Annotated in this window: 40 protein-coding genes and 1 tRNA gene; 17 read left to right on the plus strand and 24 right to left on the minus strand. The window is 71.7% G+C overall.

Annotation, left to right across the window (positions count from 1 at the left end):
• A partial coding sequence (fxsT, locus tag ACZ7JA_RS21040) for an FxSxx-COOH system tetratricopeptide repeat protein (protein ID WP_470809690.1) occupies window positions 1-2,031 on the minus strand: 2,031 nt, incomplete at its 3' end.
• Between the two features lie 110 nt (window positions 2,032-2,141).
• Here fxsT and ACZ7JA_RS21045 point away from each other — a divergent pair.
• Window positions 2,142-2,675: a hypothetical protein gene (locus ACZ7JA_RS21045; protein ID WP_450745233.1), complete on the plus strand. Its 534-nt coding sequence runs from the start codon at window positions 2,142-2,144 to the stop codon at window positions 2,673-2,675.
• A gap of 531 nt (window positions 2,676-3,206) precedes the next feature.
• On the opposite strand, the gene ACZ7JA_RS21050 is transcribed toward ACZ7JA_RS21045, so the two are convergent.
• Both ACZ7JA_RS21050 and ACZ7JA_RS21055 read right to left on the minus strand, forming a co-directional pair.
• Entirely contained in the window at window positions 3,207-3,746 is a 540-nt protein-coding gene (locus tag ACZ7JA_RS21050; protein ID WP_470809693.1) for a hypothetical protein, read from the minus strand.
• A 344-nt stretch (window positions 3,747-4,090) separates the two neighbouring features.
• Window positions 4,091-4,408, minus strand: coding sequence for a hypothetical protein (locus ACZ7JA_RS21055; protein ID WP_470809695.1), 318 nt, complete (start codon window positions 4,406-4,408; stop codon window positions 4,091-4,093).
• Between the two features lie 509 nt (window positions 4,409-4,917).
• Between ACZ7JA_RS21055 and ACZ7JA_RS21060 the strand changes: the two genes are divergently transcribed.
• The 4 genes from ACZ7JA_RS21060 to ACZ7JA_RS21075 all read left to right on the plus strand — a co-directional run bounded on the left by ACZ7JA_RS21060 (window position 4,918) and on the right by ACZ7JA_RS21075 (window position 9,295).
• Entirely contained in the window at window positions 4,918-5,160 is a 243-nt protein-coding gene (locus tag ACZ7JA_RS21060; RefSeq protein ID WP_470809697.1) for a winged helix-turn-helix domain-containing protein, read from the plus strand.
• Between the two features lie 60 nt (window positions 5,161-5,220).
• A complete protein-coding gene (gene cpt / locus ACZ7JA_RS21065; RefSeq protein ID WP_351664869.1) occupies window positions 5,221-5,754 on the plus strand; it encodes a chloramphenicol phosphotransferase CPT in 534 nt (177 codons plus the stop codon).
• A 161-nt stretch (window positions 5,755-5,915) separates the two neighbouring features.
• Complete coding sequence (locus ACZ7JA_RS21070; RefSeq protein ID WP_351664871.1) at window positions 5,916-7,544, plus strand: penicillin-binding transpeptidase domain-containing protein; 1,629 nt, start codon at window positions 5,916-5,918, stop codon at window positions 7,542-7,544.
• A gap of 95 nt (window positions 7,545-7,639) precedes the next feature.
• Window positions 7,640-9,295 (plus strand): penicillin-binding transpeptidase domain-containing protein, encoded by a 1,656-nt coding sequence (locus ACZ7JA_RS21075; RefSeq protein WP_470809699.1) that lies wholly within the window; start codon window positions 7,640-7,642, stop codon window positions 9,293-9,295.
• A gap of 16 nt (window positions 9,296-9,311) precedes the next feature.
• Here ACZ7JA_RS21075 and ACZ7JA_RS21080 read toward each other — a convergent pair whose 3' ends face one another.
• Entirely contained in the window at window positions 9,312-9,650 is a 339-nt protein-coding gene (locus tag ACZ7JA_RS21080) for an SsgA family sporulation/cell division regulator (RefSeq protein WP_351664875.1), read from the minus strand.
• Between the two features lie 148 nt (window positions 9,651-9,798).
• Between ACZ7JA_RS21080 and ACZ7JA_RS21085 the strand changes: the two genes are divergently transcribed.
• From ACZ7JA_RS21085 to ACZ7JA_RS21100, 4 genes are all read left to right on the plus strand, one after another.
• Window positions 9,799-10,851 (plus strand): energy-coupling factor ABC transporter permease, encoded by a 1,053-nt coding sequence (locus ACZ7JA_RS21085; protein ID WP_389303450.1) that lies wholly within the window; start codon window positions 9,799-9,801, stop codon window positions 10,849-10,851.
• 1 nt (window position 10,852) lies between these two features.
• Window positions 10,853-11,614 carry a cobalt ECF transporter T component CbiQ gene (cbiQ, locus tag ACZ7JA_RS21090; RefSeq protein WP_351664879.1) on the plus strand — a complete coding sequence of 254 codons (762 nt, stop codon included), beginning with the start codon at window positions 10,853-10,855 and terminating at the stop codon, window positions 11,612-11,614.
• The gene (locus ACZ7JA_RS21095) at window positions 11,602-12,366 is read left to right on the plus strand and encodes an energy-coupling factor ABC transporter ATP-binding protein (protein ID WP_450745244.1); all 765 of its coding nucleotides are present in this window, start codon (window positions 11,602-11,604) and stop codon (window positions 12,364-12,366) included. The genes cbiQ and ACZ7JA_RS21095 overlap by 13 nt, the downstream gene beginning before the upstream one ends.
• 128 nt (window positions 12,367-12,494) lie before the next feature.
• Window positions 12,495-13,664 carry a serine hydrolase domain-containing protein gene (locus tag ACZ7JA_RS21100; RefSeq protein ID WP_470809703.1) on the plus strand — a complete coding sequence of 390 codons (1,170 nt, stop codon included), beginning with the start codon at window positions 12,495-12,497 and terminating at the stop codon, window positions 13,662-13,664.
• Window positions 13,665-13,677: 13 nt separating this feature from the next.
• Here the strand turns inward: ACZ7JA_RS21100 and ACZ7JA_RS21105 are convergent, their stop codons facing one another.
• The 7 genes from ACZ7JA_RS21105 to ACZ7JA_RS21135 form a co-directional block, all read right to left on the minus strand.
• Window positions 13,678-13,953 (minus strand): DUF1876 domain-containing protein, encoded by a 276-nt coding sequence (locus tag ACZ7JA_RS21105; RefSeq protein WP_351664886.1) that lies wholly within the window; start codon window positions 13,951-13,953, stop codon window positions 13,678-13,680.
• Between the two features lie 63 nt (window positions 13,954-14,016).
• The gene (locus tag ACZ7JA_RS21110) at window positions 14,017-14,442 is read right to left on the minus strand and encodes a PPOX class F420-dependent oxidoreductase (RefSeq protein WP_351664888.1); all 426 of its coding nucleotides are present in this window, start codon (window positions 14,440-14,442) and stop codon (window positions 14,017-14,019) included.
• Between the two features lie 46 nt (window positions 14,443-14,488).
• A complete protein-coding gene (locus ACZ7JA_RS21115) occupies window positions 14,489-15,379 on the minus strand; it encodes an NAD(P)-dependent oxidoreductase (protein WP_351664890.1) in 891 nt (296 codons plus the stop codon).
• A 100-nt stretch (window positions 15,380-15,479) separates the two neighbouring features.
• Window positions 15,480-16,325, minus strand: a complete 846-nt coding sequence (locus ACZ7JA_RS21120) for an EamA family transporter (protein WP_389449928.1) — start codon at window positions 16,323-16,325, stop codon at window positions 15,480-15,482.
• Window positions 16,322-16,834, minus strand: coding sequence for a YbaK/EbsC family protein (locus ACZ7JA_RS21125; RefSeq protein WP_470809706.1), 513 nt, complete (start codon window positions 16,832-16,834; stop codon window positions 16,322-16,324). The genes ACZ7JA_RS21120 and ACZ7JA_RS21125 overlap by 4 nt, the downstream gene beginning before the upstream one ends.
• Window positions 16,835-16,983: 149 nt before the next feature.
• Window positions 16,984-19,197 carry an MMPL family transporter gene (locus tag ACZ7JA_RS21130; RefSeq protein ID WP_470809708.1) on the minus strand — a complete coding sequence of 738 codons (2,214 nt, stop codon included), beginning with the start codon at window positions 19,195-19,197 and terminating at the stop codon, window positions 16,984-16,986.
• A 113-nt stretch (window positions 19,198-19,310) separates the two neighbouring features.
• Window positions 19,311-19,919: a TetR/AcrR family transcriptional regulator gene (locus tag ACZ7JA_RS21135; protein ID WP_389303434.1), complete on the minus strand. Its 609-nt coding sequence runs from the start codon at window positions 19,917-19,919 to the stop codon at window positions 19,311-19,313.
• 188 nt (window positions 19,920-20,107) lie between these two features.
• Between ACZ7JA_RS21135 and ACZ7JA_RS21140 the strand changes: the two genes are divergently transcribed.
• Complete coding sequence (locus ACZ7JA_RS21140; protein ID WP_470809710.1) at window positions 20,108-23,497, plus strand: S41 family peptidase; 3,390 nt, start codon at window positions 20,108-20,110, stop codon at window positions 23,495-23,497.
• 291 nt (window positions 23,498-23,788) lie between these two features.
• Here the strand turns inward: ACZ7JA_RS21140 and ACZ7JA_RS21145 are convergent, their stop codons facing one another.
• The 4 genes from ACZ7JA_RS21145 to ACZ7JA_RS21160 all read right to left on the minus strand — a co-directional run bounded on the left by ACZ7JA_RS21145 (window position 23,789) and on the right by ACZ7JA_RS21160 (window position 27,542).
• Window positions 23,789-24,091, minus strand: a complete 303-nt coding sequence (locus tag ACZ7JA_RS21145) for a hypothetical protein (RefSeq protein ID WP_351664902.1) — start codon at window positions 24,089-24,091, stop codon at window positions 23,789-23,791.
• A gap of 87 nt (window positions 24,092-24,178) precedes the next feature.
• Complete coding sequence (locus ACZ7JA_RS21150) at window positions 24,179-25,063, minus strand: SDR family oxidoreductase (protein ID WP_351664904.1); 885 nt, start codon at window positions 25,061-25,063, stop codon at window positions 24,179-24,181.
• Window positions 25,060-26,016, minus strand: coding sequence for an alpha/beta fold hydrolase (locus tag ACZ7JA_RS21155; protein ID WP_389449945.1), 957 nt, complete (start codon window positions 26,014-26,016; stop codon window positions 25,060-25,062). The genes ACZ7JA_RS21150 and ACZ7JA_RS21155 overlap by 4 nt, the downstream gene beginning before the upstream one ends.
• Window positions 26,013-27,542, minus strand: a complete 1,530-nt coding sequence (locus tag ACZ7JA_RS21160; RefSeq protein WP_351664908.1) for a flavin-containing monooxygenase — start codon at window positions 27,540-27,542, stop codon at window positions 26,013-26,015. Before ACZ7JA_RS21160 ends, ACZ7JA_RS21155 begins: the two co-directional genes overlap by 4 nt.
• 189 nt (window positions 27,543-27,731) lie before the next feature.
• Between ACZ7JA_RS21160 and ACZ7JA_RS21165 the strand changes: the two genes are divergently transcribed.
• Window positions 27,732-28,352 carry a MerR family transcriptional regulator gene (locus ACZ7JA_RS21165; RefSeq protein ID WP_351665055.1) on the plus strand — a complete coding sequence of 207 codons (621 nt, stop codon included), beginning with the start codon at window positions 27,732-27,734 and terminating at the stop codon, window positions 28,350-28,352.
• 27 nt (window positions 28,353-28,379) lie between these two features.
• Here the strand turns inward: ACZ7JA_RS21165 and ACZ7JA_RS21170 are convergent, their stop codons facing one another.
• A complete protein-coding gene (locus ACZ7JA_RS21170; protein WP_470809713.1) occupies window positions 28,380-29,183 on the minus strand; it encodes an exodeoxyribonuclease III in 804 nt (267 codons plus the stop codon).
• Between the two features lie 67 nt (window positions 29,184-29,250).
• Between ACZ7JA_RS21170 and ACZ7JA_RS21175 the strand changes: the two genes are divergently transcribed.
• Window positions 29,251-29,727 (plus strand): GNAT family N-acetyltransferase, encoded by a 477-nt coding sequence (locus ACZ7JA_RS21175; protein WP_389449951.1) that lies wholly within the window; start codon window positions 29,251-29,253, stop codon window positions 29,725-29,727.
• A gap of 49 nt (window positions 29,728-29,776) precedes the next feature.
• On the opposite strand, the gene ACZ7JA_RS21180 is transcribed toward ACZ7JA_RS21175, so the two are convergent.
• From ACZ7JA_RS21180 to galU, 7 genes are all read right to left on the minus strand, one after another.
• A tRNA-Ala gene (locus ACZ7JA_RS21180) sits at window positions 29,777-29,850 on the minus strand.
• Window positions 29,851-29,943: 93 nt separating this feature from the next.
• Window positions 29,944-31,200: a divisome protein SepX/GlpR gene (gene sepX / locus ACZ7JA_RS21185; protein ID WP_450751290.1), complete on the minus strand. Its 1,257-nt coding sequence runs from the start codon at window positions 31,198-31,200 to the stop codon at window positions 29,944-29,946.
• A 186-nt stretch (window positions 31,201-31,386) separates the two neighbouring features.
• Window positions 31,387-32,037, minus strand: coding sequence for a GNAT family N-acetyltransferase (locus tag ACZ7JA_RS21190; RefSeq protein WP_351665057.1), 651 nt, complete (start codon window positions 32,035-32,037; stop codon window positions 31,387-31,389).
• Complete coding sequence (locus tag ACZ7JA_RS21195; RefSeq protein WP_393436201.1) at window positions 32,034-32,549, minus strand: MogA/MoaB family molybdenum cofactor biosynthesis protein; 516 nt, start codon at window positions 32,547-32,549, stop codon at window positions 32,034-32,036. The genes ACZ7JA_RS21190 and ACZ7JA_RS21195 overlap by 4 nt, the downstream gene beginning before the upstream one ends.
• On the minus strand, window positions 32,546-33,058 hold the full coding sequence (moaC, locus tag ACZ7JA_RS21200; protein WP_470809716.1) for a cyclic pyranopterin monophosphate synthase MoaC: 513 nt from the start codon (window positions 33,056-33,058) through the stop codon (window positions 32,546-32,548). Before moaC ends, ACZ7JA_RS21195 begins: the two co-directional genes overlap by 4 nt.
• A 111-nt stretch (window positions 33,059-33,169) precedes the next feature.
• Entirely contained in the window at window positions 33,170-34,492 is a 1,323-nt protein-coding gene (glp, locus tag ACZ7JA_RS21205; protein ID WP_351664920.1) for a molybdotransferase-like divisome protein Glp, read from the minus strand.
• Window positions 34,489-35,400, minus strand: coding sequence for a UTP--glucose-1-phosphate uridylyltransferase GalU (gene galU / locus ACZ7JA_RS21210; protein ID WP_351664922.1), 912 nt, complete (start codon window positions 35,398-35,400; stop codon window positions 34,489-34,491). Before galU ends, glp begins: the two co-directional genes overlap by 4 nt.
• Window positions 35,401-35,461: 61 nt before the next feature.
• Between galU and ACZ7JA_RS21215 the strand changes: the two genes are divergently transcribed.
• Window positions 35,462-36,115: a 5-formyltetrahydrofolate cyclo-ligase gene (locus tag ACZ7JA_RS21215; RefSeq protein ID WP_470809719.1), complete on the plus strand. Its 654-nt coding sequence runs from the start codon at window positions 35,462-35,464 to the stop codon at window positions 36,113-36,115.
• 72 nt (window positions 36,116-36,187) lie between these two features.
• On the opposite strand, the gene ACZ7JA_RS21220 is transcribed toward ACZ7JA_RS21215, so the two are convergent.
• Complete coding sequence (locus tag ACZ7JA_RS21220; protein WP_389303412.1) at window positions 36,188-39,013, minus strand: penicillin acylase family protein; 2,826 nt, start codon at window positions 39,011-39,013, stop codon at window positions 36,188-36,190.
• Between the two features lie 202 nt (window positions 39,014-39,215).
• On the opposite strand from ACZ7JA_RS21220, the gene ACZ7JA_RS21225 reads away from it, so the two are divergent.
• The 4 genes from ACZ7JA_RS21225 (at window position 39,216) to ACZ7JA_RS21240 (ending at window position 43,622) form a co-directional block, all read left to right on the plus strand.
• Window positions 39,216-40,727, plus strand: a complete 1,512-nt coding sequence (locus ACZ7JA_RS21225; RefSeq protein WP_351665059.1) for a potassium/proton antiporter — start codon at window positions 39,216-39,218, stop codon at window positions 40,725-40,727.
• A gap of 280 nt (window positions 40,728-41,007) precedes the next feature.
• On the plus strand, window positions 41,008-42,306 hold the full coding sequence (locus ACZ7JA_RS21230) for an MFS transporter (RefSeq protein ID WP_389303409.1): 1,299 nt from the start codon (window positions 41,008-41,010) through the stop codon (window positions 42,304-42,306).
• 67 nt (window positions 42,307-42,373) lie between these two features.
• Complete coding sequence (locus ACZ7JA_RS21235; RefSeq protein WP_351664930.1) at window positions 42,374-42,688, plus strand: FmdB family zinc ribbon protein; 315 nt, start codon at window positions 42,374-42,376, stop codon at window positions 42,686-42,688.
• Between the two features lie 100 nt (window positions 42,689-42,788).
• Window positions 42,789-43,622, plus strand: a complete 834-nt coding sequence (locus tag ACZ7JA_RS21240) for an S-methyl-5'-thioadenosine phosphorylase (RefSeq protein WP_351664932.1) — start codon at window positions 42,789-42,791, stop codon at window positions 43,620-43,622.
• Window positions 43,623-43,862 lie beyond the last annotated feature (240 nt).

The following is a 43,862-nucleotide window of genomic DNA, read 5'->3' on the forward strand; positions in this document are numbered from 1 at the left end:
AGAAGTGAGGGTGTCCGGATGATCCTCGCCCAGAACACGACGACGACGCGTGAGAACGTCCTCCTGCATCCGGCGAGCCTCCGCATACTCCCCCAGGTGGCTCAGGGTGACGGCGAGGTCGTTCGCAGAGTGAAGGGTGTCGGGATGATCCGCGCCCAGGACGCGGCGACGGCGAGAGAAGGTGTCCTCGATGAAGGAATGAGCTTTGGTGAGGTCACCCAAGCTGACAGTCGCGTGCCCCACATACTGCGCGCAGGTGAGGGTGTCGGGGTGGTCTAGCCCCAATTCAGTACGCCATGACTGATGCAGCGCCGTGCTGAAGTCATGGGCAGCGCGCGGCAGACCGCTGCGGATTAGGAAGTGAGCAGCTTTTGTGAGTGTGGGGCGCAGTTCAGGACGAGCGGCGATGGCGGTGGTGACCTGAGGGGCGGTGAGGTGGGCGGTAAGGGAGGCCCACGCCTGCCAGTCGGCCGGAGATCGCGGGTCACCCGGGTTCACTGCTGCGAGGACAGCAGTGACATCGTTGTGAATGGCTGCAACGAGGTCAGGACTCGTCTGAGTGCGGACGATGGCCTGGGTGAGGCGATGGATCTGGAAGGTGTCGTAATCGGTGCGGGCCAGTCCGAACCGACCAAGGGGCTGGAGGGCCTTGCGGAGCCACATCGGGTCGTCTGGATCGCCGGGAATGCTGGCCAGGCAGGAGCGGGACGTCTCTAGCCAGGCGCTAGGAATGGGTTCAGGGCCGAGGAATGCGCCGAGACTGAGCAAGGCGGCCGCGGCGGGGTGACCGTCTTCTGCGAGACGGGCGACGGCGATGTTGACCGTCGCGGCCAACGACGCGGGATAGTCGCGCACGTCGCTCTCCTGCAGGAGGCGTGCGGTGTTGGTGCCCAGAAGTTGACGGTAGCGGTCCAGGGTCATGCCGCTGCGCAGGACTCCCGCAGCTTGGGCGAGCGCAAGGGGTAGGTCGCCGAGATCCTGCGCCAGGAGATCAGCGTGCTCGGTGGTCATTCCCGGGATACGACTCTTGAGGTAGGCCAGGGAGTCGGTGCGGGTGAACACGTCCAGGTCACTCTGGTGAGCGATCCCGAGCCAGTCGGGGTTGCGTGAGGTGATCAGAATGTGGCCTGGCCCCTCGGGGAGCCAGGGCTCGATCTGGTCGGGGTGTTCAGCGTTGTCGAGAATGAGAAGCCAGCGGTGCCGCGTCCGCAAGTGCTGGAGAAGAGCACGGGCGTTTGATTCGGAGCCGGCGTCGGATTTGGCAATGCCGAGGCGGTCGGCGAGTTCGGTGTAGCGGACGGGCAACTGGTCGGCCTGTTCGGCGTCGACCCACCACACGATGTCGTACTGGCTGGCGAAGCGGTGGGCGTACTCCAAGGCGATCTGAGTCTTCCCGATGCCACCCATGCCGTGGAGCGCCTGGACCACTGCTTGACGCCCGGTAAGCAGACTGGTACGTAGTTCACTCAATACAGCCTCACGGCCGGAGAAATCAGGGTTACGGCGGCGGACATTCCACGCCTCCGGCAGGCCGACGCTGCTGGGTAGGCGGGGACGCTCTGTATCAGGTTCCGCAGTCGCACTGGCGGATGCGGCACCGGGGAAGGCGACCGGATCGGTAGGGGCAACCGGTCCGTGGACGGCTTCGAGCAAGGCAGCAGTAGCAGCGGTCTCGTCCAGACCGTGAACGTCTGTGCGCAGTATCCCGGCCATGAGGGCGGGGATGTCGTCATCGGCCAGAAGCTCGATCGCCACAGGAACGAGACGCCCCCGCAGGGCCAGGGTGGCCGACCACTCTTCCCGGGTCCATCGTTTGGGGACGAAGTATTGCCTGGAAAACAGGGCCACCACCGCATCGGCCCTGTCGAGAGCAAGGTTCATCTTCTGGACGAAGTCGTCTCCGGTGCGCCAGTGCCACCGGTCCAGCTCAACCTGGTGCCCGGCCTGCTGGAGTTGCCAGCTGGCCCACTCGGCCCAGGCCCGGTCCGGGCCTGCATAGCTGACAAAAATTCGTTGCGTGATGTCGGTCACCGGCGACCCCCAAATCCCCTGACTCGTACGTGGAGCACAGGCCATGATCTCGCGTATACCGTGGGACAGGGCAGGGAACGCCGAGATCTGGTAGATGAAGGGGCAGGGAAATGACCCAGGCGCCGAAGAACGTGGAAGTCAGGCTGAAGCTGCCGATGCTTGAGATCGCCGGCAACTGGGAGCCGAACGACGCGGAGCGGCGCGCCGCCTGGGAGCTCTACGTAGAGCTGATCACCCGAGTGTCCGTGGTACCGCTACGGGAGAATGAGGGCCTGCTGCGGGAGGCCCTCACAAGCCTTTACTCCCTGTTCGCGACCACCCGGGAGATCCTGCGACGCCACGGCCCGCAGATCGCCGAACCGAAACGGAACGGTCAGTACAACTTCGGTTACCTGGCAGTGGCGATGCTCAATTACGGCGTCCGCCCGCTCTTGGCCACTTGGCACCCCGCCCTGGAGGACTGGGAGACCCGCCGCCCAGCGGACCGCTCTCCTCGCGACCATGAGCACGCCTGGCCCGAGTCGGCTCAGCTGCGAACCGCCTTGAACGACACCCGTCACATCCTTGCCTCATATGCCGACCTCCTCGCCACCGCCTGCGGCGTACCCAACCTCCTCGGCGCCTATCCAAGCCCTCGCTCTTGACGCACCACCAGGCGCGAGCCAAGCGCGCCTGCAAATCGCGGGTGAGCTGGGCACCCGTTGCCAGTAGCTGCCGACAGATTTACAGCGGGCCCAGTGGCGTTCCGTGTGCCACATCTCGTCGGGGGACACCTGGGGGGAAACGGCAGGTCGTGCCGAAACGGAACTCGGTGGTCGCTCTACGATCCGGCTGCGCCCGCCTCGGTGCGTCATCGTTCCCCGCCGTTGACCGGTAAATCGGATCTCCGCGGCCGTCCTCACACTGGAGCGGCAACGCTGAAAGACCTCCTGAGGGGTCGCGGCCGTCGATCGCGCCCCCTCAGCCGTTGGCGGTCGTCGCTGGCCGTCGTCGCACGGCCCAACTGGGAGATTTACGGACTTTTTGCACCTCACAGATCTACTTCTGGCCCCTGTACATGGGGACGGCGATCCCGATCGACGACTGGAGATCGCGGATGTGGCTGGACACGTGGGTGTAGACGGGCGTACGCACCAGGGCGGCCCGGCTTGTTGCCGGGCCGTCCTCATACGCCCCTACTTCACGTAGAAGCAGTCCCAGGCGTCGCCGATCTCTTCCCCGTAGACGTTGGAGACGCGGTCCAGGGCGTTCTCGCCGTACTGCCACTTGCAGACGTCCTCGACAGATATCCCTACGACGCCGGAATTCCCCGAGTGTGCACAGAACCATTTGTACGCAGGGTATTTGACGTCCTCTCGGTTGATGAGATCAAGACCCTTGGCCTTGCACCAACCCTCAAGGTCCGGGCTTCCCGCATACCCGGCGAACGTCGCACACTCCCACCCGGTATACGTTTCGCCCATGGTCGCCAGGCGGTCGATCTCACTGACACCGGGGTAGGTCAACTGACAGGCTTCGGATACGAGCTGGTGAATTTGCTCGGGTCGGTCGAACTCGTCAGCGCTCCCGTCATCGTTCACACAACGGATGGAATACGCGTCGCTGCCGGTCCCCACAAGAGTAGCGCCCCGGGCCTGCCCCCGGTTATTGCAGGCCTCATCGAACGCGGCCTTCGTCAGGGGACGGAGAGTGTTCGAGTCCGCCTGCTGCACCATGAGGCCGGACTCCGCTCGTGCTTGAGACTGATAAGGAGTCGCGTAGACCCACGCGCCAGTGAACGCGGAAGCCGTAACAAGCGACACAGTAAGTGCTGTAACGCGCTTCGGCATGGAGATCTCCCGCCAGGACGCGGCTGCGGATCGAGCAGCCGAGGCACTCCGACACGGATGGTTCGCACGCGTCGGCCGGCTCCCTTCGAAGGCCGCCCCGTGTTCGACGCTACGCTCCCTCGCTGCCTCTCGCAGCCGAACGCCGACGGCTGGGGGCGCATGACACACGCGCACACGTCGACGCCGTCCGGCCGCCGCCGGGCACCCGGCGGGACCGTCGGTGTGGCGCCTCACTGCAGGCTCTCATCGGTGTCGGCGTCGCCCGGCACGGGAAGGCGGCGGCCGCGGGACTCGGCTACGCGTAGTGCGTCGGCCAGGCATTCCGAGAGCCGGATCGCGGTGTAGCGGACCTCGACGTTCGGGGACAGCGGGTCACCGAGCAGTTTCCGGGCCGCGACCAGCACCTCCAGGCCATCGGCCAGCTGCAGATCCTCCGTCTCGTCGGCAAGCCGCGAGAGGTAACCGCCCTCGCCGGCGGTGGCGAGGAAACAGGGTTTGCCCTCCGGTGACGACCAGGGGAGCAGCCTGAGCTTGGTGCGGGGGTCCATCAGGCCGCCGTCCTCTCCGCGCCGATCACGTGCTGGTCGAGGTCGATACCGAAGTCGGCGGCGAGGACGAGGGTGCGGCGGCGATGCCTTTGACGTGCCCTTTCCTGCTCGTTGGCCGTGAGGTAGGGGCGGACGAGCCGGGATTCAGAGCCGTCCAGGGGGAGGTGAAGGCAGTACGGCGAGCGGTGGATGGGGAGGCGGAGGGAGTGGGTGGGGCGCCTGGGCAGGGGCCGAGGAGGGCGGGGGTCCCCGGCTCGGTGGGCCCCGGTGCCCGGGCCGAGGAGAAGGACCAGCCAATGGGCAAGGCGGCGGATAAGGTCGTGCATGTCGGCGCTCCTAGGAAGCGTTGGCCGCGCCCCGGGAGGTCTTGCCACCTCGCCGGGGTCTTGTCATGGATGACCATAGCGACAACTGCGTCCCCCTGCACCCCACTCCTTCCCGCCGCGTCCCAACGCGGCAGACTGCGTCCCGCCACTGCGAGGCGCGTCGCGATGCTTCACCGTTGACGCATGACTGAGCTGCCGCGCTACGAGTACGTCAAGCTTGCGGATGCCATCGCCGGCGAGATCGCCTCCGGCAAGCTGCCGCAGGGCGCAGCCCTGCCCAGGGAGCGCGCGATGACCGAGTTGTACGGCGTCAGCATCGGCACTGTGCGGCGGGCCATCGTCGAGCTGCGCAAGCGCGGCCTGGTCGCGACCCTGCCCGCAAAGGGGACGTACGTCATCGGGGCCCCTGAGCCGACCACCGACTGAGAGCGCCATCGCCCCCGATATTCCGTTTCGGGCCCGGCCCCATCCCCCTACCGTGACCCCGTGACGACTCAAGTGATCGTGCTCAACGGTGGGTCCAGTTCGGGGAAGTCCGGGATCGTGCGGTGTCTTCAGGCGGTGCTGCCGGGGGCGTGGCTGGCGTTCGGGACGGACACGTTCGTCGACGCGTTGCCGGGGTCCATGCGGGCCGGGGACGGGGGGATCGGGTTCGGGGCGGACGGCGAGGTGGTCGTCGGCGCGGAGTTCCGGGAGCTGGAGGCGGCCTGGATCGAGGGCGTCGCCGCGATGGTGCGGGCGGGGGCCCGGGTCGTCGTGGACGAGGTGTTCCTCGGCGGGGCGGAGTCGCAGGCGCGTTGGCGGAAGGCGCTGGACGGGCTCGGGGTGTTGTGGGTGGGGGTCCGGTGCGATGCCGGTGTGGCCGCGGGGCGCGAGGTCGCGCGGGGTGACCGGGTCGCCGGAATGGCCGCTTCGCAGGCGGAGCTTGTGCATAGGGGGGTGGTCTACGACCTCGAAGTGGACACCACTCACGCCGAGTCGATGGAGTGTGCACGCACTATTGCCGCACATGTCGGCTGATCGCCCGTACGGCGACGTCTCTGTTAGGACAACAATCGGCAACCGCGGCCACAACAGCCCGGCAACCGCTTACAGTTCCGCTGCGGCCTGCTTTTGAACGCGTTCAGGAAACTTCCGGGCGCGGCAGGTCCCAACGGGGTGACGGGGAGAGGGAGCGCCTGATGCGCAGCGGAGTGAAGGCCGGGGTCATAGGCGGGGTGTGCGCGGTGATGCTGGGGGGCGCCGGTTACGGCGCCTACAACATCCTGTCCGCGCTGAGCGGCGACGGGGGCACGGGGGCCGCCTCCGTCCGGACCGGGCCGCCCAGCCGGGACGAGGTGAAGGACACCACGGGGAGGTTCTTCGCCGCGTGGGAGAAGGGGGACGCCGCGACGGCCGCGTCGTACACCAACTTCCCGGAGAAAGCCCGGGACTTGCTGACGGCGTACCGGAACGACGCGCACCTCACCAAGGTGCGCGTCACGCCCGGCGCGGCCACCGGCGCGACCGTGCCGTTCACGGTCCGGACAACGGTGTCGTACCAGGGGAAGACCCGGCCGCTCGAGTACGAGAGCAGGCTCACCGTCGTGCGCGGCGAGACCTCGCACCGCGCGCTGGTCGACTGGCAGCCCTCCGTCGTGCACCCCCGGCTGCGCGCCGGCGACACCCTCGCGACCGGTGAGGCCGCGGCGCCCGAGATCGAGGCGGTGGACCGCGACGGGCAGGTGCTGACGCAGGAGAAGTACCCCTCGCTCGGCCCGGTCCTGGACGAGCTGCGCAAGAGGTACGGCGACACGACGGACGGCAAGCCCGGCGTGGAGCTGGTCATACGCCACCAGGGGGCCGGCGAGGAGAGCCCGGCCGACACCACCCTGCTCACCCTGGCCAAGGGCAGGCCCGGCAAACTGCGCACCACGCTCAGCGCGAGCGCGCAGACGGCGGCGGAGACGGCCGTGCGGAAGTACCCGGACGCGTCCGTCGTGGCCGTGAAGCCCAGCACCGGCGAGATCCTGGCCGTCGCCAACCACCGTGAGGACGGCTTCAACGCGGCCCTGCTCGGCACCCGCCCGCCCGGCTCCACCATGAAGATCATCAGCGCGGCGGCCCTCATCGACAGCGGTCTGACCAGCGCGAACGGCAAGGCTCCGTGCCCGCCGACCGCCGTCTGGCAGAGCCAGACGTTCCACAACCTCAAGAACATGCCGCCGAACGAGAACGCCACCCTCTCGGAGAGCTTCGCCCGCTCCTGCAACACGGCGTTCGTGAAGTTCGCCGACGATCTCGGGGTGGACGGCCTCACCAAGGAGGCGCAGGACCGGTTCGGCATCGGGCGGAACGACTGGAAGATCGGCGTGCCGTCCTTCGACGGCCGGGTGCCCGCCTCCGGCGGACCGGACACGGCGGCCGGTCTCATCGGCCAGGGCCAGGTGCAGATGAGCCCGCTGAACATGGCCTCCGTCACGGCGACCGCCATGACCGGCGCCTTCCGGCAGCCGGTGATCGTGCCGCTGGCCCTGGACCACCGGGAGCCGGCCCGCGCCCGCGGACTGTCGCAGAGCACCGTCCAGCAGCTGCGCGCGATGATGAACCGCACCGCGACCAGCGGCACCGCGGCCACCGTGATGTCGGGGCTCGGCGGGAGCATCGGCGCGAAGACGGGTTCGGCCGAGTCCGACGGGCAGGAGAAGTCGGACAGTTGGTTCGCCGGGTACCGCAACGACGTGGCCGCCGCCGCGATGGTCCAGGACGGCGGGCACGGCGTCGACGCGGCCGGGCCGATTGTCGCAGGCGTGCTACGGACCGCGGGCTGACGTCACCCGCGCGGCCGGGGACTTTAGGCTGGTCGGCGTCGTTGGGGTGTGCGGGGCGCGGGAACGCCGGTGAAGGCGCGGAGGAACTGAGGGCTGTGGGCAAGAGAAGGCGCGTCGCCGAGCGGCGGAGGAACAGACCGGTGATGCTCGGCGGGATGATCGCCGTGGTCGTCGGCGGTGCCGGGATCGGCGCCTACGCGCTGTACGGCGGCGGGGCGGCGGCCGACGACCGGCCGTCCCGCCCGGCCGTCAAGACCGGCCCGCTCAGCGCCGCCGAGGTGCGCACCGCCTCCACCCGCTTCCTCACCGCCTGGCAGCACGGCAGGGTGACCGAGGCCGCGGCAGCCACCGACGACCCGGCCGCCGCGGCGGAACTGCTCACCGGCGCCGCCGAGGACGCCCACCTGAAGGACGTCACGCTCACCCCCGGCAGGGCCGCCGGCGCCAGGGTGCCGTTCTCGGTCAAGGCGACGGTGTCGTACAAGAGCACCGGCAAGCCGCTCGGCTACGACAGCTCGCTGACGGTCGTGCGGCGCAAGAGCGACGGCGAACCGCTGGTCGACTGGCACTCCTCGGTCGTCCACCCGGATCTGAAGGACGGCGACCGGCTCGTCACGGGCGCGTCCGGCACCCCGCCGGTGACGGCGCTGGACCGCGACGGCGGGGAGCTGACGGCCGCGCGGTTCCCCTCGCTCGGCACCGTGCTGGACGGACTGCGCGAGAAGTACGGCAAGACCGCGGGCGGCAAGGCGGGCGTGGAGCTGCGCGTGGTGCGCGGCAAGGCGTCCAAGGCGGCCGAGCTGTCCGACAAGACGCTGCTGGAGCTGAGCAAGGGCACGCCGGGGACCGTGCACACGACGCTCAGTCCGGCCCTGCAGGCGACCGCCGAGCGGCAGGTCGGCAAGCAGGACCGGGCCTCGGTGGTGGTCGTGCGGCCCTCGACCGGGGAGATCCTCGCGGTCGCCAACAGCGGGCACGGCTTCAACACCGCCTTCCAGGGCTCGCTGGCGCCCGGCTCCACGATGAAGGTCATCACCTCGTCGCTGCTGATCGACAAGGGCCTGGCCTCGGTGGACGAGAAGCACCCGTGCCCGAAGACGTTCACCTACGGCGGCTGGAAGTTCCACAACGACGACGACTTCGAGATCAAGGGCGGCACGTTCAAGGCGAGCTTCGCCCGCTCCTGCAACACCGCCTTCATCAGCCAGGCGAAGAAGCTGGAGAACGACGACCTGACCAAGCAGGCCCAGCAGGTGTTCGGCCTGTCCATGAACAACTGGGCGATCGGCGTGCCGACCTTCGACGGCTCGGTGCCGGTGCAGTCGGCGGCGCAGATGGCGGCGTCGCTGATCGGCCAGGGCGGGGTGCGCATGAACCCGCTGAACATGGCCTCGGTCGCCGCGACCGTGCAGTCGGGCGGCTTCCACCAGCCGTACCTGGTCTCCCCGTCCGTCGACCACCGCAAGCTGGCCACCGCGTCCCGCACGCTGTCCGGCAGGACGCTGGGCCAGTTGCGGGAGCTGATGCGGTACACGGCGGCCTACGGCACCGCCGCCGAGGCCATGTCCGGCCTGGGCCCCGACTACGGCGCGAAGACCGGCTCGGCGGAGGTCGACGGGCAGAAGAAGCCCAACGGCTGGTTCACCGCGTACCGGGGCGACCTCGCGGCCGCCGGGGTCGTCCAGGCGGGCGGGCACGGCGGTGACACGGCCGGGCCGATCGTCGCGGCGCTGCTGAAGCAGGGGAGCTGAGCGCCACCGGCTCGGCTCAGCTCACCACCGGTTCGGCCCGGTAGGTGCGGAGCAGAAAGTTGATCAGCGCCTTCGACTCGAACTGCACCACCGAGACGCCGCCGTCGTCGTGGAACTCGACGACCGCCTGGACGCGTCCGCACGGCCACACCCGTACGTCGCCGCTGGCGGCGGGTGCGGTCAGGCCCTGTTCGAGCAGGTCGCGGGAGCAGGTCCACTCCTGCGTTCCGGGCAGACCGATGCGCACGGACCGTGGATCGCGGTCGGGGTCGTAGCGCAGGACGACGGGTACCGCCCCCGGATCCTCCTCGTCCGTGACGATATGGGCGCGCGCGTACTGCTCGACTACAGACATCGGACCGCCCTTTCACGCTCAGTCACTGAAGCGAGAGTTATGCCTCCACTTCTTCTCTAATGTCCCATATTTTCCGATTTGCACCTCCGGGAGACGGAAACTACGTCTCTCTTGCAAACCCTTCGCAACAAGGCCCTAAAATCGTACGGTGCACGTACCTGACGGATTCATCAACGCCCCTGTCTCCGCCGTCACCGGAGTGGTCGCCGCCGGCGCCATCGCGGTGAGCCTGCGGGGTGCCCGCCGCGAACTCGACGAGCGCACCGCTCCACTGGCCGGTCTCGTGGCCGCGTTCATCTTCGCCGTACAGATGCTCAACTTCCCCGTGGCGGCCGGAACAAGCGGCCATCTGCTCGGAGGAGCGCTCGCCGCGATACTCGTCGGCCCCTTCACGGGGGTGCTCTGCGTGTCCGTCGTGCTGCTCATGCAGGGCGTTCTCTTCGCGGACGGCGGTCTCACCGCGCTCGGCGTGAACATCACCGATATGGCGATCGTCACCACGGTCGTGTCCTACGCGGTCTTCCGCGGACTGCTCGCCGTGCTGCCCCGCAAGCGGCGCTCGGTCACCGTCGCCTCCTTCGTCGCCGCGCTGGTCTCGGTGCCGGCCGCCGCCGTCGCCTTCACGCTCATGTACGCCGTGGGCGGCACCACCGACGTCTCCATCGGCAAGGTGGCGACCGCGATGATCGGCGTCCATGTGCTGATCGGCCTCGGCGAGGCCGTGATCACCGCCCTCACCGTGGGCGCCGTGGTCGCCGTGCGCCCTGACCTGGTGCACGGCGCGCGCGGGCTGCGGCAGCGTCTGCGGCTGCGGGTGAACGGCGAGCTGGTGGACGCCCCCGCGCCGACCGCGCCGGTGGCGGCACGCGCCTCCCGGCGCACCCTGTGGCTGACCGGCCTGGTCACCTCCCTGGTCCTCGCCGGCTTCGTGAGCTTCTACGCCTCGGCGAACCCCGACGGCCTGGAGAAGGTCGCGCACGACCAGGGCATCGACAAGAAGACCGAGAAGCACGCCTCGTCCGACTCCCCGCTCGCCGACTACGGCGTCAGGGACGTCTCCGACTCCCGGCTGTCCGGCGGCCTCGCGGGCGTGATCGGCGTCGGCGTCACCGTCGTCGCCGGAAGCACGGTGTTCTGGGCGGTGCGCAGGCGCCGCGACGCGGACGTCTCCCCCGCCTCCACCGCGAGCACGGGCGCCTGACGTGGGAGCGGGACACGCGCACCGGCTCTACCGGCACGGGCACTCGCCCGTGCACGCCCTGCCGCCGCACACCAAACTGGCGGCCGCCTTCGCGTTCGTGGTCGTCGTGGTCTCGACCCCGCGGGAGGCGATGTGGGCGTTCGCGGTCTACGCCGTGCTGCTCGCCCTCGTCGCGCGCCTGGCGCGGGTGCCCGCCGGCTTCCTGCTGAAGCGGCTGCTGATCGAGGTGCCGTTCGTCGCCTTCGCGGTGCTCATGCCGTTCGTGGCGGAGGGCGAGCGGGTGCAGGTCCTCGGCCTGTCCTTGAGCGTCAACGGGCTGTGGGGCGCCTGGAACGTGCTCGCCAAGGGAACCCTCGGCGTCGCCGCCTCGGTGCTGCTCGCCGCCACCACCGAGCTGCGTGAACTGCTGCTCGGGCTGCAGCGGCTGAAGCTGCCGCCGCTGCTCGTGCAGATCGCCTCGTTCATGATCCGCTACGGCGACGTCATCACGGACGAGATGCGCAGGATGCGGATCGCCCGGGAGTCGCGCGGCTTCGAGGCGCGGGGCGTACGGCACTGGGGCGTGCTCGCCAAGTCGGCGGGCGCGCTGTTCATCCGCTCCTACGAGCGCGGGGAGCGGGTGCACCTGGCCATGGTCAGCCGGGGGTACGCCGGCTCTATGCCGGTCATCGACGAGGTGACCGCGTCCCGGGCCCAGTGGCGGCACGCCCTGACCCTCCCCTGCGCCGCCCTTCTCGTCTGTCTGCTGGGATGGATCCTGTGACTGCACCTGCCTCGCTCGAGGTCTCCGGCCTCGCCTTCGCCTACCCCGACGGCCACCAGGCCCTGTTCGGCGTGGACTTCTCCGTCGCGCGCGGCGAACGGGTCGCGCTGCTCGGCCCGAACGGCGCCGGCAAGACCACCCTCGTGCTGCACCTGAACGGCATCCTGGGCGGCGGCGCCGGCACGGTGACCGTGGCCGGGATGCCGGTCGGCAAGCGGCACATGGCCGAGATCCGGCAGAAGGTCGGCATCGTCTTCCAGGACCCGGACGACCAGCTCTTCATGCCGACGGTGCGGGAGGACGTGGCGTTCGGCCCGGCGGCCGCCGGGATCAGGGGCGCCGCGCTGGAGGAGCGGGTGCGCACCGCCCTGGACCTGGTCGGCATGGGGGACTTCGCCGACCGGCCGCCGCACCACCTGTCGTTCGGGCAGCGTCGCCGGGTCGCGGTCGCCACCGTGCTCGCGATGGAGCCGGAGATCCTGGTCCTGGACGAGCCCTCGTCCAACCTGGATCCGGCCTCCCGGCGTGAACTGGCCGACATCCTGCGCTCGCTGGACGTCACCGTCCTGATGGTCACGCACGACCTGCCGTACGCCATGGAGCTGTGCCAGCGCTCGCTGATCCTCAGCGACGGCGTGATCGCGGCGGACGGCCCCACCGGCGAGCTGCTCTCCGACGACGCGCTGATGCGGGCGCACCGGCTGGAGCTGCCGTTCGGCTTCGACCCGAGGTCCGTGACGGCGGGCACGTGACCCCTGGGCACATGCCCGCGGCGGCAACGTCGATGTAACGATTCCGCCGGGCCGGTCCCGCCGAGGAATCGCAGGTCCGCGGACCCCGTTGCACCCACTGTCGCAGGCGATCGGAAAGGACGGCGGACGTGGACGTGCACGGCACTGTGGCCGAGGGCTTCGAGCCGGTCAGGCAGGCGTTCGCCGCCGGCTTCGAGCTGCTCGGGGAGCGGGGCGCGGCCGTCGCCGTGTACCGGCACGGCCGCAAGGTCGTCGACCTGTGGGGCGGCACCCGGGACGTGGACGGCACCGCGCCCTGGGCGCCCGGCACCGCGCAGGTCGTGCGCTCGGCGACCAAGGGCGTCGCCGCCGCCGCGCTCCTGCTGCTGCACCAGCGCGGCGAGCTGGACCTGGACGCCCCGGTCGGCGAGTACTGGCCGGAGTACAAGGCGGCCGGCAAGGAGCGCACCCTGGTACGGCACCTGCTCGCGCACCGGGCCGGGGTGCCGGTCCTGGACCGCCCGCTGACCCCCGAGGAGGCGGCCGACCCCGACCTCGGCGCGGCGGCCGTCGCCGCCCAGGCGCCGGTGTGGGAGCCGGGCACCGACCACGGCTACCACGCGCAGACCTACAGCTGGCTCACCGGCGAGCTGATCCGGCGGATCACCGCGCGGTCGGTGGGCGCGTACATCGCCGAGGAGATCGCCCGGCCCGCCGGCGCCGAACTGTGGCTCGGACTGCCCGAGGCGGACCAGGGATGCGTCGGCCGGGTCGGCCCCGTGGAGGCGCCGCAGGCGTCCGGCACCCTGCGGACCCGCCCCAAGCGGGCCGTGTCCGAGGCCTACGCCGACCCCGAGTCCCTCACCCGCCGCGCCTTCGCCGCGATCACCCCCCTGCCGGACGAGAACGCGCCCGCCTACCGCGCGGCGGCCCTGCCCGCCTCCAACGGCATCGCCACCGCCGACGGTCTGGCCCGCTTCTACGCCTCGCTCATCGGCGAGGTGGACGGCGGCGCCCGGCTGTTCACCCCGGCGACCATGGAACTCGCCCGCGCCGAGCAGTCGGCCGGGCCGGACCGGGTCCTCGTGGTCGGCACCCGGTTCGGCCTCGGCTTCATGCTGCACGGCAGCGCCTCGCCGCTGCTGTCGCCCGGCTCCTTCGGCCACCCGGGCCGCGGCGGCTCCCTCGCCTTCGCCGACCCGGAGACCGGCGTCGCCTTCGGCTACGTCACCAACGGCTTCCGCAAGAGCGTGACCGCGGACCCGAGGGCGCAGGCGCTGGTCCGGGCGGTGCGCGCGGGACTGGCGGCCCTCGGGTAGACGGCCGGCCGCGTCACACGTGGATCGGGTGCGAGGTCCGCCCGGACTCCGCGTCGATCTCGCCGTGCGCCTTGGTCAGCAACTGCATCGCCAGTTCGTTCAAAGCACGGGCGCCCGCTATCTCCTCGCCCACCCGGGGCTGGTTGGAGTCGACGTTGTGCCGGCTGGCGTGCCCGTGCGCCCGGACCTCGCTGCCGTCGGGCAGGCGCACCAGAGCGGCCGCACGGGTGTGCGTGTCGTCTTCCTGGAACTCCAGCTCGACGTGCCATCCCACCGTGGTGTTCATCATGTCGGCCACCTCCGGAACCAGTGATTCCCGCTGGTTCCAGGGTGCTCCCGGACGGGCGGAACGTCACGTGGAGGCCTGGTCGCTGTCCCTGAACTCGCCCCAGCCGTGCCAGCGCTCGACCTCGACGTAGGCGCTGACCCGGGGCCGGGACCGCTCCGGGTAGGGCTTGCCGGTGTAGTGCTCGGACAGCCGGTCGATGTCGGCCAGGCCCTCGTCGTCCCGCAGCTCGGCGACCCGCCCGATCAACGTGACGTGGGTGTACCAGTCGCCGTCGGCGAGGACGGTGAGGCTGATGCGCGGATCGCGGCGCAGGTGGCGCAGCCTGACCCGGCCCTCGTCCAGGTTGACCAGCACCCGGCCGTCCTCCTGCCACAGGTACCAGGTGGCCGTGGTGACGGGCGCTCCGTCGGAGCGCACGGTGGCCATCACGCAGGGGTTGGGGCGGCGCAGCAGTTCCTGGGCCTCGGGCGGCAGCGGCGGTTTCGACACGGTGTTCTCCTCGGTCTCGTTCGGTCCCGGTGCCGGATCGCGGTTCTCAGCCGGCGGGCTTGTCGTCGAAGCTGGCGAAGTAGGCGGCGGCCATGTCCTCGTCGGCGTGGCCCTGGGCGGCGGCGCGGGCGAACCGCTCGGCGGCCGCGGCGGCGACGTCGAGCCTCACTCCGCCCTGCTCGCCGGCCTCGACGATGAGCCGGGCGTCCTTCTCCGCGGTGCCCACGGCGAAGGAGGCGGGGGTCAGCTTCCCGTCCAGCACCAAGGCGGACTTGGCGCGCAGGTACCCCATGTCGAGCGGTCCTCCCTCGATCAGGTCGAAGAAGTCGTGCGGGTCCACGTCGAGCGCCTTGGCGAGGGCCAGCGCCTCGCCGGCCGCCGCGGTGACCGCGAGGACCCAGCTGTTGGCGACCAGCTTCAGCCGGCTGGCGCTGCCCGCGGCCCCGTCGTCGCCGGTCCACACGGTCCGGACGCCGACCGCGTCGAAGACGGGCGCGAGCGTCTCCCGGCCCTCCCTCGGCCCGGCGGCCAGCACGGTGAGCTGGCCGGCCTCGGCGGGCTGACGGGTGCCGAGGACGGGGGCGTCGTAGAACACCAGCCCGTGCTCGCCTGCGAACCCGGCCAGGTCGGCGACGAGTTCGGTGCCGGCGGTGGTGCACTGCGCCCAGACGGCGCCGGAGCGCAGCGCCGGCGCCGCCTCGCGCATGACGTCCAGGGCGGTGTTGCCGTCGTAGAGCATGGTCAGGACGACGTCGGCGCCCTCGACCGCCTCGGCGGGCGTGCCGGTGACCCGGATCCCGTCGGAGGCCAGCGGCTCGGCCTTCTCCCTGGTGCGGTTCCAGGCCCGCACGCCGAGCCCGGCGCGGGCGATGTTGCGGGCCATCGCGGCACCCATGATGCCGGTGCCCAGAACGGCGACGGTCGGCTTGTCGGTCATGGACGGCTCCCTGTCGTACGGTTCGTGACCCCGGGGTCCTCGTCCTCGTGGTCCCACGTCATCTTCCCCGGGTCACCACTTCCGACCGTTCCTTTCCGCCCTACCCGGCGTGCAGCATCAGCCCGATGCCCACGACCAGCAGGCCCGCCGCCGCGATGCGGGGCGCGCCGAACCGCTCCTTGAAGAACACCGCGCCGATGGCCGCGCCGACGATGATCGAGGACTCGCGCAGGGCCGCGATGGGCGCGAGCGCGGCCCGGGTCTGCGCCCACAGCACCAGGGCGTACGCGGCCACGGACAGCGCCGCGCCGAACATGCCGAGCGTCGCGTACGGGCGCAGCCGCCGGACGATGTCGCCCCGCACGCGCGCGTACGTGTACGCCGGGATGGCGACTCCCTGGACGGCCATCAGCCAGGCGATGTAGCCGAGAGGCGTCCCGGAGGCGCGTACGCCCAGGCCGTCCAGCACCGTGTACCCGGCGATCGTCAGACCGGTCGCGAGGGCGGCGCCGATCGCGGCCCAGTCGGGCCGGCGGCCGCGCAGCCCCATCAGGCTGACGCCGGTGAGGCCGGCGCAGGACACGGCGATCCCGGCCGCCGCCCACGGCCCGGGGACCTCGTGCGCGAACACCGCCGCCAGCACGGTCACCACGAGCGGCGCGGTGCCGCGGGCGATCGGGTAGGCCTGGCCGAAGTCGCCGAGCCGGAAGGAGGTCATCAGCAGGGCGTAGTAGGCGATGTGCACGGCCGCCGACACGAGCAGGTACGGCCAGGCGGGCCCGGCCGGGAGCGGCACGAACAGCGCCATGGCGAGCCCGATCAGCAGGCCGCCGCCGGAGATCAGCGTGAACCCGGTCAGCTTGTCGGTGATCCGGTGCGCGATGGCGTTCCAGCTCGCGTGCGTGACCGCGGCGAGCAGCACCGCGGTGGTGACCAGCGGCGTCACGCGGTCTGCTCGCGGACGTCCACCAGGTCGGCGCCCGCGTGGGCGACCAGCGCCTTCGGCTCGATCGGGAAGACGGTGTGCGGGTTCCCGGCCGCCGCCCACACCAGCTCGTGCGCGAGCAGGGAGCGGTCGGCGAGGACCCGGGTGCGGGTGCGGTGCCCGAAGGGCGGCACGCCGCCGATGGCGTACCCGGTGGTCTCGCGGACCAGGCCGGCGTCGGCCCGGGTGACCTTCGCGGCGCCCAGTTCCTCGCGGACCCGTTCCAGGTCCACGCGCGAGGCCCCGTCCATCAGCACCAGGACCGGTACCCCGTCCGCCGCGAAGAGCAGCGACTTGCAGATCTGGCTCAGCTCGCACCCGACCGCGGCCGCGGCCTCGGCGGCCGTACGGGTGCCCTCGGGGAAGCGGCGGGCGCGGGCGAGCACCTCGTCGAGGCCGACGGCGCGCAGGGCCTCGGCGAAACGGGGGTGCGCCCCGGTGTCTTCGGCGTCAGTGGCGGCTGTCGTCATGACCTGCACGCTAGCGGTGCCTGTAGGGCGCACGCGAACGGGTTCCGCCGGGCCGGCCGCGCCGCCCTCGGCCGCGGACGGGAAGAAGCCGGTGAGGGCAGCCCCGTCCCCACGGAACCCTCACCGGCTGGTCTTCCCCGAGCGGTACGTCAGGCCCGTACCAGCTCCTTCTCCCCGTCGGGGTCCCGGCGGTCGGCGTCGGTGCGCAGTCCGTCGCCCTCCACGTCCACGTTGGGCAGCACCCGGTCCAGCCACTTCGGCAGCCACCAGGCCCGCTTGCCGAGCAGCGAGAGCACCGCCGGGACGATGGCCATGCGGACGACGAACGCGTCGAAGAGGACGGCGACGGCGAGACCGAAGCCGATCATCTTCACCATCGCCTCGCTGGAGCCGATGAAGCCGGAGAAGACGGCCATCATGATGACGGCGGCGGCCGTGACCACGCGCGCCCCGTGCTTGAAGCCGGTGACGACGGCCTGCTGGGGCCTCTCCCCGTGGACGAAGGCCTCGCGCATCCGGGTCACGAGGAACACCTCGTAGTCCATGGCGAGTCCGAAGACCACGCCGACCATGAAGATCGGCATCATCGACATGACCGGGCCGGTCTCCTCCACGTTCATCAGGCCCGACAGCCAGCCCCACTGGAAGACCGCGACCACGGCGCCGAGCGCGGCCGTCACGCTGAGCAGGAAGCCGAGGGCCGCCTTCAGCGGGACGAGGATCGAGCGGAACACCACGATCAGCAGCAGGAACGCGAGTCCGACCACGAGGGCGAGGTACGGCAGCAGGGCGTCGTTGAGCTTCTGCGAGACGTCGATGTTCATCGCCGTGGAGCCGGTGACCAGCACCTTCGCGTCGGTCGCCGAGGTGATGTCCGCGCCCTTGTCCCGGATGGCGTGCACCAGGTCCTCGGTGGTTGCCGACGACGGCTTGGAGTCCGGGATGACGGTGATCGTCGCGGTGTCGCCGGTCTTGTTGGGCGTGGCCGGGGTGACCGTGACGACGTCCTTCAGGCCCTTGATCTCGTCGCCGACCTTCGTGAAGGCCGTCTTGGGGTGGTCGCTGTCCTTGGCGTCGACCACGACCATCAGGGGGCCGTTGAAGCCGGGGCCGAAGCCCTCGGAGAGGAGGTCGTAGGCGCGCCGCTGGGTGGTGGAGACCGGCTGGGAGCCGTCGTCGGGCAGGCCCAGTTCCAGCGAGGCGGCCGGGATGGCGGCCGCGCCCAGGCCGATCACGCCGAGCAGCAGCACGGCGACCGGGCGCCGTACGACGAAGCTGGCCCAGCGGGTGCCCATGTTCGGGCGGCCCGGCTTCTTCGGGGTCCGGCCGCCGCCGAGCAGCCTGCTCTTCTCGCCGGCCGGCTTGATCCGGCGGCCCGCGTAGCCGAGCAGCGCCGGGATGAGGGTGAGCGCGATGAGGACCGCGACGGCGACCGTGCCGGCCGCGGCGACGCCCATCTTGGTCAGCATCGGGATGTTGACCACGGAGAGCCCGACGAGGGCGATGACGACGGTGAGACCGGCGAAGACCACCGCCGAGCCCGCCGTGCCGACGGCCCGGCCGGCCGCGTCCTCGCGCTCGCGGCCCTCAGCGAGTTCGGCGCGATAGCGGGAGACGATGAACAGGGCGTAGTCGATGCCGACGGCGAGGCCGATCATCGAGGCCAGGATGGAGGTGGTCGAGCCCAGGTCGAGGGCGCTCGCCAGCGCGCTGATGGTGGAGACGCCGATGCCGACGCCGATGATCGCGGTCAGCAGCGGGAATCCGGCCGCGAGCAGCGAGCCGAAGGTGATGACGAGGACGACGGCGGCGATCGCGATGCCGATGACCTCGCTGGAGCCGGTCTCGGGGGTCGCGGTCAGCGCGTCACCGCCGATCTCGACCGTCAGCCCGGAGTCCCGCGCGTCCTGCGCGGCGTCCTTCAGGGCGTCCTTCGCCGAGTCCTCCAGCTCCATGCCGGAGACCTTGTACTTCACCGACGCGTAGGCGACGGAGCCGTCCTTGCTGACGGCGTGCCCGGCGTACGGATCGGCGACGGAGGCGACCTCGGAGCCGCTGCGCAGCTCCTTCACCGTCTCGCGGACGGTGGCCTTGTTCGCCTTGTCCGTCATCTTGCCGCCGTCCGGCGCCTTGAAGACGACCCGCGCGGTGGCGCCGTCGGCGCTCATCCCGGGGTAGCGCTGTTCCAGCAGGTCGAAGGCCTTCTGGGCCTCCGTACCGGGGATGGAGAAGGAGGTGCTGCCGGCGGGCGGCGCGGAGGCGGCGCCCACCCCGGCGAGGGTGAGCAGCGCGACCCAAACGAGGGCGACGAAGTGCCGTCGCCGGAAGGCGAGCCGGCCGAGTTTGTAGAGGAACGTGGCCACGAGGGCGTACTCCCGGTCAGTCGTGGGGTTCAGCTGGGCAGGGGTGATCAGCCCGACGACGTGAGCGGTGACGTCAGATGGTGGGCTTGCCGGGGAGAGCGATCAGGGGATGATCAGCGTGGTCCGGAGGTGGTGACGCCGAGGGCGGGGAGGACCACGGCGTCGATGTACGAGGTGAGGAAGGCCCGGGTGGGCGGCTGGTCGTCGAGCAGCGCGCGGGTGGCGAAGCCGCCGACCATCATGTGCAGCAGGAAGTCGAGCGCGGGGCAGTCCTGGCGGACCTCGCCCCGGTCGATCGCCCGCCGGATCACCTGGTGGAAGCCGGACATCTCCGGCTCCACGAGCTGGGCCCGGAAGGCCTCGCGCAGATCCGCGTTGTTGTGCATCGCCATGGCGACGCCCCGCATGAGCGCCGAGTTCTGCTCGATGGTGCAGTCGTCCTCGAGCTGGACCAGCGCGTGCAGGTCGCCCCGGAGCGTGCCCGTGTCGATCTCGCCGATCCGGTCGGGCTTGCCGTGCCGGATGGCTCTCACGACCAGTTCGGCCTTGCCGCCCCACTGGCGGTAGAGCGTGGCCTTGCTGGACCGGGTGCGGGCGGCGACGGCGTCCATGGTGAGGGCGTCGTAGCCGACCTCGCGGAGCAGGTCCAGCACGGCCGCGTACAACTCGGCCTCGCGTTCGGGCGTGATCCGACTGCGACGCGCGGTGGCGGTCTCAGTCATGTCTCTCACCTTCCCGGTGCGGCTGTCCGCTTGAACGACACGGTTTCGTACACGACGAATGTACCCCAGCCGCAAGCGAAACGAAACGGTTTCGTTCGTGTGCTGGGTCACGTCTGTCGGATTCCCGTGAAGCGCCGCTCCGGCGGGCTCCGGTTGCTGGGGTCCCGCCACCGGAAAAGCATGGGGAGGTGAGCTATCTGCGCCTGCCCCACCTCAACGGCGACCTGTTGTGCTTCGTGGCCGAGGACGACCTCTGGCTGGCACCCCTGGACTCCCCGGGCCGGGCCTGGCGGCTGACCGTGGACCGCGCCAAGACCGGGCACCCCCGCTTCTCGCCCGACGGCCGCCGGATCGCCTACGCCGGCTGGCGCAGCCTCGTGCCCGAGATCCACCTGGTCGACGTCGACGGCGGACCCGCGCGGCAGCTCACGTACTGGGGCAGCGCCGACACCCAGGTCCGCGGCTGGACCCCGGACGGCGACATCCTCGCCGTCACCTCCCACGGCGAGCCCTTCTCCTACTTCACCTGGGCCTACAAGCTCACCACGGACGGCGCGCCCGGCCGCAAACTGCCCTGGGGCCCGGTCTCCGACATCCAGACCGCCGACATCGACGGCGAGCGCAGGAGTCTGCTGCTCACCGGCACCCCGCCGCACGAACCCGCCTCCTGGAAGCGGTACCGGGGCGGCGCCATGGGGCGGCTCTGGCTGCACGGACAGCGGCTGCTGCCGGACATCGGCGGGCATCTGCACTCCCCGATGTTCGTCGGCGGCCGGATCGCCTTCCTCTCCGACCACGAGGGCGTCGGCAACCTCTACTCCTGCGCCTACGACGGCTCCGACCTGCGCCGCCACTCCGACCACGACGCCTTCTACGCCCGGCACGCCTCCAGCGACGGCGACCGGGTGGTCTACCAGTGCGCGGGCGAACTGTGGCTCGTGGACGACTTCGCCCCGGACGCCGTGCCGCGCAGGCTCGACGTCCGGCTCGGCGGCCCGCGCGCGGGGCGCCGCCGGCACCAGGTGCCGGCCGCCCAGCACGTGGACGGCATCTCCATGGACGAGACCGGGCGGGCCAGCGCGGTCGTGGTCCGGGGCAGTCTGTACTGGCTCACGCACCGGGACGGCCCGTCCCGCACGATCACCGACACCCCCGGGGTCCGGGTCCGGCTGCCGGAGATGCTGGGCTCCACCGGGCAGGTGGCGTACGTGACGGACGCCGAGGGCGAGGACGCCGTGGAGATCGCCCGCCTCCCCCGCGCCTCCGGCGACCGCGCCACCCGCCGGCTGGGCCAGGGCGAGCTGGGCCGGGTCCTGGAGATGGTGTCGGACCCGCTGGGCGAACGACTGGCCGTCGCCGGCCACGACGGACGGCTGCTGCTGATCGACGTCACGGACGAGGCGGAGCCGGAGGCGGCGGGGGCGGGGGCGGCCGACGAGGGCCCGGGGGACTCAGGCGAGGGCCCGGGGGACTCGGGCGAGGGCCCGGGGGACTCGGGCGAGGGCCCGGGGGGCTCAGGCGAGCCGGGCGGCGGAGCCGCCGCGGGCTCGGACGGCCGGGTGAGCGAGTTGGTCCGGTCCGACAACGGGCCCGTCCGTGACCTCGCCTTCTCCCCGGACGGCTCCTGGATCACCTGGTCCCACCCGGGGATCGGCCGCTCCCTGCGGCAGATCAAGCTGGCCCGCATCAAGGACCGGCACATCGTGGACGTCACCAACGGCCGCTTCGAGGACGAGAACCCCGTCTTCACCCGCGACGGCCGCTACCTCGCCTTCCTGTCCTGGCGCGGCTTCGACCCGGTGTACGACGTCCACACCGGCGACCTGTCCTTCCCGCTGGGCTGCCGCCCGTACCTGGTCCCGCTCTCCTCCGCGACCCCCTCCCCGTTCGCCCTGAACCCCGAGGGCCGCCCGGCCGCCGGGGGGCTCGACCCGCTCGAGGACGAGGGCGGCGGGGAGAGCGGCGCGGTCATCGTGGAGGTGGAGGGCCTGGAGAACCGGGTGACCCCGTTCCCGGTCGTCGCCTCCAAGTACTCCGCGCTGTACCCGGTGGCCGGCGGGGGCCTGGTCTGGCTGCGCTGGCCCATCTCCGGGGCGCTCGGCGAGACCTTCGCCAACCCGGCCGACATCAGCGGCCGGCCCACCCTCGAGTACTTCAACATCGCCAAGGCCAAGAAGTCCGAACTGGTCGACCACCTGGACTGGTTCGCGGTGAGCGGGGACGCGACCCGGCTGATGGTGGTCGACGAGGGCGACCTGCGCGCGGTGCCGTCTACGGAGCCCGGCGACGCCGACACGACCGTCTGGATCGACCTGCGCCGCATCGTGCACCACGCCGACCCGCCCGCCGAGTGGCGCCAGGCCTACGACGAGGCCGGCCGGCTCATCCGCGCCTACTTCTGGGACCCCGGGATGTGCGGCATCGACTGGGACGGGGTGCTGGACCAGTACCGGCCCCTGGTCGAACAGGTCGCCTCCCCCGACGACTTCGCCGATCTGCTGCGCGAGGTCCTCGGCGAGCTGGGCACCTCGCACGCCTACGTCACCGCGGCCCGGCGCAACGAGGGGCCGCCCCACTACCAGCGCTGGCAGGGCCTGCTCGGCGCCAACCTGGTCGAGCGGGACGGCGGCTGGGCCGTCAAGCGCATCCTGCCCGGCGACTCCTCCGACTCCAAGGCGCGCTCGCCGCTGGCCGGCACGGGCATCCGCGAGGGCGCCGTGCTGACCCACGTGGACGGCCGCCCGGTCGATCCGGTGACCGGGCCGTACCCGCTGCTCGCGGGCTCGGGCGGGACGACGACGGAGCTGACGTTCACCCCGCCGCCGGGCGAGCCCGGCCGCGCCCGCCGGGTCGCCATCATGCCGCTCATCGACGAGCGGCCGCTGCGCTACCAGGACTGGGTGGCCAAACGCCGCGAGGTGGTCCGGGAGTTGAGCGGCGGCCGGTGCGGGTACCTGCACATCCCCGACATGGGCGGCTCCGGCTGGGCCCAGTTCAACCGGGACCTGCGCATGGAGGTGTCCCGGCCGGCGCTCATCGTGGACGTGCGCGGCAACGCGGGCGGGCACATCAGCGAACTCGTCATCGAGACCCTGAGCCGCACGATCCTCGGCTGGGACCTGACCCGCAACGCGCAGCCGGTGTCGTACACCTCGAACGCCCCCCGGGGCCCGATCGTGGCCCTCGCCGACGAGGCGACCTCCTCCGACGGCGACATGATCACCGCCGCGTTCAAGCTGCTCAAGCTGGGTCCGGTCGTCGGCCAGCGCACCTGGGGCGGCGTGGTCGGCATGACCGGCCGGCACCGGCTCGGCGACGGCACGGTGATCACGGTCCCGATGAACGCGGCCTGGTTCGACGCCTACGGCTGGTCCGTGGAGAACCACGGCGTCACCCCGGACCTGGAGATCCTGCGCACCCCCCTCGACTGGGCCGAGGGCCGCCACGCCCAACTGGACGACGCCATCCAACTGGCCCTGGAACTCCTGGAGACCAACCCCGCGGCCACTCCCCCCGACTACACCGACGTCCCCAACACCCCCCGCCCACCCCTCCCCCCGAGGCCCCAGCGAACGTGAGCAGAGCTCAAAGGGGCGCGGGAGGCCGCGCAGCCTTCAGGGGCACGGGCAGCTGGGCAGTCCTATGGAGCGCGGGGAACTGCGCAGTCTTTCAGGGGCGCGGGGAACTGCGCGATCTTTCAGGGGCGCGGGGAACTGCGCGACAAGCCCCCACCCACCCGCACCCGACACCCCACCCCCGACACCCCGCCCAACCCCCAACGCCCCCGACCCCACCCGAAAACAGCAGGGTGCCCCCCGAAAGAATCGGAGGGCACCCCAAGCTGCCAACCAGCCGAAGCCAGCGCAGCGTTACGCGTCGTAGTCGGCGTCGAAGCGGTCGTCCATCTCCCGCTGCGAGTCGTCGATGTCGCGCATGTTGCGGCCCCGCTCAGGCTGCTGGTGGCCACGCTGACCCTGCTGCTGCCCGTGCTGACCCTGCTGCTGGCCGCGCTGACCGGACTGCGGGCCGCGCTGGCCCGCCTTCTCCCGGGTGGCCTGGCCGGCCTTCTCCCGGGTGGCCTGACCGGCCTTCTCCCGGGCCTGGCCGACCTTCTCGCGGGCCTGGTCCTGCCAGTCGTTGGTCTTCTCGGTGAACTGGTCCTTCATACCCATGTGGGTTCACTCCCGAAGTGGGTGGGGGGTTGGCCCCCGGTGGGGCCTCGACCAGATTCACACGGCCCAACACGCTGCGCATGTCGATCAGTTACGCTGCGTAGCCCGGGCCGCCTCATCGGCCTCCCCACCTGCGCCGACGAGCCCGGAACGCATCCCCTGGAGCCGCGGCGCGAACCGCCGCATCTCCCGCTGGCCGACGGTTCCGATCAGCGCCGGCAGGTAGCCGCGCACCCCCTGCATGCCCCGCAGCCACCACTGCCCGTACACGTGCGCCGAGCGCCGCTCGATGCCCTCCACGATCCGGTCCACCGCCGGGCCCAGCGGGTAGGTCTTGTTCGACGGCCACGGCAGCCGCTGCCTGAGCTCCCGCATCACGTCGTCCTGGTCGGCGCCGCGCACCATGTCGGTGTCGGTCCAGGACAGGTACCCGACGCCCACCCGGACGCCCTGGTAGCCGACCTCGGCCCGCAGGCTGTGCGCGTAGGCCTCCACGCCCGACTTGGAGGCGCAGTACGCCGACATCATCGGCGCCGGCGTGATCGCGGCGAGCGAGGCGATCTGCAGCAGGTAGCCCCGGCTCTCGACCAGCACCGGCAGGAACGCGCGGGCCGTGACCGCCGAACCGATCAGGTTCACCTCGATCACCCGCCGCCAGGCGTCCGGGTCGGAGTCGATGAAGGGACCCCCGGTCGCCACGCCGGCGTTGGCGACGACGATGTCGACCTTGCCGAAGCGCTCCTTCACCTCACGCGCCACCCGGCTCATCGCCTCGTGGTCGGTGACGTCGGCGTACCAGTGCGCGCTCTCGCTGTGCAGCCGCCCGGAGACCTCCTTGAGCGCGTCCTCCTCCAGGCCGACCAGCGCGACCCTGGCGCCGCGCGCGGAGAGCTTGCGGGCGAGCAACTCGCCGACGCCGCGCGCCGCTCCGGTGACGACGGCGACCTGTCCCTCGAGGCTGACCCTGCTCATGCGCCCTCCTTGATCTGCTGCACGACGGTGGAACGGGAGACGGGTGCGTCGCCCGTGACGTAGGTGGTGACGAGCTCGCGGATCCTCCCGGTCACCTGCTCCGGGGCCTCCACGGGAGACATGTGGCCGACGCCGGGCAGCTCGGTCAGACCGATGCACTGCGGCAGCGCGGCGACCAGCGCTTGGGCGTGCACGACGGGCGTCAGCCGGTCGGCGGCGCCGTGCAGCACCGCGGTGGGCACGCGCAACTCCCGTACCCCGTGGTCGAGGTCGAGTGCCGCGAGCATGCCCGCCCAGGCATGGCGCACCGTGCGCGGGCAGGCGTGCACGATCCGGGCGCACGCCTCCACCATGTGCGGGGCCGAACCGGCGCCCATGGTGCCGTACTTGAGGACGCGCATCGCCAGCGGCGTGACCGGCCCGAGCGGGGCGCGCGAGCTGAGCACGCGTCCGGTGAGCCAGGTGCGGGCCCGCCCCGCGCGCAACGGCACCACGCGCGCCTCGGCGACCAGCCGGGAGCTTCCGGTGCTGCACAGCAGGACGGCCGCGGCGTGTTCGCGGAACCGGGGGCGCGCCGAGGCGGCCATGACCGTCATCCCGCCCATGGAGTGGCCGACGACGAGCGCCTTCTCCCCGGGTGCGAGGGTCTGCGCGAGCACCGCTTCCAGGTCGTCGGCGAGCGCCTCGGTGGTGCAGGCGCGGCTCGCCGGACTGCGCCCGTGCCCCCGCTGGTCGTAGGCGATCACCCGGTGGTCGGCCGCCAGCTCGCGTATCTGCGCCGCCCAGAAAGCGGTCGAACAGGTCCAGCCGTGCGAGAGGACGACGGGCGGCGCGTCCTCGGGGCCGTGCACCTCGGCGTGCAGCGGGGCGCCGTCCGCGGAGACCACGGTGAGGGTGCGGGAGGGCTCGGGCGGGGCGTACGGGCCGGTGGCCGTCGCGGCGGTCCGGCTCATACGGCGGCCTCGCTCTGCTGCTCCGCCACCGGACCGGCCTCGGCGGCCGGGGCGCCGGGCTGCCGGACGACCTCGTACTCCGCCAGGTCCACCCGCCGGGTCGCGCGCCGGAACTCGGCCGTCGTACCGGGCCAGATGGTGGTGTTGCGGCCGCTCGGGTCGAGGTACCAGCTCGTGCAGCCGCCGGTGTTCCACACGGTCCGCTTCATGCGCTCCTGCACCTCGAGGTTCCAGGCGTCGACGGCGGCGGGCCGGGCGTCGAGGGCGGCACGGCCTCCCAGCACGTCGAGCTGGCGCAGGTAGTCCGCCATGTAGTTGAGCTGGGACTCGATCATGAGGATCATCGAGGAGTTGCCGAGGCCGGTGTTGGGCCCGATGATCGTCATCCAGTTCGGGAACCCGGCGGCCGAGGCGCCGCGCAGCGCCTGCATGCCGCCCTTCCAGGTCTCGGCGAGCGTGACGCCCTCCGCCCCGACCACCCGCTCGGCGATGGGCATGTCCGTCACGTGGAAGCCGGTGCCGAAGATGATCGCGTCGACCTCCGCCTCGCTGCCGTCGGCCGCGACGACGGTGGAGCCGCGTATCTCGCTGAGCCCGCTCGCGACGACGTCCACGTTGGGCCGGGCCAGTGCCGGGTAGTACTCGCTGGACAGCAGGATCCGCTTGCAGCCGATGCGGTAGTCCGGGGTGAGCTTGGCGCGCAGCGCCGGGTCCTTGACCGCGCGGGCCATGTTGCGCTTCGCGAGCTGCTCGACCAGGCCGAGTTCGTCGGGGTGCTTGGTGAACGCCTGCACCTGGAGCTCCCGGATGCCCCACAGCAGTCCGCGCCTGAGCCGGGTGGTGAACGGCAGCGCCTGGTGCAGCCGGCGTTCGGCGGCGCTGATGGCGCGGTCCATGCGCGGCATCACCCAGGGCGGGGTGCGCTGGAAGAGGGTGAGCCGGCCGACCTGGCGCTGGATGGCGGGCACGATCTGGATGGCGGAGGCGCCGGTGCCGACCATGGCGACGCGCTTGCCGCGCAGGTCGTAGTCGTGGTCCCAGCGAGCCGAGTGGAACACCTTGCCGGGGAAGGACTCGAGCCCCGGGATCTCGGGGACCTTCGGGTCGGACAGCGGGCCGGTGGCGGACACCACGACGTCGGCGGTGAGCGTGCCCCGCGCCGTCTCGATCTCCCACCGCAGCCGCTCGCCGTCCCAGCGCATCAGCTTCACCTCCGCGCCGAAGCGGATGTGCGGACGCAGCCCGAAGACGTCGGTGACGTGCTCCAGGTAGGCGCGGATGTGCTCCTGCCCGGAGAAGGTGCGCGGCCAGTCGGGGTTGGGCGCGAAGGAGAAGGAGTACAGGTGGGAGGGCACGTCGCAGGCGCACCCGGGGTAGCTGTTGTCCCGCCAGGTGCCGCCGACGCTGTCGGCGCGCTCCAGGACGACGAAGTCGGTGATCCCCTCGCGGCGCAGCCGCACCGCGGCTCCCAGTCCGCCGAACCCGGACCCGATCACCGCCACCCGTACATGCTCGTGCTCGGCCATCCCGAAGCCTCCACGCATCGCCTTGGACTCTGCCAGTGAACACTGGCGCAATGGGACTGTAGAGCAGCGGCGTACCGAGCGGTAGGGGGTGGGAAAGGGAAAGTTACCGGCGGTACAACATAGGCTGCGAACGTGACGGACGACGGCGGACACGAGGTCGGACAGGGCGGCGGGACGCGTGAGTACCGCATGGAGGAGCTGGCCCGTCTGGCCGGCATCACCGTGCGCACCCTGCGCTTCTACCGCGAACGCAAGCTGATCCCGCCACCCCGCCGGGAAGGCCGTATCGCCTGGTACGACGACCACCACCTGGCCCGCCTGCGCACCATCGCGGCGCTTCTGGAGCGCGGCCACACCCTCACCGGCATCGCGGAACTCGCGGAGGCCCTCGACCAGGGCCGCGACGTCGCCGACCTGCTCGGCGTCGGCACCCCCACCGAGGAGGAGCCGGTCCGCCTCACCCCCGAGGAACTCGCCGCCCGCTTCGAGGGCGAGGTCACCCCGGAGAACCTGGCCGCCGCCATGGACCTGGGCTACCTGGGCACCGACGGCGACGAGATCGTCCACATCAGCCGCCGCCTGCTGGACGTCTCCTCCGCCCTGGTCCGCGAGGGCATACCCCTGGCGGAGGTCCTGGCGGCCGGCAAGCGCGTCCGCGAGCACGCCGACGCCCTCGCCGCCCTGTTCACCGACATGATCCTGCGCCACGCCCCCGAGGAGGACCTCCACCGCCTGCGCCCCCTGGCCCGCAGCGTCGTGGAGGCGGAACTCTCCCTGGCCCTGGACCGCAGGATCAGCAAGCGGGGCTGAGCGGGCCGCCCGCGGCCCCCGGATTCCTCAGAGGTCGTACACGACGGTCACCGGCGCGTGGTCGCTCCACCGCTCGGCGTGCGTGGCGGCGCGCTCGACGAATCCCTTGACCGCGCGGTCCGCGAGCCCCGGCGTCGCCAGGTGGTAGTCGATCCGCCATCCCGAGTCGTTGTCGAAGGCCCGCCCCCGGTACGACCACCACGTGTACGGGCCCTCCGCGTCCGGGTGCAGGGCGCGCACGACGTCCACGTAGCCGCCGTCCTCCGCCGCGAGGACGCGGCTGAGCCACTCCCGCTCCTCGGGGAGGAAGCCCGAGTTCTTGGTGTTGCCGCGCCAGTTCTTCAGGTCGGCCTGCTGGTGGGCGATGTTCCAGTCGCCGCAGACCACCACGTGCCGTCCGTCGGCGGCGGCCCGCTCGCGCAGCTCCCTGAGGTGGACCAGGAACTCGTCCATGAAGCGGACCTTCTCGTCCTGGCGCTCGGTGCCGGCCTCGCCCGAGGGGAGGTAGAGCGAGACGACGGTGACGCCGGGCAGGTCGGCCTCTACGTAGCGCCCGCTGCCGTCGAACTCCGCCGAGCCGAAGCCGATGCGGACGCGGTCGGGTTCGCGGCGCGTGTACAGCGAGACGCCCGCGCGTCCCTTGGCGGCGGCCGGGGCGTGCACCACGTGCCAGCCCTCGGGCTGCCGCACCTCCTCGGGGAGCTGGTGCGGCTCGGCGCGCACCTCCTGCAGGCAGACGACGTCCGCGGAGGTCTGGGCGAGCCACTCCACGAAGCCCTTCTTGGCGGCGGCCCGCAGCCCGTTCACGTTCACCGAGGTCACAGTCAGCATCCGGGCACGATACCGGCACACTGGTCGAGGTCAGTCTTTCCCTATGCATAGAAGTACGATGCCCAGCATGAATATTCGTCCCGTTCGTTTCGATCACCCCGACGCCGTCAAGCTCAACGACGTGGTCCAGGAGGAGTACCACCTGCGCTACGGCGACGGCGGCGACGCCACGGTGCTCGACGCCACCGACTTCGATCCGCCCCGGGGCGTGTATCTGATCGCGTACGACGAGCGCGATCGGCCGGTCGCCACCGGCGGCTGGCGCAGCCAGGACAGCAACGGCGAGGGCAACGAGGACGGCGACGCGGAGCTCAAGCGGATGTTCGTCGTCGAGCAGATGCGCGGCCTCGGCCTCGCCCGCCGCATCCTCGCGGCCCTGGAGGAGGACGCCCGGATGGCCGGCCGCGTCCGCATGGTCCTGGAGACCGGCACCAAGCAGCCGGAGGCCATCGCCCTGTACACGTCGAGCGGTTACGAGCCCTGCGCCAAGTTCGGCTACTACCGCCACTACGAGGAGAGCCTCTGCTACGCCAAGCGGCTCTGAACACGATGAAGCCCCAGTCGGCTTTCACCGACTGGGGCTTCATGCTGCGTGGACCTGAGGGGATTTGAACCCCTGGCCCCCTCGATGCGAACGAGGTGCGCTACCGGACTGCGCCACAGGCCCTTGCAACGAGTGAAACTCTAGCATCCCCGTCGGGGTGCTTGGAAATCCGTTCCCTGACTGGTCAGGGGCGGGCTTCCAGGGGGGTGACGGCTGTCACTCGTTGGCCGCGCGCGGCCGGTCGCCGTCCTCGTACTGGTCGAACAGCGGGGTGCGTCCGCGCTCGCGCGTCCGGCGCGCGGAGGCCGCACCGCGCGAGCGGGACCGGGCGGGCGGGACGGTGTCGCCGCGGCCCTCGGCCGGCTCGCGCCCGGCGGTCTGCCGGTCCGTCTCGGCGTCCGGGACGTGGCCGTCCTGCTCCGGCACCAGGGGGCCCGAGCGGGCCGAGCTCCAGGTGTCGGGCGCGCCGAGGTCGACGTCGGAGGTGGCCCGGGGCGCGACCGGCGCGGTCACGTACGTGGGCAGCGGCACCGGCACCGGGTCCCAGCTGTCCCCGTGGCCGGGCCGCCGCTGCCGCTCGCGCTGCTGGTCGACCCATTCGGCGTGGTCGGTCTGCTCGACGAGGGCACGGCGGTCGGCGGCGAGCGCGGACATACCGGTGTCGGTCCCGGTCGCGGGCTCCTCGTCCGGTTCGCCGGCCGCCGGCTCCACGTCGACGGACGCGCGCCGCCGGGGCTGACGCTCGCGCAGGCTGCGGGCGGCGTCCTCGGCGCGGCGGCGGTCCATGTGGTAGGCGAAGCGGCGGCGCTCCTGCGTGCGCAGGTACCCGATGTAGCCGCTGAGCATGAGCGCGGGCACGCCGGGCGCCCAGAGGAAGGCGAGGCCGCCGACGGCCGCGACGATGGCGCCGGCGGTGAAGGCGATGAAGAGCATCACGGTGGTGCGCCGGCGGCGCGCGAGCACCTTCGAGCGCCGGGCCCGTGCTGCGGCCGCCTGTGCCGCGGCCGTGTTCCGCGGGGCGGGCACCCGGGCCTGAGCGGGCACGGGCACGGAGCCGGTCGCGGACGCGGACTTCGGGGCGGGCGTGGACCTGGGCGTGGCGGGGGACGACTTGGGCGCCGGGACGCCGGACTGGTCGCGCGCCGGTTCGTCCCGGCCCGCAGGCTCGGGTTCGACGTCGGCGCGTACCTGACGGCGGGTCGGAGGCATGGCGAAGGACCGGACGTCCACCGAGTCGGTGACGGCGTCCGGGTCGCCGGTGTCCGGCTCCCCCTCCTGGGTGGAGCGCGCCCGCAGGTCCTTGGCGTACCGGCGCTCCATGCCCGCCCGTCCGGACAGCAGCCGGATGGCGGTGCTGAAGCGTTCCGTCGGACGGGCCTCGTTCAGCTCGTCCTGCCTACGGAGCCACATCGGCACCAAGTAGGCGGCCCAGGCCCCGACGATGACTGCGTAGATGAGGCCGCTGCTGCTCACGTCTCACACGGTAGAGGGGTTTGCGTGAGGCCATCCGCCAATTGGGCCGGTGTGTCGCACGATCTGGCTGATATTTCGAGCTTTTTTTGCGACCGATGCGATCAGCGGACCGCGGGAAGTCGCGAATTGAATGCTCCGGGACGGTCGCCGGGCGATCAATTTCGAACACTTATTCAATTTCGGGGGTCAGGCGGGATTCCGCGGGGTGTTCTCCCGCCGCTCCCGCTCGGACCGGGCCCGCTGCCAGCGCGTGAGCAGGCCGTCGGGCACCTCCTCCGCCGTGAGCGCGTAGACGAGGTGGTCGCGCCAGGCCCCGTCGATGTGCAGATAACGCGGCCGCAGCCCCTCCTCGCGGAATCCGAGTTTCTCCACCACCCGGCGGCTGGGCCGGTTCTCGGGGCGAATGCAGACCTCGAGCCGGTGCAGGCCGACGGTACGGAAACAGTGGTCGACCGCCAGCGCGACCGCCGTGGGCATCACCCCGCGGCCGGCCACCGACTCGTCCACCCAGTAGCCGACGTGACCCGAGCACATCGACCCCCAGGTGATCCCGGCGACCGTCAACTGCCCGACGAGCTGCCCCTGGTACTCGATGACGAACGGCAGCATCCGGCCCGCGTTGGCCTCGGACCTCAGGTGCCGGACCATCTGCCGGTAGGTCGGCCGGTGGGTGATCGGACCGCTGGGCGTGGGCGGCGGGATGGTCGCCTCCCACGGGCGCAGCCAGTCGCGGTTGCGCCGGTTGACCTCGCGCCAGACCCGCTGGTCGCGCAGCTTTATCGGCCGGAGGACGACATCGCCGTCCGCCAGTACGACGGGCCAGGAGGGGCTGTTCAGCTCGCACCCCCGCTGCCGGGGCCGGGTCTGGGGTGGTCACCGCCGCGGATCTGGTCGACGGCGTGGACCAGCAGCGGCTCCAGGACGGCGAGACCGTCCCGCACCCCGCCGCTGGAACCCGGCAGATTGACGATCAGCGTCCCCCGCGCCACCCCCGCCAGCCCGCGGGAGAGCGCGGCGGTGGGCACCTTCTCCCGGCCGAACGCGCGGATGGCCTCGGCGATGCCCGGCACCTCGTGGTCGATCACCTGGCGGGTGGCCTCGGGCGTGCGGTCGGTGGGCGAGATGCCGGTGCCGCCGGTGGTGACCACCACGTCGTAACCGGCCGCCACGGCCTCCCGCAGCGCCGCGGCCACCGGGTCGCCGTCGGGCACGACCCGCGGGCCGTCCACGGCGAACCCGAAGCGCGCGAGGCCCTCGGCGATCAGCGGGCCGCCCTTGTCCTCGTAGACCCCGGCGGCGGCGCGGTTGGAGGCGGTGACGACCAGCGCGCGGTACGGCCCGGCGCTCATGCCCGGCTCCAGTCGCCCGACTTGCCGCCCGTCTTCTCCTCGACCCGTACGTCCGTGATGACCGCTCCCTTGTCGACCGCCTTGACCATGTCGATCACGGTGAGCGCGGCGACCGTCACCGCGGTGAGGGCCTCCATCTCGACGCCCGTGCGGTCCGTCGTCCTGACGCTGGCCTCGATCCGCACGGCGTCGTCCGCGACCGACAGGTCCAGTTTCACACCGGACACCGACAACGGGTGGCACAGGGGGATCAGATCCGGGGTGCGCTTGGCGCCCATGATGCCCGCGATGCGCGCGGTGGCCAGGGCGTCGCCCTTGGGCACGCCCTCCCCGCGCAGCAGCTCGACCACCCGGGGTGACACGAGGACCCGGCCGCTCGCGCGCGCCGTGCGGGCGGTCACGTCCTTGTCGGACACGTCGACCATGCGGGCCGCGCCCGCCGCGTCGATGTGCGTCAGTCGGTCCTGTGCGGCGGCTCCGGGGGTGTCCCCCCGGGAAGGCTCAGTCATGCTGTGTGACGCTCCCGGTCCGGGCCCGTCGCGGTGCGGTGCACGGGCCTGCTGTGCGCGACACGCTACCGCCAAGCCGGGCCGGGCACCGGGCCAGGCCCCCGGGGCCCCTCAGCCGAGCAGCACGACCTCCACCTCGGTGCCCGGCTCCACGGACTCCACGTCCTCCGGGACGACGATCAGCGCGTCCGCGTGCGCCAGCGCCGCGACCAGATGGGAGCCGGCGCCGCCCACCGGGCGCACCGTGCCGTCGGCGTGGGCGCCGCGCAGGAACTGGCGCCGGCCCTTGGGCGAGCGCAGCGGCGCGTCCGCGGTCAGGGTGGCCCTGACCCGGGGCCGGTGGACGTCCTCGAGGCCCATCAGGGTGCGGATGGCGGGCCGGACGAACAGCTCGAAGGAGACGTACGAAGAGACCGGGTTGCCGGGCAGGGCCAGCAGGGGAGTGTGGTCCGGCCCGATGGAGCCGAAGCCCTGGGGTTTGCCGGGCTGCATGGCGAGCTTGCGGAACTCCACCCCGCTGCCCGGCTCGTCCTCGTCCCCGGCGTGGGACAGCGCCTCCTTGACGACGTCGTACGCCCCGACGCTCACCCCGCCCGTGGTGACCATCAGGTCGGCGCGGACGAGCTGGTCCTCGATGGTGGACCGGAGGGTGTCGGCGTCGTCGGCGACGGCGCCGACCCGGTAGGCGATGGCGCCGGCGTCCCGGGCGGCCGCGGTGAGGGCGAAGCTGTTGGAGTCGTAGATCTGGCCGTTCGCCAGCGCCTCGCCGGGCTGGACGAGTTCGCTGCCCGTGGACATCACGACCACCCGCGGGCGCGGGCGCACCCGCACCGAGCCCCGGCCGACCGCGGCGAGCAGCGCGAGCTGCGGCGGGCCGAGGATGGTGCCGGCCTCCAGGGCCAGGTCGCCGGCCTTCACGTCGCTGCCCTTGGCCCGCACGTGCGCGCGCGCCTCGGCGGGGCGGTGCACCCGCACCTGCCCCTCGGACCCCTCCGGCGCCAGACTCCGCGACCGCATCCCGGTGACGGGCCCCTCGCCGAGTCCGCCATCGGTCCACTCGACGGGTACGACGGCCTCGGCGCCGGGCGGCAGCGGTGCGCCGGTCATGATGCGGGCGGCCTGGCCGGGCCCGACCCGCACCGGCTCGCCCGCGCCCGCCGCGACGTCGCCGACGACCTCGAGGACGGCCGGGAACTCCTCACTGGCGCCCGCGATGTCCGCGACCCGTACCGCGTACCCGTCCATGGAGCTGTTGTCGAACGGCGGCAGGGAGACCGGCACCGTGATGTCCTCGACCAGGACGCACCCCTGGGCGTCGAGCAGTTGCAGCTCGATGGGTTCCAGGGGGCGGACGCTGCCGAGGATGTCCTCCAGGTGGTCGTCCACCGACCACAGGTCGTCCGGGCCGGCGGGGCGGGTCGCGGCGCTGCTCAACGTTGCTGCATCTCCTCGGCTACGTAACTGCGGAGCCAGGTCCGGAAGTCCGGGCCCAGATCCTCACGTTCGCACGCCAGTCTGACAATGGCACGCAGGTAGTCGCCACGGTCGCCGGTGTCGTAGCGGCGACCCTTGAAGACGACGCCGTGCACCGGGCCGCCGACCTTCTCGTCCTCGGTGAGCTGCTGGAGGGCGTCGGTGAGCTGGATCTCGCCGCCGCGGCCGGGCTCGGTCTTGCGGAGTATGTCGAAGACGTGCGGGTCGAGCACATAGCGGCCGATGACCGCGTAGTGGGAGGGTGCGTCCGCCGGGTCCGGCTTCTCGACCAGCCCGGTCACCTTGACCACGTCGCTGTCGGGGGTGCTCTCCACGGCCGCGCAGCCGTAGAGGTGGATCTGCTCGGGCGCGACCTCCATGAGGGCGATCACGCTGCCGCCGTGCTGCTCCTGGATCTCGATCATGCGCTGGAGCAGCGGGTCGCGGGGGTCGATCAGGTCGTCGCCGAGGAGCACGGCGAAGGGCTCCTGGCCGACGTGCGGGGCCGCGCACAGCACGGCGTGGCCGAGGCCCCTGGGGTCGCCCTGGCGCACGTAGTGCATGGTGGCCAGGTCGCTGGACTCCTGCACCTTCGCGAGCCGGCCGGCGTCGCCCTTCTTCTGCAGCGCCGATTCCAGCTCGTAGTTGCGGTCGAAGTGGTCCTCGAGGGGACGCTTGTTGCGTCCGGTGATCATGAGGACGTCGTCGAGCCCCGCCGACACGGCCTCCTCGACCACGTACTGGATCGCGGGCTTGTCCACGACCGGCAGCATCTCCTTGGGAGTGGCCTTGGTGGCCGGCAGGAACCGGGTGCCGAGGCCTGCTGCAGGGATGACAGCCTTGCTGATCCTGGGGTGCGACTGAGTCATGTCGGCAACCTTATCCGGTGCCTTTGTAGGGATTCTGAGGCTCCGGTCAATTGGCACTCATATGAGCACATTGAGAAAGGGTGCGGAACGACCAGTGGAACACGACGGACGCACGGCCGAGCCTGACAAGCGAACATTGCGGCGGGAGTTCCTCGCGGTGAGGAACAGGTTGCCGGAGGATGTCGTCCGGGCGGCGGGCGAGGCGCTGGCCCGGCGCGCTCTGGAGCTGCCCGAACTGGCGGGGGCGCGCACGGTGGCGGCCTACGTCTCCGTCGGCGCCGAGCCGGGCACGCTCGCCCTGCTGGACGCCCTGCGCGCGCGGGGCGTGCGCGTCCTGCTCCCCGTCCTGCTGCCGGACAACGATCTCGACTGGGGAGAGTACACCGGCCCCGACTCCCTCGCGCGTGTTCAACATGGCGGAAAAATGGCCCTGTTCGAGCCCTCCGGCGAGCGGCTCGGCCCGGCCGCGGTGACCGGGGCGGACGTCGTCCTGCTGCCCGGGCTCGCGGTCGACGCGCGCGGGATGCGCCTGGGACGCGGCGGCGGGTCGTACGACCGGGTGCTCGCGCGCCTGGAGCGCGCGGGCGCGGGGCCCGCGCTCGTGGTGCTGCTGTACGACACGGAGGTCGTCGAGCGGGTCCCGGCGCAGGCCCACGACCGGCCGGTGCACGCGGTGGTGACGCCGTCGGGCGCGCACCGCCTCACGGGCGCCTGAGCGGGCCCGCACACGACGGACGGCCCTCCACGCGCGCGTGGAGGGCCGTCCGGCTCCGGTCGGGTCAGCGGCTCACGGCCGGAGGACGAGGGTGTCGCTGGTGCTCCTGCCGACCGCCTGGCCGGAGAAGGACCAGGGCAGCAGTTCGCCCTTGGCCCACTTGCCGGTCTGGTCCGTGTAGTGGGCGCTGAAGGCGTGCCCGGAGGCGCCGGTCAGGTTGATCCACTTGGACTTGTCGAGGTCGGCGAGGTTGACCACCATCCGCATGGACGGCACCCACACGACGTTGTAGCCGCCGGCGGCGTTCCAGCCGGAGGCGTTGACGGTGGCCTCGCCGCCGCTGAGCTTCCAGGGGCCGCGGTTGAGGATGTACTGCAGGGCTTGGGGGCCGGCGGTGCCGAGCGTCTGGTTCTTCAGGAACAGGCGGTGCAGCCGGCCCCAGCTCCAGGTGTCGATGTCCTTGCCGAGCTTGGAGGTCAGCTCCCAGCGGGCGTCGATCATGGCGCGGGCGAACAGGGAGTCGCGGTCGGTCGCCGCGGGGCGCGTGCCCCGCTCGGGCGTCTTCCACCAGTCGCTGTCCGGCTTGTCCATGAGCTTGCGCACGACCTCGAACCAGCGGTCGCCGCCGTCCGGCTGCGCCTGGTCGGCGTCGCGCTCGCCGCACTCGCGCACCTTGCCGTCGTCGTCGACCGGCCCGGTGCTGTCGGCCTTGTCGACCCACAGGCACTGGCCCTTGACGCGCAGCTCCTTGGGGAGCTTGTTGCCGAAGGCGAGCTTGAGGACGTTGCGCCAGACGGCGTTGAAGTAGGCGGCGGCCGCGGAGTCGGCGTCCTGGGTGTAGTCCCAGCCCTCCAGCAGCTTCTGGGCGTCGCGGACGGACTTGTCGTCCAGGTTGATCTTCAGCAGCTTGGGCACCAGCAGCTTGGCGATCTCGCTGCTGTTGTCCATCTGCATCTGCCGCATGTCGTCGGTGGAGATCCTGCCGCCGTCCTTGATCTTGGACTCGATCAGGTCGGTGATGCGCTGGCTGCGGGTGCCGTAACCCCAGTCGGTGGTCAGGGTGTAGGGGTACTTGTCCTTGTCGACCACGGCCTGGTTGGCGGTGACGATGTAGCCGCGCTCCGGGTCGTACTCGTAGGGCAGCTCGTCGTCCTTGACGAAGCCGGTCCAGCGGTACTTGGCGTCCCAGCCGGGCACCGGGACGGAGCCGTCGGCGCCCGAGGAGCGGGTGGGGATCTTCCCGGGCAGCGTGTAGCCGATGTGGTTCTTGGTGTCGGCGTAGATCAGGTTCTGCGAGGGCACGTCGAACAGGGCGGCCGCGGACCGGAAGTCGCTCCAGCCGGCCGCCTTGTCGAGGGCGAACACGGCGTCCATCGAGGTGCCCGGGTCGAGCGCGGTCCACCGCAGGGCGATGCCGTAGCCGTCGCCGCGGTCGGGGGCCGCGGTGTTGACGCCGGCCCGCCGGCCGACCTGGACGAGTTCGTCGTCGCGGTCGGACAGCAGGGGCATGCCGTCGGCGGTCTGGCGGACGACGATCTTCTTGGCCTCCCCGCCGGCGACCTTGATGGTCTCCTCGCGGGTCTTGAAGGGCCGCACCTTGCCGTCGTACAGGTAGCCGTCGCCGGAGAGCTTCTCCAGGTAGAGGTCGCTGACGTCGACACCGGAGTTGGTCATGCCCCAGGCGATGTCCGCGTTGTGGCCGATGATCACACCGGGCATTCCGGCGAACGTGTAGCCCGTGACGTCGTACTGGCACGTGGCGGAGACGCTGCGGCAGTGCAGGCCCATCTGGTACCAGACGGACGGCAGCGACGCCGACAGGTGCGGGTCGTTGGCGAGCAGCGGCTTCTTGGTGATCGTGTACTTCCCGGCGACCACCCAGGAGTTGGAGCCGATGCCCTGGCCGTTCACGCCGACGGCGGCGGGCACGTCGTCGAGGACCTTGTAGAGGCCCGCGAGCTGGCTGGTGAGGGCCGAGCCGGTCGAACTCTGGGCGCCGGTTCCCGTACCCGTTCCCGTACCGGTGCCCGTCGTTCCCGTTCCGGTGCCGGTGCCGGTGCCCGTGGCGCCCTGCGAGCCGCTCGCGGAGCCGCTCTGCTGGAAGGTCTTGGACAGCTCGCTGTACTGCCCCTCCTGCACGATCGGCTTGTTGCGGCTGTAGGGGTACTCCGGATAGAGGTCCGCGATCTGCTGCGGGTCGAGGCGGCTGGTCATCAGGGCCCGGTCGATCTCGTCCTGCATGTTGCCGCGCAGGTCCCAGGCCATGGCCTTCAGCCAGGACACGGAGTCGACCGGGGTCCACTCGACGGGCTTGTAGTCGTTGGTGAAGCCCAGGGCGGCGTACTCGAGGGAGATCTCCGCGCCGTCCTTGCCCTTCAGGTAGGCGTTGACGCCCTTGGCGTAGGCCTGGAGGTACTTCTTGGTGGAGGCCGACAGCTTGGTGTCGTACTCCTGCTTCGCCACCCGGTCCCAGCCGAGCGTGCGCAGGAACTCGTCGTTCTTGACCTGGCTCTTGCCGAACATCTCAGACAGGCGCCCGGAGGTCAGGTGGCGGCGCACGTCCATCTCGTAGAACCGGTCCTGGGCCTGGACGTAGCCCTGGGCCATGAACAGGTCCTCGTCCGAGGAGGCGTAGACCTGCGGGATGCCGTTGCCGTCGCGTTTGACGTCGACGGGGCCCGACAGGCCGTCGAGCGTGATCGAGCCCTTGGTCTGCGGGAAGGAGGCCCGGACCGTGCTGATCGACCAGAACGCCCCGTAGGCGATGCCGCCGATGATGGCCAGGACGAGCACCAGCACGAGGAGCCGGCCTTTGCGCCCCTTCTTCCTCCCGGTCGTGCTGGGCGCGACACCCGTCGTGGCGGTGTCACCCGTTGTGGCGGTGGTGTTGGGGGGCATCGCTGTCCTTGCTGTCCTAACGCGAGCGGCAGGCGGTCCTGGAGTGCTGGAGCAACCATAGGCGCAGGGCTCGATCGCGCTTGACGCGGAGTCGGGAACCGGCACGCACGGGCGTTCGATCTTGCCTCGGCAAGCGTCAAGAAAGCGTCAAGAGTTAGGTAAGGTAACGAAGTAACCGGAGAACCAAGGGGAGGAACCGCCGCTGAACGTTCACCACCTCAACCAGCTCCTGCTCGTCTGCTCCGTCGTCCTCCTCGTCGCCGTCGCGGCCGTCCGGATCTCCTCGCGCAGCGGGCTCCCCAGCCTGCTCGTCTACCTGGGCATCGGCGTCGTCATGGGGCAGGACGGCCTCGGTCACGTGGGCTTCAACAGCGCCGCGCTGACCCAGGTCATCGGGTACGCGGCCCTCGTCGTGATCCTCGCCGAGGGCGGTCTCGGCACCAAGTGGAAAGAAGTCCGGCCGGTCATGGCCTCGGCCTCGGTGCTGGCCCTGGTCGGAGTCGGGATCAGCGTCGGGGTCACGGCGGCGGGCGCGCACTACCTGGTGGGGCTGGACTGGCGGACGGCGCTGATCATCGGCGCGGTGGTGTCGTCGACGGACGCGGCGGCGGTCTTCTCGGTGCTGCGGCGCGTTCCCCTGCCCACGCGCGTGACGGCCACGCTGGAGGCGGAGTCCGGCTTCAACGACGCCCCGGTGGTCATCCTGGTCGTCGCCTTCGCCGCGACCGGTCCGGTCGAGCACTGGTACGTCCTGGTCGGCGAGATCGCGCTGGAGCTGGCCATCGGCGCCGCCCTGGGCCTCGCGGTGGGCTGGTTCGGCTCCTGGGGGCTGCGGCACGTCGCCCTGCCCGCCTCCGGCCTCTACCCGATCGCCGTCCTGGCCATCGCCGTCACGGCGTACGCGGCCGGGGCGCTGGCCCACGGCAGCGGCTTCCTCGCCGTCTACCTGGCCTCGATGATGCTGGGCAACGCGCGGCTGCCGCACTGGCCCGCCACCCGCGGCTTCGCCGAGGGGCTCGGCTGGATCGCGCAGATCGGCATGTTCGTCCTGCTCGGCCTGCTCGTCACCCCGCACGAACTGGGCGACGACGTCGTGCCGGCGCTGCTCATCGGGCTGGTGCTGACCATGGTGGCCCGGCCGCTGAGCGTGGTGCTCAGTCTGGCGCCGTTCCGGGTGCCGTGGTCGGAGCAGGCGCTGATGTCGTGGGCGGGGCTGCGCGGCGCCGTGCCCATCATCCTGGCGACCATCCCGATGGTGACGGGCGTCGGCGGCAGCCGCCGCATCTTCAACATCGTCTTCGTACTGGTCGTCGTCTACACCCTCGTCCAGGGCCCGACCCTGCCCTGGCTGGCCCGCAAGCTGCGGCTGGGCGAGCAGGGCGAGGCCTCCGACCTCGGCATCGAGTCGGCGCCGCTGGAGCGGCTGCGCGGCCATCTGCTGTCCCTCGCGATCACCGAGGGCTCCCGGATGCACGGCGTCGAGGTGAGCGAGCTGCGGATGCCGCCCGGCGCCGCCGTCACGCTCGTCGTCCGCGAGGGCAAGTCGTTCGTCCCGCTGCCCACCACCGTGCTGCGGCACGGGGACGAGCTCCTCGTGGTCGCCACCGACCCCGTGCGCGACGCGGCGGAACGGCGCCTGCGCGCGGTCGCGCAGGGCGGCAAGCTGGCGGACTGGCTGGGCGCGGACGGGGCCGGGCGGGGCGGCTCCCGTTGAGCGGAGGTTTCGTACCGTTCACACCGCCCGCAATCCCAGGCGGCACCCGCCGATGGTGCTCGTTTTCACAGGTCGGTGAACGATGATCCCTGTACGATGAAGGCGCACCCTGATCGAACCAACTCTGCCTGACGCAGAGCTGGCGCGACCGTATGGCGGCCGGGTCGCCTCCACTCTTCGTGGGCACCGGTATCTACCGCAGTTCCGCGCAAGAGGACAGCTCTCGGCGCCCGGACCCCGCACGGGACCCGCGCTACCAGGCGGCAGAAAGGCACGGGCCGTGGGATCCACGGTCACCACCTCCGACCCGGAGAAGACCTCGCCGGCGCCGCCCCGCCCCGGATACGGACAGCTGCTGCGCACCCGCGGCGCCTGGACGTTCCTGCTCCCCGGCTTCGCGGCACGCCAGCCGTTCGCGATGCTCACCATCTCCATCGTGCTGCTGGTGCAGCACACCACCGGCTCGTACGGCGCCGCCGGCGCCGCCGCGGCCGCCACCGGTGTCTCCATGGCGCTGTTCGCGCCCTACAGCGGCCGCCTCGCCGACCGCTACGGGCAGCGCGCGGTCCTCGTCCCCGGTGTCCTCGTGCACGCCCTGTCGGGCCTGAGCCTGACGGCGCTCGCGCTGGCGCACGCGCCCCTGTGGGCGCTGTTCGTGGCCGCCGTACCGACCGGCGCCTCGGTGCCGCAGGTCGGCCCCATGGTGCGCGCGCGCTGGGGCGTGAAGCTCCAGGGCTCGCCCCTGATGACCACCGCGGCGGCCTTCGAGTCCGTCACCGACGAGCTGACCTTCGTCTTCGGACCCCTGCTGGCGACCGCGCTGTGCACCGCCGTCACCCCGTCCGCGGGCCTGGTGACCGAGGCCGCGCTGACCCTCGTCGGCGGCCTGCTGTTCGCCGCGAGCAGGAGCACGCAGCCGCCGGTGAGCGCCGGCAGCGGGCACACGCGCGTGCGCCACGAGTCCGCCCTGCGCGTGCCCGGCGTGCGCGTGCTGGTCGTGACGTTCCTGGGCATCGGCGCCGTGTTCGGCGGCATGCAGGTGTCGCTGGCCGCGTACACAGAGTCGATCGGCGAGCCCGGTCTGAACGGCGTCCTGTACGGCGTCTTCGCTGCGGGAAACATGCTCTCCGGCATCGTCTGCGGCGCGATCGCCTGGAAGGCCGCGCCGCAGCGCCGCCTGGTCCTCGGCTACACCGGGCTCGCGCTGACCGCGTCGGCGCTGTGGACGGCGCACTCGGTGCCGCTGCTGGCCGGCCTCGGCCTGCTGGTCGGCATGTGCATCGCCCCGGCCCTGATCACCGGCTACACCCTGGTCGAGGGTCTGGTCCCGGCCGAGGCCCGGACCGAGGCGTTCACCTGGCTGACCGGCGCCGTCGCGCTCGGCCAGGCGGCGGCCGTCACCGTCGCCGGCCAGCTGGAGGACCGGCTGTGGGACGGCGCGGGATTCCTGGTGCCGATGGCCGGTACGGTGCTCGCGCTGCTCACCCTGGTGGCCCTGCGTTCACGGCTCGACGCGCGGTCCCAGAGCCGCACGGTCGCACGTGGCGTCGGTCACCGCGTCCCCGTGACGGTGGACTGAACACCGGGAATACGTCACTATGGATCGTCGTTAGCACTCATCGAGTGAGAGTGCCAGGAGGAAGACAGTGCCGACGTACCAGTACCAGTGCACCGAGTGCGGCGAGGGCCTCGAGGCGGTGCAGAAGTTCACCGACGACGCCCTGACCGAGTGCCCCGCCTGCAGCGGCCGCCTGAAGAAGGTGTTCTCCGCGGTCGGCATCGTCTTCAAGGGCTCCGGCTTCTACCGCAACGATTCCCGCGGTTCCTCGTCGAGCAGCAGCCCGGCGTCGAAGTCGACCTCGTCCTCGGCCGGCTCCTCGTCCGACGCGAAGTCGTCCTCGTCGGCGTCCTCGTCGTCCTCGACCACGACGTCCGGCTCCACCAGCACCTCCGCGGCCTGAGCCACCGCTCACCGGGCCCTGCCGTCCTGCGACGGCGGGGCCTTCGGCATACCCCGGCACCGGCTCCACCACGGCGTCCCGGGCAGCTAATGTGCTCGTCATGGCGAACGCAGAGATCGGCGTAATCGGCGGCTCGGGCTTCTACTCGTTCCTCGAGGACGTGACCGAGGTCCAGGTGGACACCCCCTACGGACAGCCCAGCGACTCACTCTTCCTCGGTGAGCTGGCCGGCCGGCGGGTCGCCTTCCTGCCCCGGCACGGCCGCGGCCACCATCTGCCGCCGCACCGCATCAACTACCGCGCCAACCTCTGGGCTCTGCGCTCGGTCGGCGTCCGCCAGGTGCTCGGCCCCTGCGCGGTGGGCGGGCTGCGCCCCGAGTACGGGCCCGGCACCCTGCTCGTGCCGGACCAGTTCGTCGACCGTACGAAGTCCAGGACGCAGACCTTCTTCGACGGCCTGCCGCTGCCCGACGGCACGGTGCCCAACGTGGTGCACGTGTCCATGGCCGACCCGTACTGCCCGGCCGGGCGGGCCGCCGCGCTCAAGGCGGCGCGCGGCCGGGACTGGGAGGCGGTGGACGGCGGCACGCTGGTCGTGGTCGAGGGGCCGCGCTTCTCGACCCGCGCCGAGTCGCTGTGGCACCAGGCGCAGGGCTGGTCGGTGGTGGGCATGACCGGCCACCCCGAGGCGGCGCTCGCCCGTGAACTGGAGCTCTGCTACACGTCGCTGACCCTGGTCACCGACCTCGACGCGGGCGCCGAGAGCGGCGAGGGCGTCTCGCACGAGGAGGTTCTCGAGGTGTTCGCGGCCAACGTGGACAGGCTGCGGGAGGTGCTGTTCGACGCGGTGGCGGCGCTGCCGGGCACCGGCGACCGGGACTGCCTGTGCGTGAACGCGCTGGGCGGGATGGACCCGGGGTTCGACCTGCCGTGAGCTGAGGCTGAGTTCGACCTGCTGTGAGGTGAAGAGGCGGGGCGGACGGGTCGGGGCCGGAGGTCGGGGCGGTCGGGCCAGGGCCGGGGCGGAGGGATCGGGGAAGAACGCCAGGGCCGACGGGTTGGGGCCGACGGACCAAAGCCGGGAGGCCAGGGCCCGCGAACCATGGCCGGGAGACCGGGGCCGACGAACCAGGGCCGGAGACCGGGGCGGGCCCGGGAGGCCGGGGCCGACGGA

It is taken from the genome of Streptomyces sp. NPDC038135 (genome assembly GCF_055601245.1).

Excerpts from the sequence above, each read along its gene's own strand:
- ACZ7JA_RS21195 (WP_393436201.1), bottom strand. The coding sequence starts at position 32,549 with ATGAGCGCCGGGCCGTACCGCGCGCTGGTCGTCACCGCCTCCAACCGC.
- ACZ7JA_RS21175 (WP_389449951.1), top strand. The coding sequence starts at position 29,251 with ATGAATATTCGTCCCGTTCGTTTCGATCACCCCGACGCCGTCAAGCTC.
- ACZ7JA_RS21050 (WP_470809693.1), bottom strand. The coding sequence starts at position 3,746 with ATGGTGCAGCAGGCGGACTCGAACACTCTCCGTCCCCTGACGAAGGCC.
- ACZ7JA_RS21055 (WP_470809695.1), bottom strand. The coding sequence starts at position 4,408 with ATGGACCCCCGCACCAAGCTCAGGCTGCTCCCCTGGTCGTCACCGGAG.
- ACZ7JA_RS21240 (WP_351664932.1), top strand. The coding sequence starts at position 42,789 with ATGGCGAACGCAGAGATCGGCGTAATCGGCGGCTCGGGCTTCTACTCG.
- ACZ7JA_RS21105 (WP_351664886.1), bottom strand. The coding sequence starts at position 13,953 with ATGATGAACACCACGGTGGGATGGCACGTCGAGCTGGAGTTCCAGGAA.
- ACZ7JA_RS21165 (WP_351665055.1), top strand. The coding sequence starts at position 27,732 with ATGGAGGAGCTGGCCCGTCTGGCCGGCATCACCGTGCGCACCCTGCGC.
- ACZ7JA_RS21080 (WP_351664875.1), bottom strand. The coding sequence starts at position 9,650 with ATGTCTGTAGTCGAGCAGTACGCGCGCGCCCATATCGTCACGGACGAG.
- ACZ7JA_RS21220 (WP_389303412.1), bottom strand. The coding sequence starts at position 39,013 with ATGCCCCCCAACACCACCGCCACAACGGGTGACACCGCCACGACGGGT.
- ACZ7JA_RS21060 (WP_470809697.1), top strand. The coding sequence starts at position 4,918 with ATGACTGAGCTGCCGCGCTACGAGTACGTCAAGCTTGCGGATGCCATC.
- ACZ7JA_RS21095 (WP_450745244.1), top strand. The coding sequence starts at position 11,602 with ATGGATCCTGTGACTGCACCTGCCTCGCTCGAGGTCTCCGGCCTCGCC.
- ACZ7JA_RS21135 (WP_389303434.1), bottom strand. The coding sequence starts at position 19,919 with ATGACTGAGACCGCCACCGCGCGTCGCAGTCGGATCACGCCCGAACGC.
- ACZ7JA_RS21150 (WP_351664904.1), bottom strand. The coding sequence starts at position 25,063 with ATGAGCAGGGTCAGCCTCGAGGGACAGGTCGCCGTCGTCACCGGAGCG.
- ACZ7JA_RS21115 (WP_351664890.1), bottom strand. The coding sequence starts at position 15,379 with ATGACCGACAAGCCGACCGTCGCCGTTCTGGGCACCGGCATCATGGGT.
- ACZ7JA_RS21125 (WP_470809706.1), bottom strand. The coding sequence starts at position 16,834 with ATGACGACAGCCGCCACTGACGCCGAAGACACCGGGGCGCACCCCCGT.
- ACZ7JA_RS21145 (WP_351664902.1), bottom strand. The coding sequence starts at position 24,091 with ATGGGTATGAAGGACCAGTTCACCGAGAAGACCAACGACTGGCAGGAC.
- ACZ7JA_RS21155 (WP_389449945.1), bottom strand. The coding sequence starts at position 26,016 with ATGAGCCGGACCGCCGCGACGGCCACCGGCCCGTACGCCCCGCCCGAG.
- ACZ7JA_RS21215 (WP_470809719.1), top strand. The coding sequence starts at position 35,462 with ATGAGCACATTGAGAAAGGGTGCGGAACGACCAGTGGAACACGACGGA.
- ACZ7JA_RS21160 (WP_351664908.1), bottom strand. The coding sequence starts at position 27,542 with ATGGCCGAGCACGAGCATGTACGGGTGGCGGTGATCGGGTCCGGGTTC.
- ACZ7JA_RS21070 (WP_351664871.1), top strand. The coding sequence starts at position 5,916 with ATGCGCAGCGGAGTGAAGGCCGGGGTCATAGGCGGGGTGTGCGCGGTG.
- galU (WP_351664922.1), bottom strand. The coding sequence starts at position 35,400 with ATGACTCAGTCGCACCCCAGGATCAGCAAGGCTGTCATCCCTGCAGCA.
- ACZ7JA_RS21170 (WP_470809713.1), bottom strand. The coding sequence starts at position 29,183 with ATGCTGACTGTGACCTCGGTGAACGTGAACGGGCTGCGGGCCGCCGCC.
- ACZ7JA_RS21045 (WP_450745233.1), top strand. The coding sequence starts at position 2,142 with ATGACCCAGGCGCCGAAGAACGTGGAAGTCAGGCTGAAGCTGCCGATG.
- moaC (WP_470809716.1), bottom strand. The coding sequence starts at position 33,058 with ATGACTGAGCCTTCCCGGGGGGACACCCCCGGAGCCGCCGCACAGGAC.